Annotated in this window: 42 protein-coding genes and 6 pseudogenes; 28 read left to right on the top strand and 20 right to left on the bottom strand. The window is 62.1% G+C overall.

Going from position 1 to position 52,726, the window contains the following annotated elements; translation table 11 throughout:
- Positions 1-333 (top strand): annotated as a pseudogene (locus HEP69_RS21660) (hypothetical protein); the annotation flags it as partial.
- A gap of 29 nt (positions 334-362) precedes the next feature.
- Here the strand turns inward: HEP69_RS21660 and HEP69_RS21655 are convergent.
- Entirely contained in the window at positions 363-1,094 is a 732-nt protein-coding gene (locus tag HEP69_RS21655; RefSeq protein WP_290560597.1) for a TetR/AcrR family transcriptional regulator, read from the bottom strand.
- 58 nt (positions 1,095-1,152) lie between these two features.
- Here HEP69_RS21655 and HEP69_RS21650 point away from each other — a divergent pair, with 58 nt between their 5' ends.
- The 6 genes from HEP69_RS21650 (at position 1,153) to HEP69_RS21625 (ending at position 7,570) form a co-directional block, all read left to right on the top strand.
- Entirely contained in the window at positions 1,153-2,289 is a 1,137-nt protein-coding gene (locus tag HEP69_RS21650; protein ID WP_290560596.1) for an ABC transporter ATP-binding protein, read from the top strand.
- 34 nt (positions 2,290-2,323) lie between these two features.
- Positions 2,324-3,394 carry an ABC transporter substrate-binding protein gene (locus HEP69_RS21645; RefSeq protein ID WP_290560595.1) on the top strand — a complete coding sequence of 357 codons (1,071 nt, stop codon included), beginning with the start codon at positions 2,324-2,326 and terminating at the stop codon, positions 3,392-3,394.
- A 74-nt stretch (positions 3,395-3,468) separates the two neighbouring features.
- The gene (locus HEP69_RS21640) at positions 3,469-4,305 is read left to right on the top strand and encodes an ABC transporter permease (protein WP_290560594.1); all 837 of its coding nucleotides are present in this window, start codon (positions 3,469-3,471) and stop codon (positions 4,303-4,305) included.
- On the top strand, positions 4,302-5,108 hold the full coding sequence (locus tag HEP69_RS21635; RefSeq protein WP_290560593.1) for an ABC transporter permease: 807 nt from the start codon (positions 4,302-4,304) through the stop codon (positions 5,106-5,108). The genes HEP69_RS21640 and HEP69_RS21635 overlap by 4 nt, the downstream gene beginning before the upstream one ends.
- 15 nt (positions 5,109-5,123) lie before the next feature.
- A complete protein-coding gene (locus tag HEP69_RS21630; protein ID WP_290560592.1) occupies positions 5,124-5,942 on the top strand; it encodes an enoyl-CoA hydratase/isomerase family protein in 819 nt (272 codons plus the stop codon).
- Positions 5,939-7,570, top strand: a complete 1,632-nt coding sequence (locus HEP69_RS21625) for a class I adenylate-forming enzyme family protein (RefSeq protein ID WP_290560591.1) — start codon at positions 5,939-5,941, stop codon at positions 7,568-7,570. The genes HEP69_RS21630 and HEP69_RS21625 overlap by 4 nt, the downstream gene beginning before the upstream one ends.
- A gap of 531 nt (positions 7,571-8,101) precedes the next feature.
- Here the strand turns inward: HEP69_RS21625 and HEP69_RS21620 are convergent.
- The 3 genes from HEP69_RS21620 to HEP69_RS21610 all read right to left on the bottom strand — a co-directional run bounded on the left by HEP69_RS21620 (position 8,102) and on the right by HEP69_RS21610 (position 13,038).
- The gene (locus tag HEP69_RS21620; protein WP_290560590.1) at positions 8,102-9,280 is read right to left on the bottom strand and encodes an iron-containing alcohol dehydrogenase; all 1,179 of its coding nucleotides are present in this window, start codon (positions 9,278-9,280) and stop codon (positions 8,102-8,104) included.
- 70 nt (positions 9,281-9,350) lie between these two features.
- Positions 9,351-11,009, bottom strand: a complete 1,659-nt coding sequence (locus HEP69_RS21615) for an AMP-binding protein (protein WP_290560589.1) — start codon at positions 11,007-11,009, stop codon at positions 9,351-9,353.
- An 88-nt stretch (positions 11,010-11,097) separates the two neighbouring features.
- The gene (locus HEP69_RS21610) at positions 11,098-13,038 is read right to left on the bottom strand and encodes an NAD(P)/FAD-dependent oxidoreductase (protein WP_290560588.1); all 1,941 of its coding nucleotides are present in this window, start codon (positions 13,036-13,038) and stop codon (positions 11,098-11,100) included.
- 181 nt (positions 13,039-13,219) lie between these two features.
- Between HEP69_RS21610 and HEP69_RS21605 the strand changes: the two genes are divergently transcribed.
- The 5 genes from HEP69_RS21605 (at position 13,220) to HEP69_RS21585 (ending at position 18,251) form a co-directional block, all read left to right on the top strand.
- Positions 13,220-14,497: a serine hydrolase domain-containing protein gene (locus HEP69_RS21605; RefSeq protein WP_290560587.1), complete on the top strand. Its 1,278-nt coding sequence runs from the start codon at positions 13,220-13,222 to the stop codon at positions 14,495-14,497.
- Positions 14,494-15,639, top strand: coding sequence for a C4-dicarboxylate TRAP transporter substrate-binding protein (locus HEP69_RS21600; protein ID WP_290560586.1), 1,146 nt, complete (start codon positions 14,494-14,496; stop codon positions 15,637-15,639). Before HEP69_RS21605 ends, HEP69_RS21600 begins: the two co-directional genes overlap by 4 nt.
- Before the next feature lie 61 nt (positions 15,640-15,700).
- The gene (locus tag HEP69_RS21595) at positions 15,701-16,231 is read left to right on the top strand and encodes a TRAP transporter small permease (protein ID WP_290560585.1); all 531 of its coding nucleotides are present in this window, start codon (positions 15,701-15,703) and stop codon (positions 16,229-16,231) included.
- Positions 16,228-17,535 carry a TRAP transporter large permease gene (locus HEP69_RS21590; protein WP_290560584.1) on the top strand — a complete coding sequence of 436 codons (1,308 nt, stop codon included), beginning with the start codon at positions 16,228-16,230 and terminating at the stop codon, positions 17,533-17,535. Before HEP69_RS21595 ends, HEP69_RS21590 begins: the two co-directional genes overlap by 4 nt.
- A 29-nt stretch (positions 17,536-17,564) precedes the next feature.
- The gene (locus HEP69_RS21585) at positions 17,565-18,251 is read left to right on the top strand and encodes a helix-turn-helix domain-containing protein (RefSeq protein ID WP_290560583.1); all 687 of its coding nucleotides are present in this window, start codon (positions 17,565-17,567) and stop codon (positions 18,249-18,251) included.
- Positions 18,252-18,330: 79 nt separating this feature from the next.
- On the opposite strand, the gene HEP69_RS21580 is transcribed toward HEP69_RS21585, so the two are convergent.
- The 13 genes from HEP69_RS21580 to HEP69_RS21520 form a co-directional block, all read right to left on the bottom strand.
- On the bottom strand, positions 18,331-19,005 hold the full coding sequence (locus tag HEP69_RS21580; protein WP_290560582.1) for an isochorismatase family protein: 675 nt from the start codon (positions 19,003-19,005) through the stop codon (positions 18,331-18,333).
- 102 nt (positions 19,006-19,107) lie between these two features.
- A complete protein-coding gene (locus HEP69_RS21575) occupies positions 19,108-20,154 on the bottom strand; it encodes an ABC transporter substrate-binding protein (protein WP_290560581.1) in 1,047 nt (348 codons plus the stop codon).
- A 79-nt stretch (positions 20,155-20,233) separates the two neighbouring features.
- The gene (locus HEP69_RS21570) at positions 20,234-21,019 is read right to left on the bottom strand and encodes an ABC transporter permease (protein WP_290560580.1); all 786 of its coding nucleotides are present in this window, start codon (positions 21,017-21,019) and stop codon (positions 20,234-20,236) included.
- Between the two features lies 1 nt (position 21,020).
- Positions 21,021-21,842, bottom strand: coding sequence for an ABC transporter ATP-binding protein (locus HEP69_RS21565; RefSeq protein ID WP_290560579.1), 822 nt, complete (start codon positions 21,840-21,842; stop codon positions 21,021-21,023).
- The gene (locus tag HEP69_RS21560; protein WP_290560578.1) at positions 21,839-23,992 is read right to left on the bottom strand and encodes an acetate--CoA ligase family protein; all 2,154 of its coding nucleotides are present in this window, start codon (positions 23,990-23,992) and stop codon (positions 21,839-21,841) included. The genes HEP69_RS21565 and HEP69_RS21560 overlap by 4 nt, the downstream gene beginning before the upstream one ends.
- 106 nt (positions 23,993-24,098) lie before the next feature.
- Entirely contained in the window at positions 24,099-25,664 is a 1,566-nt protein-coding gene (locus HEP69_RS21555; protein WP_290560577.1) for a 3-hydroxyacyl-CoA dehydrogenase, read from the bottom strand.
- Entirely contained in the window at positions 25,661-26,854 is a 1,194-nt protein-coding gene (locus HEP69_RS21550) for a CoA transferase (protein WP_290560576.1), read from the bottom strand. The genes HEP69_RS21555 and HEP69_RS21550 overlap by 4 nt, the downstream gene beginning before the upstream one ends.
- Before the next feature lie 3 nt (positions 26,855-26,857).
- Positions 26,858-27,517, bottom strand: coding sequence for a cysteine hydrolase (locus tag HEP69_RS21545; protein ID WP_290560575.1), 660 nt, complete (start codon positions 27,515-27,517; stop codon positions 26,858-26,860).
- Positions 27,504-29,456, bottom strand: coding sequence for a TRAP transporter fused permease subunit (locus tag HEP69_RS21540; RefSeq protein ID WP_290560574.1), 1,953 nt, complete (start codon positions 29,454-29,456; stop codon positions 27,504-27,506). Before HEP69_RS21540 ends, HEP69_RS21545 begins: the two co-directional genes overlap by 14 nt.
- Positions 29,457-29,535: 79 nt before the next feature.
- A complete protein-coding gene (locus HEP69_RS21535) occupies positions 29,536-30,531 on the bottom strand; it encodes a TAXI family TRAP transporter solute-binding subunit (RefSeq protein ID WP_290560573.1) in 996 nt (331 codons plus the stop codon).
- A gap of 74 nt (positions 30,532-30,605) precedes the next feature.
- Complete coding sequence (locus HEP69_RS21530; RefSeq protein WP_290560572.1) at positions 30,606-31,523, bottom strand: oxaloacetate decarboxylase; 918 nt, start codon at positions 31,521-31,523, stop codon at positions 30,606-30,608.
- Entirely contained in the window at positions 31,520-32,440 is a 921-nt protein-coding gene (locus HEP69_RS21525; protein WP_290560571.1) for an oxaloacetate decarboxylase, read from the bottom strand. Before HEP69_RS21525 ends, HEP69_RS21530 begins: the two co-directional genes overlap by 4 nt.
- A 4-nt stretch (positions 32,441-32,444) precedes the next feature.
- Positions 32,445-33,617 (bottom strand): acyl-CoA dehydrogenase family protein, encoded by a 1,173-nt coding sequence (locus tag HEP69_RS21520; RefSeq protein WP_290560570.1) that lies wholly within the window; start codon positions 33,615-33,617, stop codon positions 32,445-32,447.
- A gap of 193 nt (positions 33,618-33,810) precedes the next feature.
- Here HEP69_RS21520 and HEP69_RS21515 point away from each other — a divergent pair, with 193 nt between their 5' ends.
- From HEP69_RS21515 to HEP69_RS21475, 9 genes are all read left to right on the top strand, one after another.
- Positions 33,811-34,575: a GntR family transcriptional regulator gene (locus tag HEP69_RS21515; protein WP_290560569.1), complete on the top strand. Its 765-nt coding sequence runs from the start codon at positions 33,811-33,813 to the stop codon at positions 34,573-34,575.
- Positions 34,576-35,327: 752 nt separating this feature from the next.
- Positions 35,328-35,894 (top strand): hypothetical protein, encoded by a 567-nt coding sequence (locus HEP69_RS21510; RefSeq protein WP_290560568.1) that lies wholly within the window; start codon positions 35,328-35,330, stop codon positions 35,892-35,894.
- Positions 35,895-36,555: 661 nt separating this feature from the next.
- Positions 36,556-37,452, top strand: coding sequence for a MurR/RpiR family transcriptional regulator (locus tag HEP69_RS21505; RefSeq protein ID WP_290560567.1), 897 nt, complete (start codon positions 36,556-36,558; stop codon positions 37,450-37,452).
- 35 nt (positions 37,453-37,487) lie between these two features.
- A complete protein-coding gene (locus tag HEP69_RS21500) occupies positions 37,488-39,068 on the top strand; it encodes an ABC transporter substrate-binding protein (protein ID WP_290560566.1) in 1,581 nt (526 codons plus the stop codon).
- 32 nt (positions 39,069-39,100) lie between these two features.
- Positions 39,101-40,030 carry an ABC transporter permease gene (locus HEP69_RS21495; protein WP_290560565.1) on the top strand — a complete coding sequence of 310 codons (930 nt, stop codon included), beginning with the start codon at positions 39,101-39,103 and terminating at the stop codon, positions 40,028-40,030.
- Positions 40,027-40,908 carry an ABC transporter permease gene (locus HEP69_RS21490; protein WP_290560564.1) on the top strand — a complete coding sequence of 294 codons (882 nt, stop codon included), beginning with the start codon at positions 40,027-40,029 and terminating at the stop codon, positions 40,906-40,908. Before HEP69_RS21495 ends, HEP69_RS21490 begins: the two co-directional genes overlap by 4 nt.
- Positions 40,909-40,910: 2 nt before the next feature.
- Complete coding sequence (locus HEP69_RS21485) at positions 40,911-41,873, top strand: ABC transporter ATP-binding protein (RefSeq protein WP_290560563.1); 963 nt, start codon at positions 40,911-40,913, stop codon at positions 41,871-41,873.
- Positions 41,857-42,810 carry an ABC transporter ATP-binding protein gene (locus HEP69_RS21480; protein WP_290560562.1) on the top strand — a complete coding sequence of 318 codons (954 nt, stop codon included), beginning with the start codon at positions 41,857-41,859 and terminating at the stop codon, positions 42,808-42,810. Before HEP69_RS21485 ends, HEP69_RS21480 begins: the two co-directional genes overlap by 17 nt.
- A gap of 18 nt (positions 42,811-42,828) precedes the next feature.
- Positions 42,829-44,316, top strand: a complete 1,488-nt coding sequence (locus tag HEP69_RS21475; protein ID WP_290560561.1) for a M81 family metallopeptidase — start codon at positions 42,829-42,831, stop codon at positions 44,314-44,316.
- Between the two features lie 145 nt (positions 44,317-44,461).
- Here the strand turns inward: HEP69_RS21475 and HEP69_RS21470 are convergent.
- A pseudogene (locus HEP69_RS21470) lies at positions 44,462-44,740 on the bottom strand (SMC-Scp complex subunit ScpB); the annotation flags it as partial.
- Positions 44,741-44,807: 67 nt separating this feature from the next.
- A pseudogene (locus HEP69_RS21465) lies at positions 44,808-44,888 on the bottom strand (IS5/IS1182 family transposase); the annotation flags it as partial.
- 251 nt (positions 44,889-45,139) lie between these two features.
- Between HEP69_RS21465 and HEP69_RS21460 the strand changes: the two are divergent.
- The 7 genes and pseudogenes from HEP69_RS21460 to HEP69_RS21430 form a co-directional block, all read left to right on the top strand.
- Positions 45,140-45,952 carry an IclR family transcriptional regulator gene (locus HEP69_RS21460; protein WP_290560560.1) on the top strand — a complete coding sequence of 271 codons (813 nt, stop codon included), beginning with the start codon at positions 45,140-45,142 and terminating at the stop codon, positions 45,950-45,952.
- Entirely contained in the window at positions 45,942-47,129 is a 1,188-nt protein-coding gene (locus HEP69_RS21455) for a Xaa-Pro peptidase family protein (RefSeq protein ID WP_290560559.1), read from the top strand. The genes HEP69_RS21460 and HEP69_RS21455 overlap by 11 nt, the downstream gene beginning before the upstream one ends.
- A gap of 12 nt (positions 47,130-47,141) precedes the next feature.
- Positions 47,142-48,110 (top strand): TAXI family TRAP transporter solute-binding subunit, encoded by a 969-nt coding sequence (locus tag HEP69_RS21450; protein ID WP_290560558.1) that lies wholly within the window; start codon positions 47,142-47,144, stop codon positions 48,108-48,110.
- Positions 48,111-48,179: 69 nt separating this feature from the next.
- Positions 48,180-50,084, top strand: a complete 1,905-nt coding sequence (locus HEP69_RS21445; protein ID WP_290560557.1) for a TRAP transporter fused permease subunit — start codon at positions 48,180-48,182, stop codon at positions 50,082-50,084.
- On the top strand, positions 50,077-51,210 hold the full coding sequence (locus tag HEP69_RS21440) for a PLP-dependent aspartate aminotransferase family protein (RefSeq protein WP_290560556.1): 1,134 nt from the start codon (positions 50,077-50,079) through the stop codon (positions 51,208-51,210). The genes HEP69_RS21445 and HEP69_RS21440 overlap by 8 nt, the downstream gene beginning before the upstream one ends.
- A gap of 151 nt (positions 51,211-51,361) precedes the next feature.
- Positions 51,362-51,484 (top strand): annotated as a pseudogene (locus HEP69_RS21435) (IS3 family transposase); the annotation flags it as partial.
- Between the two features lie 66 nt (positions 51,485-51,550).
- Positions 51,551-51,664 (top strand): annotated as a pseudogene (locus tag HEP69_RS21430) (transposase); the annotation flags it as partial.
- A 237-nt stretch (positions 51,665-51,901) separates the two neighbouring features.
- Here HEP69_RS21430 and HEP69_RS21425 read toward each other — a convergent pair.
- Positions 51,902-52,726, bottom strand: a pseudogene (locus tag HEP69_RS21425) (IS110 family transposase); the annotation flags it as partial.

Here is a 52,726-nt window from a genome sequence, read left to right as displayed (position 1 = left end):
CCCCCCCCCCCCCCGCGCCGCTCGCTTCCCGATCCCGCCCCCATTCCCCCTACCCGGACCCCGTTCCCCGTCTCACCAAACCCCCCGATCCCGCCGCTCAACATCCGTCCCGCGCTCCTCGCCGGGGTTGCAATCGTCGACCGCGCCAGCCCCGCAACGATGAAGATGCCGCAGCGTCACATGTCAGGAGAAAACAAAACCCGGTTTGTCATGGCAACCGCCCACCAGCCGTGGACCAGGCCCTGGATCTATGCCACGAGGGCCGTCGACGACGCTCCGGTCAGGATGCTTTGTGATCGCGGGTGCGGCGAAGGGTCGATCAGGGGGGTCTGATTGCGCCCTGCGCCAGAGCAGCCGATCACCTATCGATCCAGGAAATTCGCGCCAAAGGTCTTGGCCCATTTCAGTTCGTTCAGCGGCGGGGTCTCGCCAAAGATCGCCCGGAACCACATGAACGATATCAGCTCGGCCACCTGTTCCTCACTGTCGACCAGGCGGCTGAGGCTGGGGGATTTGTAGACATAGATTTCGCGTAACAACTCATCGACCATGGCGATGGCGGAACGGACGGCCAGTTTGGCGAACGGATCTTCGGTGCTGCCGGGCGGCATGTCGCGCCGCCGCGCCAGATCTCGCAGCACGATGCGTGCCCATCGGTCGTTGACCACGTCGCGCTCCTTCATCAGTTCCGGGGCCTCGCGCATGAGGGCTTCGCGCCCCCGCAGCATGGCTGCATTCGCTATGTAGTTGGCGGTGTAGTATCGGTTATAGGCGTGGATCGTCTGGAACGGTGTCTGCGCCTTGCTGGCACGCGGACGGTTGCGGCGCACCAGGGCCATGTACCGTTTGATGATGGCCGAGGCCACATCGGACCGATTGTCGAAATAGCGATAGAAGGTACCATGCGCCATGCCCGAGGCATTGGCAATCCGCTCGACCGTGAGCGCTTCGTAACCCGCAAGCTCCATTTCGCGCGCGGCAGCGGCAAGGATCTGCGCACGTGTTCGCACGCGTTTGCCCCGGTCGCGCTGCCGCGCGGCATGCGCCTTCAGCACTTGCGCCATGTTGAAGGTCACAAAGGAGGGGTTGGACACGCTACTTGACTCCGCAAAAAAATGACGTCACCGTCATAAATGACATCAACGTCACAAAATGCGACGCAGTTTATTCGAGGTCCAGTCAAACGCCATGCCGTTCACAGATGCAAGTTCTGGCGAGTCCGTCCGCTTTGAAGGGGTCGGAAAGTCCTATGGCGATGTCGATGCGCTGGTCGATTTCGACCTTGCCGTGAACCCCGGTGAGCTTGTCACGCTGCTGGGTCCCAGCGGATCGGGCAAGACCACCGCGCTCAACGTCTTGGCGGGGTTCACGCAGGCGACCCGAGGCCGCGTCTTGATCGGCGATCGCGAAGTGCAGGGCCTGCCACCCGAAAAGCGCGATGTGGGCATGGTGTTTCAAAGCTATTCGCTTTTTCCCCATCTCAACGTTTTCGACAACATCGCCTTCCCGCTCAAGCTGCGCGGCGTGTCGCGCAAGGAGATCGCCGAGCGGGTCGAGGACGGCCTCGACATGATCCAGATGGGCGATCTGGGTCAGCGCATGCCAGCCGAGCTTTCGGGCGGTCAGAAACAGCGGGTGGCCTTCGCGCGCGCGGTGATCTTCCGCCCCCCGGTTCTGCTGATGGACGAACCGTTGGCGGCGCTTGATCTGAAGCTGCGCGAGAGCATGCAGGCCGAGATCCGCGCCTATCACCAGCGGCTGGGCTGCACGATTGTCTTTGTCACCCATGACCAGAACGAGGCGCTGGCGCTGTCGGACCGAATCGCGGTGATGGGGGACGGGAAACTGGCCCAGATCGACACGCCGCAGGCAATCTATGACGCACCGCAAAGCCGCTATGTGGCCGAGTTCATCGGCAAGACCAACCTGCTGGAGGCCACGGTCGCGGGGTCCGATCTGGCCATTCCGGCGCTGGAACTGACGCTGCCTGTGGCCGATCTGCCTGCGCACAGCGCCAAACGGGACGGACCGATCACCCTGTCTCTGCGGCCCGAGCGGATTTTTCGCGTCTGCCAGGGCGATGCGGAGGCCTATCCGAATTTCGAAGCGCGGGTCGAAGACGCACTTTTTATGGGGGATATGGTGCAGTACCGGCTGCGCCTGCCGGATGCCCAGACGCTGATCGTCACCGAACGGCGCGATACGGGCGGGGCGCGGCCTACACGCGGCGCGACCGTCCAGCTGGGCTTTCTGCCTCGGGATCTGACCCCCATTCCCGAACCGTCCTAACCGGACGGCCATTCACCACAGAGGAGGACGAACGATGAAGAAACTGACATTACCCTATCTGGCCGGTCTGGCGGCGGCCCTGACACTCGCTGTCGCAGCACCCGCCGCAATAGCGCAGGAGCGCACCCTTGCGGTCAGTGGATCGGGGGGGATCGTGGGAGAGATGAATACCCGCTTTTTCGCCGAACCCTTTACGGCGGAAACGGGCATCGCGGTCGAACGTCTCACCAGCGAAGGCAGCCGGATGGCCGAGCTGGAGGCGATGGTCAATTCCGGCCGTGTGCTCTGGGATGTGATGGAGATCTCGGCCTCGAACTATCCCCTCGGCGTGTCAAAGGGGCTTTTTGAGCCGATTGACTATTCCAAGGTCGACCCGGAGGGCCTGTTGCCGCCCGGTGCCCGCGCAGAATACGGCGTGGGCGCGGCCAGCTTCAGCCATGTGCTTGCCGTGCGCACAGATCAGATGCCCGAAGGCCGAATGATGTCCTCCTGGGCGGATTTCTGGGATGTGGAGACCTTCCCGGGGCCGCGCGCCCTGCGCAACCGGGCCGAGGACAATCTGGAATTCGCGCTGCTCGCCGATGGCGTCGCCGAGGCGGACCTCTATACCGTGCTCTCGACCGAGGACGGGCTCGACCGGGCATTCGCCAAGATGGATGAGATCAAGCCCCATGTCACCGCCTGGTGGACGTCGGGCGCGCAGTCGGTGCAGCTTTTGTCGGATGGAGAGGTCTATTTCGGCACCTCCTATAACGGCCGCATCCCGCCGCTTGCGCAATCAGGCCTGCCGGTCGAGATCATGTGGAACGGCGGCGCTCTGCACACGTCCTTTGTCGGTATCCCCAAAGGCACCGAAAATATCGAGATGGCGCATCAATTCATCGCCTACCGCACGATGAACGCCGCGCAGATGCGGCAGTACATGGCCGAGCTGCCGTATCCCGGCTTTGCCCCCGGCCTTTACGATGGCGTTGCCGAAGCGGTGACGGCCATCCAGCCGACCGCACCGGCCAATCTTGAGGCGCAATTCTCGGCCAACCCCGAGTTCTGGGGCGACAACCTCGAAGCGATCCAGGAACGCTGGAACGAATGGCTGCTGGAGTAAATTGAACGCTTGGGTGGCGGCGCGGCCTGCCGCACCGCCACCCGTCCCCCACCCTGATACCGAAAAGGCGCGTGATGCCTCGAATTTTCCGCCACTGGATGCTCTGGCCTGCGTTGGCCATGCTGCTGGTCTTCTTCCTGATGCCATCAGTCGACATCCTGCGCGCCAGCGTGATGGACCCCGAGCTGACCTTTCGGCATTTCGAGCGCTTCCTGGAGCGTGCGGTCTATATGCGGGTGCTGTGGCACACGGTCGAAGTGTCGTTTGTCGTGGCCATCGTCTGTGCGGTGATCGCCTATCCGGTGGCCTATTTCATCGTGCAATCGCCACGCCGGGTACAATTCCTGCTGTTGCTGCTGATCTTCATCCCGCTGTGGATGAGCATTCTGATCCGGTCCTATGCCTGGATGGTGGTGCTGGGCCGCGAGGGGGTCATCAACTCGCTTTTGATGGGCGCGGGCCTGATCGAGACACCGGTGCGGATGCTGTTCACCACGCCTGCGGTCTATGTGGCGATGATCCAGATCCTGCTGCCGATCCAGATCGTCACCTGCTATAGCGCGATGAGCGATATCGACCTTGGTCTGGTGCGCGCGGCACGGGTGCTGGGCGCCTCGCCCTGGGAGGCGACACGGCGCGTCTTTATCCCGCTGAGCCTGGACGGCACCATCACCGGCATGATCATCGTGTTTATGCTGTCGATGGGCTTTTTCATCACGCCCGCGCTTTTGGGCGGCCGACGCGATCTGCTTTTGGCCAACCTGATCGAATTCAACGTCACACAGCTCAACTGGGGCTTTGCCGCGGCGATTGCGCTGATGTTGCTACTGGCCGCGATTGTGGGCATCGTCGTGATCCGGCTGGCCGCGCGGCTGCTGCTCAGGGCGCTCAACGGAGCGCTGGCACGATGAGCGGCGGGCGATTGATCACAGCCAGACGGCTTGGGGCGCTCTATTTCGGTGTGGTCGTCTTCTATCTGATCTTTCCGATCCTGATCATCTTGCCGATCTCGTTTTCCAACAATGATTTCCTGCGCTTCCCGCCCAGCAATTTCGGACTGCGCTGGTATCGCGACTATCTCAGCGACCCGGTCTGGATCGATGCGACGATCCTCTCGTTTCAGGTCGCGGCCCTGGTGGCAGTGATCGCGACGGTGACCGGCACACTGGCGGTTCTGGCGCTGGCGCGGGGACGGCCGCGTTTCGGGCGCGCGATCTCGGGATTCATCGCCCTGCCCATCGTGATCCCGCATATCTTTATCGCCTTGGGCGTCTTTATCTTTGCTGTCCGCTTTGGCTGGGAAGACAACATGTTCGTGCTGGCCGGTGCGCATTCGGCCATCGCGCTGCCTTTTGTCGTGCTGATTGTCGGTGCCTCGCACCGCCAGCTCGACCCGGCTCTGGAGCAGGCGGCGCGGGTGCTGGGCGCGGGGCCTGTCCGCGCGTTTTTCTCGGCGGCATTTCCAAGCCTCTTGCCTGCGATCGTCGCGGGCGCGGTCTTTGCCTTTTTCGTCTCGTTTGACGAGCTCATCATCGCGCAATTCCTGATGAGCCGGAACGAGACGCTTCCGATGCGCATCTGGGCCGACCTTCGGCTCGAACTCAGGCCGACGCTGGCCGCGGTCGCGTCGCTATTGATCGTGGTCACCACGCTGGCGCTTGCGGGTGCCGAGCTTTTGCGGCGCCGCGCCCAAGCCAAACTGGATCAAAGATAGAAAGGAGCACGCAGCATGACCGTGCATTACGAAAAGGACGGGGCCATTGCGGTCTTCACGCTCGACAATGGCAAGGTGAACGCGATCACCCCGCGGATGCATCACGAGTTTCACGAACATCTGAAGGATTACCTCTCTGATCCTGCGCTCAAGTCCGCCGTCCTGACCGGCGCGGGGACGCGGGCCTTTTCCGGCGGCGACGACATCAAGACCGACTGGAGCCACCCGACACAAGCCGAAACCCTTCAGGCGCATTTTCATCCCTCGCGCATGGGCGAGATCGACGTCCGGCCGGGGTGGGAGCGCGAGTTGCGCGGGCTGGAACGCTATAAGCCGATTGTCGGCGCGCTGAACGGTCCGGCCCTGGGCATGGGGTTCATTTTCGCGATGAATTTCATGGATATCCGCGTGGCTACCCCCGGCGCGTATCTCAGCCTGCCCGAGATCGCCTATGGCATGGCCGGTGCCGGCGGCTCGACCCATCTGTGGCGGCATCTGCCACCAGCGATAGCCATGGACATGGTGTTGACGGGCACGGTGCTGGAGGCAGAACAGGCACAGCATTTCGGGCTTTACAACGATGTGGTCGCGCCCGAAGCGCTGATGGAGACCGCAATGGCCAAGGCCGCCAAGATCGCCGAGAGCCCGGGCGTGTCGATCCGGGTCGAGATGGAGGGGTTTTACCGCACCATGGACATGTCACGGTCCGATGGCAGCGCCTTTATGTATCATCTTTACCGGTTGCAGCGCGCGGCCTATCTCAGCCAGCCCGGCACATCGGCCAATCCGCTCGCCGATGATGCGCCCGAGCAGAACGCCACAGGTGCGTCATGAGAATGGATCCCGGCATCGCTGCCATGGCGCGGTTTCACGAGACCGCCGCCGCGACCGACTTCCCGGAGACGTTGGGGGCCTTCGTTGCTGAGTGCGCGGCGCAGCACGGCGACAAGCCCCTGTCGATCTATTTCGACGAGGATCGGGTGCTGAGCTATGCAGGGCTTGACCGCTCGGCATCGAAGCTGGCGTCTGGCCTGCTGGAGATGGGCGTGCGCAAGGGCACGCATGTCGCGGTGATGGTGCCCAATGTGCCGGAGTTCCTGATCACCTGGGCCGCGTTGGGCCGGATCGGAGCGGTCATGGTTCCGGCAAATACGGGATATGGCGTGGAAGAGCTGACCTATCTTCTGACCGATTCCGACGCGCAATTCATGGTCGTGGATGCAGACTATCTCGATCGGTTGCAGGGGATGGAGACGCTGCCGCCCTTGCTGGCGCCAGCGCGCATCCTTGTGCGTGGCACGCCACCGGCAGGATATGCCGACTGGCAGGGCGTGCATGACGCGGGCGACGCGGCCTTTGCCGCGCCAAGCCCGGTCACCCGCACCGACCTTTTGAACCTGCAATACACTTCCGGCACCACCGGGTTTCCCAAGGGCTGCATGCTCAGTCACGATTACTGGATGCTGCTGGGCCATCTGGCGGCCATGCAGAGGGGCCAGGGCGGACAGATCCGCAACACGCTGATCTGGGCGCCTTACTTCTATATGGATCCACAATGGCAGACCCTGATGACCATGGCCCTGGGCGGCACCGCCCATGTGGCGCGCAAGATGCAACTGGGCCGGTTCATGGATTGGCTGATCGATTATGAGATCGAATACTGCGCCTTTCCCGAACCTGCGCTCAAACGGTTCCCGCCTTCGGAGCGCGACGGGCAAACCAAGCTGCGCTATATCAACGCCTTTGGCTGGTCCGGCCCGGCCAATGAGGAGGTTGAGCGCCGGTTCGATGTGGTGGCCCGCAACACCTTCGGGATGACCGAGATTGGCAGCGGCCTGTCCGTCCCGCCCGAAGCCACCCATATGACCGGCTCGCAAAGCTGCGGCGTGCCGTCGCCCTTCCGCCAGATGCGGATCGTCGACGAGGCAGGCCGGGATGTACCCCCAGGCGAAGTGGGGGAGCTCTGGGTGGCGGGCAGGTCCGTGCTTCAGGGGTATTACAAAAAGCCCCAAGCGAATGCCGACAGCTTTACCGGGCGCTGGTTTCACACAGGCGATCTCTTCCGTCAGGACGAGACCGGCTATTATTATATCGTCGGACGCATCAAGGAGATGATCAAGCGCTCGGGCGAGAATATCTCGGCCCGCGAGTTGGAAGAGGTCCTGCGGCGGATGCCCGAGATCGAGGAAGCCGCAGCCGTGCCAGAACCGGATGAGCTGCGCAAGGAAGAGGTTAAGGTCTATGTGATGCTGGCCGAAGGGCTGACACCGAAGGACTGTCCGCCCGATGCCGTCATCGCCCATTGCGCGGCGCATCTGGCCGCTTTTAAAATCCCTCGCTATGTCGGCTATGTCGATGACTTCCCGCGCACACCCACGCGAAAGATCGCCAAGACCAAAATCACGGAGGCGCATCAGATCACCGATATCTGGGACGCCCGGAAAGATCCCGGCACCGGATAGGCCCAAAGCGCGGATCCGGGCAAAGACCCCCGCAGGCGGTGCGAGATCCGATCCTGGTGCATGGCGGCAGATTTTTCGGTCAGGAGGACGCAGCCCGACAGATGCCCTTTTGCGTGCGCTATGTCTGCAAGATCAAAGAGTATGCGGCCGGGCACGGGGGGCAGGCCCGTGCAGCCGTCGGGGCTCTGGCGCGCCGGGGTCGGCAGGCGATATGTCCGGTTATCAACGAGAGCGGGATGGCGCCTCCCCTCACCTCGGCGGTAAGACTGGCGGCGCGTTTTTGTGCTTTCTCTGAACGGCTTTGCGGCTGTCCTCCGATCAAGGCCGTTTCGGAGTGGCGCGTTCAGGCGATCACAATCTTGCCCTGCCGCGCCGACCGGTGTCAGGGATCCCGTACTCCCCTGACCTGGACATTCGACACCATGCGCCCGGCCGCGCCTAACGGCCAAGCCTGCCGGCAAGTCCGTATCAGGCCGGCTCAGCGATGGATGGTCGATCCGTCGCTGACCCGACCCTGACCCCGACCCGGGCTTACCTGGCAAGTTCCAGGATCTCCATCACGTCAGATGGCTGGGAGATGGGGCGCGGGTTCGTGCGGCCCCAGATATCCTCCATGGTGTATTCCGCGATCTTTTGCAGACGGTTCTCGCCCACATCGACCGCCGCAAGCGAACGCGGCATACCGAGATCGGTGATGAAACTGTCGACCAGATCCGCCGCAGGCCTGTCCGCCGCTCCGAACGCGGCTGCGATACGCGTCTGGCGCGCCGCGTTCACCGATGCGTTCCAGCGCAGCACGAAAGGCGACATGACACACGAGGTATACCCGTGCGGCACGTCGCACAGACCGCCCAGAACATGTCCGATGGCATGGCTGGCCCCCATCGGGACACCGGCAATGATCGGCAGCATGGATTGCCAGACACCGATCTGGCATTTCAGCCGCGCCTCGATGTCTTCCGGATCTGACTTGACGCGCGGCAGCCCTTCGATCAGCAGGCGCAGCGCGCTTTCGGCCAGACCGTCGCAATAATCGTTCGACTGGAAAGATTGCAGCGTCTCGATAGCGTGATCGAGGGCGCGCACGCCGGTGGAAAACCAAAGCCAATCCGGTGTGTGCCGCGTCAACTGGGGGTCGAGGATGATACTGACCGGCGCCATCAACCGCTCCTGATAGCCCTGCTTGTGCTTGGTGGCCGGGTCGGTGGCCCCCGACAAGGGGTTGAACTCGCCCCCCGACAGGGTGGTCGGCACACAGATGGTGCGGATCGTCTGCGGGGTAAAGCTGGGCAGGACCATGCCGCCCGTGTCATCCACATAGATATGCAGCGGTTCCATGTCGTCGGAGGTGCGCACGTCATTTGACAGGCAGATCGGAACGATCTTGGCGCAGTCGGTAACGGACCCGCCGCCAACCGAGACAATCAGGTCGGCAGCAGCCGCCCGCGCGGCCTGGGTCGCTGCAATCACATCCGTGCGCGGTCCGTGGGGCTGCACGCCGGTGAATGTCGTTGCGTGACGGGACCCGAGTGCGGCCTCGATGGCTGCGATTTCCGGTGTGGTCTCGGCAAGCGACGTGCTCGCGATCAGCATGACCCGGGTCGCACCCATAGCCTCCGCCTCGGCGGCGATGGCGTGAGCGGCGGGCTGCCCGAAGATCACCCGCTCGGTTGATGTCAGCACGACGCTGCCCTGAGATGGTTTCGTCATTTCTGTTCCTCCCTATGACGATATCCGCCCGCGACCGCCCCCTGTCCGGCTGCGCGCATTGCGCTCCTGTTCAGGCGCTGCGGTCAAACCGCTCGCTCTTGATGTGGATGCCCGCCGCCGCGCGGTCCCAGGTGTCGGGGGTGACCCCTTCGGCGCGCAGTTCGTGTTTCAGAACCTTGGCGCTGGGGGTTTTGGGCAAGCCGCCCTCGATCACCCGGACATAGCGGGGCACCATGAAATAGGCCATTCGGTCCCTGAGAAAACCGATCAGTTGGACCGGATCCAGCACGCGCCCCTCCACCGGAGCCACACAGACCAGAACGTCATCCTCGCTCACCTCCGACGGCACGGCGACGGCGGCTGCCTCGGCAATGTCGGGATGGGCGCAAACCTCGGCCTCAACCTCGAACGAGGAGATATTCTCGCCCCGCCGCCGGATCGCGTCCTTCATCCGGTCCACAAAGAAGAAATGACCTTCCGCATCGCAGGTAAAGGCGTCTCCGGTATGGAACCAGCCGTTGCGCCAGGCCTCGGCGGTTGCTTCGGGGTTCTTGTAATAGCCGCTCATCATGCCCCAGGGGCGGTCGGTTCGCACCACCATTTCCCCGACCATGCCGCGGGGGACCTCACAATCATTGTCATCGACCAGACGGACTTCGACGCCGGGTCTCGGCTTGCCGCAGGTGCCGCGTACCTTGGGATTTGGATCCGACACGATCGGGGTCGAAATCTCGGTCATATTGAAGATCGTGTAGACTTCGACATCAAAGCGCGATGCAAAGCTCTCGGAATTGGCCGCCAGTGGCACCATCAGAACCAGACGCAGCGGATTGTCGGCTTCGTCGTCACTGGCGTCCTGTTTTTCCAGAAAGGTCGCCATGACCCCCAGAAGAAACGCCACCGTGCTTTGCGTATTGCGTACCGATTGCCAATAGGTGGCGGTATCGAACCGGTCGACCATGGCAAAGGATCCGCCCCGGGCCAGCATGCAAAACATCGGGCCCATACCGCCGATATGAAACATCGGCGCATTGATCAGATAGCGGTCCTCGGCGGTCACAAAAGGCCAGCTTTCTGGACCGGCATTGGTGAACAGGTGCAGATACGAGACCAGGACCCCCTTGGACGGCCCCGTCGTGCCCGAGGTATAGATGATCGCCATCGGATCCCAAGACTCAATCGGGCGCGACAGGGGCGCCAGCGTACCCGTCCGGGGCAGCAGCGCGTCCTCATAGGTTTCGGCAGGCAACGCAGGCGTTTCGGGTACCGCACCGCCCACCACAACCAGACGTTCCAGCGCGTGCAGCTTGATCCCCGACAGGCGGTCGGCAAGCGAGGCATGCACCACCGCCAGCCGCGCGTCGGAGACGCCGATCACATGTTCCAGCAACTGTCCCTTATAGGCCGTGTTGATCGGAACATAGATCGCCCCGATATAGTTGAGCGCAAAGAAGATGCGCAACTGCTCGCGGCTGTTGGGTGTGAAGACAAGGACATGATCGCCTTGGGTCACACCCTGGGCCTGCAAGCCCAGACCGGTCTGGATCACCAAGTCGCGGAACCGGGCATAGCTCCATTCTTCGCCGGTATCGTCGAATTTGACGACCACCTTGTCTGGGCGTTCGGATGCGTGGCGGTCGATCAGGTCCCGCGTGACCACGCGGTCGCGCGGTGGTATCCGCGGATCGGTTGTTTCTGGGCTTTGGGGGCTCTCGGCGACGTCAAACATGGGTCCTCCCTTCGGGTCTGGTTTGGCGCGCTGCGCGGTCGGTCCTCCGGCCGGTCCGCGCGGCGCGTGCATCGGTGATCGTCGGGCTTCAGGCCACGGCGTCTTGGCTGGGGCGATGCTTTGCAACAAGGTAATCGTCCAGCGCGGCATGGCGGGTCATCCGCCAGAAATCGTCGTTGCGCCACGGTGTGATGGCAAGCACCCGGCCGCGCGTGTTGCGATACCAGTTATCCATCCCGGGATGGGTCCACACCATGCGCTCATGCGCGGCATCCACTTTTTCATTATAGGTGCGGTAGACATCCTCGCGCACCTCGACCGTCTCGATGCCGGCCTCGAACATCTGCTCCAGCAGGCTCATCACGTAGTCCATCTGGTTTTCAATGGGTGTGATGATACTGCCCCCGTGTCCCAGCCCGACATTCGGCCCCAGCAGGGTGAAGAAATTGGGAAACCCGCTGACCGCCGTTCCCAGATAGGCGCGCGCGTCATCACCGTCCCAGGCCTCGGTCACGCTCAGGCCATTGCGCCCACGCACCTCGTAGGACGACAACAGCGCCGTGGCCTTGAACCCGGTTGCGAGGATCAACACATCCGCCTCGTGGCGCGTCCCATCGCCCGCGATCAGGGTCCGGCCCTCGATCCGCGCCAGCCGCTCCGCGACCAGATCGACATCGGCGCGCGCCACGGTCCGGAACCAGCCATTGTCCAGCAACATCCGCTTGCCGAAGGGCGGATAGTCGGGCATCACCTTGTCCAACAGGTCCTGACGGTCGCCAAGCTCCTGGCGCATATAGCTGACGAAATGTCGGCGATGCGCGTCATTCTCGGCATTGAGCGCGGTTTCGGGGTAAGGCCAATCCGGGTCCTTTTGCAACGAGGGGTGGATGCGGTCGTTAAAGGTCCATGCCAGGCGCTGCCGATACCACGCCTGATAGAGAGGCACCTCGCTCAGCAGGAAGCGGATCGCGTCGGGCACCTCCTGGCGGAACTTGGGGAATGGCGCGGCCCATTGCTTGGACCGGGCAAAGATCGTCAGATGCGAGACCTCGTCGGCGATGGCAGGGACAACCTGCATCGCCGTGGCCCCGTTGCCGACAATCGCGACGCGCTTGTCGGCCAGGTCGAACGCCTCGGGCCATTGGGCGGTGTGAAAGCTGGGACCGTCAAAACTGTCCAGCCCGTCAATGGGCGGCACGTGCGGGATGTTCAGAACCCCCACGCCAGAGATGACGATATCGCTTTGATGGGTCTCGGTCTGGCCTTCGGGGGTCTGGATTGTCACCTGCCAGGACCGCGTGTCCGCATCCCATTCAGCCTTCTGCACCGGGGTGTTCAGCCGGACATGCGGCAGAATACCGTGGGCCTCGGCCACGCCGTGGAAGTACTCGTAAAGCTCGTCGCGCAAGGCAAAATAGTGCTGCCAGTCATGCGGCGCGAAGGAAAAGGAATAGAGGTGGTTTGGCGTGTCCACACCGCATCCGGGATAGCGGTTCTCGTACCACGTCCCGCCGACCGAGGCGTCCTTCTCGAAAATCTCGAACGGGATGCCCGCCTGTTTGAACCGGATGGCGGCACAGATGCCCGACACGCCCGCACCGATGATGATGGCGCGAAACCCTTTGGGTACGTTCAGCCGTCGCGGCACCCGCGCATCGGGACCGATCCCCAGACCAGCGGCCACGTTGCGACCATATTCCGGCGGGATCGGCTCACCCATCGACACTTCCAGCATGCGTGCCAGTATCTCTGGCGACGGTTCGGGCAATGCAAGGGGCGTGCCCCGGTCCCACGCGGTCATCGCGTCGAAGGCGGCGGCGCGGATCTCGTCCTGCACGTCGGCGGGCAACCCGCCACTGTCATTGTCGTCCAGGCCGCGCCCGCGCTGTGGCGCATAGGGCGCATCCAGCCAGCGCAGATCACCCGTCATCTGGACAAGCACCATCAGCAGGGTGGGCACATTGGCAATCGCAACGGCCTCGGAAAACCGGGTGTGCCGGTCCTGTGCCAGTCCAGATGTGTCGGTCATCGTCTCTCTCTCCTCCGCGGCGATTGGGCCGGGCCATCCTAAATCTCAGCCTCTTGACAAGCAGATCATTCTGGGTAGCGTACTAAAATGATTGTTTTAAACAGCCGTATAAATGTGTCAAGACGTCAATTTCTTGAGTGCGTTGGAACGGTCGGGCCATGCCCGGACAGGAGGGGGACAGTTGCCGGACAAAGCGATTCACGGGCACATAGAGCCGGGGTTTGAACCGGTTCGCGCTGCTTTCGCAGAGAATTTCGACACGCGTGACGAGCTTGGTGCGTCGGTGTCGCTGGTGGTTGGCGGGCGCTGCGTGGTCGATCTGTGGGGCGGATCGGTCGCGCCCGAAGGTGGGGCCTGGCAGGCCGACACGGTGCATGTCGTGTTTTCGTGTACCAAGCCGGCGACGGCGCTCTGCGCACATGTGCTGGCCGCGGGCGGGGCGCTCGATCTCGACGCGCCCTTGCGCGATATCTGGCCCGAGCTGCTGGCAGCTAAGGCAGGCGCCACCCTGCGGATGATGCTCGATCACAGCCTGGGCCTGCCTGCGTTGCGCGAGACGGTCAAGCCAGACGCGCTGACCGACACCGCCTATATGACCGATCTTCTGGCCAGACAGGCGCCGTACTGGACCCCGGGCACACGCGTCGGTTATCATGCGCTGACCTATGGCTTTGTGATCGGAGAAGTCGTCCGTCGCGTCACGGGCCAAAGCCTCGGTACGGTGTTCCGCAATGAGATCGCCGCGCCTCTCGGGCTGGACTTCCACATAGGCCTGCCTGCCTCGGAAGAGGGCCGGGTCGCGCCCGTGCTGCCCTATCGCCCCGGTCGGGACGAGCCTGCCAGCGCCTTTATGGAGGCCGCGCGGCAAACAGGGACGGTAACGAACGCCTTCACCTTCAACTCGGGCGACTGGGCGGTGCGCGGGGTGAATACCCGCGCCGGGCGCGCCGCCGAAATCGGCGCGGCGGGCGGTGTCGGCAATGCGCGCAGCCTTGCCAAGCTTTTTGCCGCGCTGGTCGAGGGCGGCACCAAGATCGGGCTTTGCCCCGATCAGGTCGCCGATTTCGCCGAGGCCTCCTCGGCCACGCATTGCGACGAAACCCTGCGGGTTCCGACCCGGTTCGGTCCAGGTTTCATGCTGCGTATGGACAACCGCGCCGCGTCACGGAGCGGTGAGGGCTTTTTGATTGGCGATCATGCGTTCGGCCATATCGGCGCGGGCGGATCGGTGGCGTTCGCCGATCCCGATGCCGGGCTGGCGTTTGGCTACACCATGAACCGGCTGGGTCCGGGGCTGCTTTTGTCACCGCGCAACGTGCGCGGGCAGGCCCTGATCGACGCCGCATATACCTGCCTGGGCTATCGAATGACGACGCAGGCGCGCTGGACGCGGAACGCGTCCGAACACAGGCGACCAGACACACCGGACGCGCATTACCAAGGGAGGACTACCACATGATGAAACCCCGACACCTTGCCGCGGGGCTGACCGCCACCGCGCTTGCCCTCAGTGTCACCATTGCCGAAGCGCGTGAGCTGACATTTGCCATCGGCCACCCGCCGGGCTCGTACCTCATCGCCGGCGGCGAACGCTTTGCCGACGTCCTGTCGCAAGAGACCGACGGCGCGCTCGGCGCGCGCGTTTTCCCGATGTCGCTGCTGTCGATGGCCGAAACATCGGCCGGGCTGCGCGAAGGGCTGGCCGATATCGGCGCGGTGATGAGCACCTATTTCACCGCCGAATATCCGCATACAAACATGATCCTCGACGCCTCGATGCTGCTCAACACGATGGGCGATGAGGCGCGCGGTGTCGCCGGTCTGGCCTATGCCGGGGCAATGGCCGAGTTCATTTTGACCAAATGCCCGGAATGCAACGCTGAATTCGCGGCGCAGAACCAGGTCTATACCGGCGCTGCTGGCACACCGGGCTATGCGCTCAACTGCACCAGGAAGGTCAGTACGATGGACGAGCTGGACGGCGCACGCCTGCGCATCGGCGGCGCGAACTGGGCGCGCTGGTCACAGGCCATCGGCGCGACCCCGGTCACCATGTCCGGCAATGAAATGCTCGAAGCGTTGTCGCAAGGCGTGCTCGACTGCATCCTGTTGTCGGTGCCGGATGTGCAGAACTTCGGCATGGGCGAGTCCGTGACACACATCACCATCGGTGCGCCGGGCGGGGTGTATGTGGCCTCTCTGTCCAACATGAACCGCGACACCTGGCAAAGCCTTGGCGCGGATGAACGGCGCGCGGTGATGCGTGCGAGCGCCGAAGCGTCCGCAGTCAGCACATGGGCCTATCAGGTGGGTGAGGACGAGGTGCTTGAAAATATCCGCGCCGCCGGGGTGGAGATTCACGAGCCCGACACAGCCGTGCTGGAACGGACCGCGGCCTTTGTCGAGGATGACCTCGCCACGCTGCGCGACACGTATCAGGACCAGGGCGTGGCGCGCGCCCAAGAGATGCTTGCAGAATTCCGCCCGCTGCTGCGGAAATGGGTCGACCTGACACAGGAAATCTACAGCGCCGAGGCGCTGGCCGACCTCTACTGGAGCGAACTCTACTCAAAAGTAGACGTCACCACTCACGGTCAGTGACGAACCGCCCCGGCCAGACCCGCGTGGTGTGGCCGGGGCCCCTTGGACAAGAGGCAGCCTCATGCATTATCTGGGCCGGGCCGTGGCGGGACTGTCACGCGCAGCGACCATTCTGGGCGGTATCTCCATTGCCCTGATGATGGTCCATGTCACCGCCGACGTGGTCATGCGCTATGTCTTCAATCGGCCGCTCACCGGGACTCTGACCGTGGTGACCTACTACTATATGATCCTCGCGACCTTTCTGCCCATGGCCTTTGCCGAGCGTCGGCGCGCACATATCTCGGTCGAAGTGCTGACCGAGCTGATGCCTGCACGGCTGCGCCATCATCTCAAAGGCTGGATGCTGTTGCTGACGGCCGCGGTTATGGGGCTGATCGCATGGCGCACCTTTGACGCGGCGATTAAAGCCTGGGATCTGGGCGCCAGCCAGATTCAGGGTGCCACCCGCATTTCTGTCTGGCCTGCCTATTTCGCGCTTCCGCTTGGTACCGGGTTGATGGCCGCGGTTCTGCTGCTGCGGTTCGGCAGCTATCTGACCGGTCGACCGGACGGGCTTGACGAAGATACAGAACACGGAGCCCGTTCATGACCGGCGTCGAAATCGGGCTGTTGGCGCTGGCACTGATGCTGGTGCTGATCGCGCTCAGGATGCCCATCGGACCGGTTCTGATCGGCGTGTCCTTTTGTGGCCTCTGGGCGCTTCTTGGCTGGCGTGTCGCCTGGGGGTCGCTGGGGGTGATCCCCTATCAGTTTTCGGCGAACTGGATCCTGTCCTCGGTACCGATGTTCCTGCTGCTGGGCTTTATCTGCTATCACACCCAACTGACACAGGGTCTTTTCAACGCGGCACGGTTGTGGCTGTCAGGCCTGCCGGGGGGGCTGGCCATCGCAGCGATCTTTGGCTCTGCAGGGTTCGCGGCCGTCTCGGGGTCGTCCGTGGCGTGTTCGGCCACCATGGGACGCATCGCGGTCCCTGAGATGCTGAAGGCGAAGTACCATCCCGAGCTGGCCACCGGCACGGTGGCCGTCGCCGGCACGATCGGGGCGCTTATTCCGCCGTCGATCATCCTCATCCTCTATGGCATCGTGGCCCAGGTCTCGGTGACACAGCTGTTTCTCGGCGGGATCGCGGCAGGCGTGCTTACGGCAATTGGCTATGTCATCGTCGTGCTGATCCGGGTCTGGCTGAATCCTGCGCTCGCGCCGTCCTTGGACGACCGTGCAAGCATGACCGAAAAGCTATTCGCCCTGCGCGAAACCTGGCCGGTTCTATTGCTGATGATCGGGATCTTCGGCGGGCTGTTCTCGGGCGTGTTCACCCCGACGGAGGCCGGAGCGGTGGGCGCGGCGCTGGCAACCCTGATCGCGGCCCTGCGGGGCAGCCTGACCTGGAAGCGGTTCACCGATGCGATTGTGGAAACGGTTCTGACCACCTCAACCCTGATCATCATCGGTATTGGCGCCAGTTTGCTGACGCGGTTCCTTGCCCTGTCGGGCACCGGCGGCTTTCTCAGCGATCTCGTGCTTTCGGCAGAGGCGGGTCCGATGACGATCCTGTTCGGCATCGTGCTGCTTTACCTGCTGCTGGGCCTCTTTCTGGAACCGATCGGCGCGATGCTGTTGACCCTGCCCATTGTCCTGCCCATCGTCTCGGACGCGGGGTTCGAGCTTTTGTGGTTTGGTATTATCCTCACCAAACTTCTGGAAATCGGGATGATCACACCACCCATCGGAATGAACGTATTCGTCATCAAGTCGGTGGTGGGAAACCTGGTCTCCACCTCGGCGATCTTCCGCGGCATTCTGTGGTTTCTTCTTATGGATCTGATCGTGCTGCTGGTTCTGGTGCTGGCACCGCAGGTGATCCTGTTCCTGCCGCAGACATTCGGTTAGAAGATCCATTCCAAAGGCAGAAGGCATCCATGACCCGCAACAACGCCCCGCAGAAGAACGCTCCGGCAGACCCGGCCGAGGAACGCCTCAAGGCATCCGCGCAGCGCCTGTTTTCAAAGCGGGGCATCGACGGTGTCTCGGTCCGCGATATCGTGGCCGAAGCCGGGCTGCGCAACGGGGCATCGCTGCATTACTATTTCCGGTCCAAGGACGGGCTGATCCGCGCACTGGTCCTTGATGGAGCCAATCGCAGCGACACCGCGCGACGCAAAGCGCTGGACGCGTTGGAGGCCAGAGGGGAGACGATCACGGTTCGCGACATCATCAAGATGCTGGTGGATGTCGAAACCCTTCCGCAGGGAGAAGAGAGTGCGCCCAGCGGTTTTGGACATATGCGTTTCATCGTCGCGTTGCAGATCAACCACCGCCGCCTGATGGACGAGGCATTGGACGGGCACAGCAACATCGGCTATCGTCGCAGCCTCGATCACATGCGCGCCTGCCTGCCCGGTCTGCCTGCCGATATCCTCAATCAGCGCTTTATCTTCATGTATATCAATCTGGTCACGATCCTGGCGGCGCGCGAAGCCGCGTTCGAAGCGCATCCCGAAGGGGGCAAGCTCTGGTCGTCGCCCGAAGCGCTGCCCAATCTCGTGGCCACCCTTGCCGCCGCAATCGAGGCGCCCTGGCCCCTGGTGTTTGATCCCAAGGTCTAAAGATGCGGTCCTTTCGTTGGAACGGGCGCCAGCAGTATCAGAAAGCTGCGTGGCCAGAGCGCGCCATCCCTGCTGAGAATCAACCGTAGCGGGCGGTCAGCTCGGCACTGACATAAGCCTGAGTTTCCACGTCGGCAAACTTCATATCCATATCAAACAAACTGGCCAGACCCGCCGAAGGGCTCCGGTCTCCGACCGCGTCCTCGACCACGATCACCCGGAAATTGTGGGAAAACGCATCCGTCACGGCGGCGCGCACACAGCCGCTGGTCGAGATGCCGACCACGACCAGGGTGTCCACCCGATCATAGCGCAGGAAGGACTCAAGCGGGGTCTGGAAAAAGCACGAGGGTTTGTTCTTTTCGATAATCACATCGGCGGGCGTGGGTGCATAGTCATCGGGCCATGCGTCGGCGCGGGTGTCCGTGGTGTACCCGTGGCTTTCGGCAACAGAGAGTTTGTGGTTCCAGATACCGCGCCGCACAGGATGATTCCGGTTGTCGCGCCGACTATAGTAGACCGGCAGGCCAAGGTCGCGGAATTGCCCGGTCAGCTCAATGATCGCGCGGCGCAGCTCGGGCATTTCGCGCGCGCACATATCGTAGGACGGGTCGACAAACATCCAAGTCGTGTCGATGTTCAGCAAGGCGGGGCGTTCGCCAAAACCGATGCGTGCGCCAAAGCCTCCCTTTCGGTAAACCGCGAGCTCCTCGTCTGGCACATGGCCTTGCCATTTTTCAAGCTTGTCGGACATCGTCCATCCCTCCCGAAGCTATCGTCCTTGCAGTCGAACGCCCGCCCCGTGGACCGAGGCGAACGTCAGCGTCAGCCGAAGCCAACGCTTGTTAAGCGGATCTCAGTTCGACGGGCTTTCCAACATGTCGTTGGTGAACGCCGCATCGATATCGAGACCGTCAAGCTTGTTTTCCGAGAACCTGTTGAGGAAGGTCACGACCCGCTCCATCTGCGCGCGCGTGATGGCCTGCGATTTGGGATAGGCCGGCAGAACAGATGTCCAGGCCTGATCGAAAAGCGCTTTCTCCACTCTGGGGAAGGTGCTGTCGTAGACCCTATCCCGGATCTCTTCGGTGAGCGCCGGGTCGTGCATGGCGGTTTGCGCGCGCTGGATCGCGCCCATCATCCGCTTGGCCAGATCGGGGTTCTCGTCGATCCAGCCCTGACGGCTGTTGACCGAGATATAAAGGTGCCCATCCAGCGCGGGAAGCTGCCCCGCCGCGGTGTTGAACAGCAGATAGCCGTCATAGTTTGCGATGGCGGTATCGCTGGTCGGGTTCGACAGCGTAAAGGCATCGATCCGCCCGCGCGAAAAGGCCGCAAGGATTTCGTTGCCGCCGCCGACAAAGACAACCGTGGCGTCACGCTCGGGGTCCAGACCTGCTTCGGTCAGCATATACAGCGCCAACTGGTGGGTCCCGCTGCCCGCGCCGGTGACACCGATACGCGCACCTTCAAGCGCGGCCAGTCTTTCTTCGATGGTACTGTCGGCGGTCAGACCTTTCTCGCGGGCGAACTCACCGCGCATGACCACATTGGACGCATATTGCGTCATGATCGCGCCAATGATCACAGTGTTGGTGTTCTTGGAAGCAGCCCGCAACGCCGCCGAGGTGGAGCCGATATAGACATCCATGTCGCCACCCAGCACCGCCGCCATCGCGGTGCCGCCGCCAGCCTTGAACACTTGCAGGTTGGCGTCGATGTCGGCCTCCTCGAAATAGCCCATCACATCGGCCACATAGACCGGCAGATAGAGCATTCCGACGCTGGGCATGGCAAAATTCACCCTGTCCTCAGCCTGAACAGGCTGTGCGGCCCCAAGCGCAAGTGCGCCCGCCATGGCCGCCGCGGCGGCACCCTGTTTGATTTTCTCGAGCAGTGTCATTCTTTCCTCCTTGTCGGTGTGAACGCCCCGGTTTGGATCCGTGGCCATTTTGCGGGGCCAGGCCCCGAGGTGATTTTCGTCAGATCGACATTTCGCGTTTGGAGTTCAGGTCTCGCCAGGGCATGGCCTTGGCCTCCAGGAGCTTGACCGCGGCGTTCAGAAAGAACGCCATGATCATGATGCCGATCAGAGCGGCAAAGACGCCGGTCGTGTCGAATTGCCCTGCCGAGTTTGCCAGCAGATAGCCCAGTCCGCGATTGGAGGCGATCAGCTCACCCACGATCGCGCCGATCAGCGCATAGGGCACCGACAGGCGGAGCCCGGTGAACACCCAGGTGATCGCCGAAGGCAGCACCACCTTGAACAACAGGTGCTTTTCGGTTGCCCCCATCAGACGCAGAATGGCGACCTGTTCACGGCTGACCGCACGCACGCCGGTATAGGTGTTCAGGAACACCAGAAAGAACACGATGGTCGCGGCCAAATAGATCTTCATGTCGATCCCGATGCCGAACCACAGCACAAAAAGCGGCGCCAGCGCGACCTTCGGCAGCGAATAAAACATCATGATGAACGGATCGAGCACTTCGGCCACCAGTTCGGCCCGGCCCAGCCACACGCCGAAGATCATCCCGATCATCCCGCCCAGCAGGAACCCGCCAAGGGCTTCGATCAGGGTGATCGCGCCATGGTAAAAGATGGTGCCCGACATCACCCACCGGCTGAATTGAACCGCGATGGCGCTGGGGCTGCTGATGAAGAATTCCGATGCCAGACGGCCAGACGAAAACTCCCAAAAGCTCAGCACCGAGACAAGGAAGGCCGCGCGCAGCACCCAGATATACGTTCTGCTTGGCGTCTCCATATCAGCGGTCCTCCGTGATGGATGGGGCAAGCACATCCCACAGGTCGGCTGTGATCGTGCGGTAGTCGGGATCCTTGCGCAGATGCAGGATGTTCCGATCGGGGGCGAGCGGCACGTCGACCACGCGTTCTATCGTGCCCGGTCGGCCGGTAAAGACCACGCAGCGGTCGCCGATGGCCACGGCCTCGTCCAGATCATGGGTGACAAACATCACCGTTTTGTTCAGCCGTCGGCAGAGTTCGCGGATCTCGATCTGCATGCGCATCCGAAGCATCGCGTCCAGTGCCGCAAAGGGCTCGTCCATCAGCAGGGTTTCGGGGTCATAGGCCAGGAGCCGCGCCAACGCACAGCGTTTGCGCATCCCGCCCGACAGCTGGTTTGGATAGGATCCGCCAAAGCCCGACAGGCCCACGGTCTCCATCAACTCCTCGACCTGCGCCTTGATCTCGGGCTTCGACAACCCCTTGATTTCCAGCGGAATCGCAATGTTCCCGGCCACGTCGCGCCAGGGCAGCAGGTGATCGCTTTGCGTCATATAGCCCACCGCCGGATTGTAAGGCTCCACCGGTTTTCCTGCGTATGACACATCGCCCGCCGTGGCCGGATAGAGGCCCGCGCAAATGTTGAGCAAGGTGGATTTGCCGCAGCCCGACGGACCGACCAGCGTAAGAATTTCGCCCTGATACACATCCAGATCGATGTTCTCGACAGCCTGCAGGAGTTCGCCCTTGACGGTGAACTGCTTGCCGATGCCGGAAAATGAGATCAGGGGTGCGCGCGGGTCGTCGTCCGGCGCGGCGCTTTGTGCTTGCATGGTGGTCATCCGGCCTTTTTTCTCTCTGACTCCGTCGTTTCCTGAGCGGTGGCGCCTTGCGCCACGACCAGCGCATCAAGCGCCAGCACACCATTCCCTTGCTCTTGGATCATCAGCGGGTTGATTTCCGCCTCTGCCACGGCGCCGCAATGGGCCAGGCGCGACAGCGCGACAATCGCGTGTGCCACCGCCTCCAGATCGCCGACAGGGCGATTGCGGTATCCCTTGGCCGCGCGCAGAGATCGCACCTCGTCGATCATCTCGCGTGCGATGGGCAAAGTGACCGGCGCCACACGCATCGTGGTGTCATCAAGAATTTCCGCAAGCGTGCCGCCTGCGCCCAGCATCACCATCGGACCCATGGAGGGGTCCAGCCGATAGCCGATCAACGCCTCGGCCACGCCGCCGCGTTCCATCTTTTGCACCAGAACGCCTTTCAGGACGGCGTCGGGATGCGCCTCGGCCTGGGCGCGCATCAGCGCGTTGAACCCGTCCACAACGGCGGAGGCCTCGGTCAGCCCCAGCAGCAGACCACCGCTGTCGGACTTGTGCGAGATATCCGCCGACACGATCTTGAGCACCACCGGCCCACCGAGCCGGTTGAAAATGTCGCGGGCCTCGGCGGCGCTGGTCGCCAGCGCGCCATCGGGTCCCGCGATGCCCAGCAGATCGCAAACCCCGCGTGAGGCGACCTCATCCAGAGCGCGGGTGCCGACAAGCTTCAGCGCGCGGCTTACCTGGTCGGCCAGGTCCGTCTGCGGGGCCACGTCGGGCTGAGGTTTGCGACGGAACAGGCGTGCCCGCAGCCCTTCGACACAGGATTCAGCGGTTCGGAACACGGCCAGGCCCTCATCCGTGAGGATCCGCCTCGATTGGTCCGCCGCAGGAACAAGATAGACCCCAAGCGGCTTGGCCGCTGCCGCAAAGCCGCGCAGGGGTGCCACCGCCAACTCGGGATGGAATTGCGAGGACGACCCGATCACCATGGCGATCGCATCGACCTGATCACTGTCCATCAACGCCTCGAGCACGGCGCGCACCAACTCAGGCCGGGTTCCTGCCAGCGTCAGATCGATCAGGCCGGAGCTGCCGCCCGAAATCCCATGGCTGGACAGAATGCGCTGGATCTGCGGCAAGGGCGGCGCCAACTGCATCGCGGCGCCGGCCAGCATGTCGACCACCATCGCCCCACCGCCCCCCGTCGTGGTGACCACCGCCACCCGCGCGCCGGTGGCCGCAGATGCCCCGGATGCGGGCCCGAAGAACAGCGGCGGTGCTTCAAAGAGGGTTTCCAGGATACGGACCCGCGCGATCCCCAGATGCGCCAACAGCGCCTCTGCCGTGGCGTCGTCCCCGGCAAGCGCGCCGGTATGGGTGGCGGCCAGATCGCGACCGGCTTTGGAACGTCCCAGCTTGTAAGCCAGAACAGGCTTGCCCGCCGCTTCCGCTTTTCGCGCAAATGCGGTCAGGGCCGCGCGATCCTGAATAGATTCGAGAAACAGCAGCAGAGCTTTGCAGCGCGGGTCGTCGACCATCATCGCACCGATTTCGCCCACCGTCAGATCGACCTCATTGCCGACCGATACCAGGCTCGAATAGCCGATGCCACGCGCCTCGCCCTGAGACAGGAGCGCACCGATCATGCTGCCGCTCTGGGAGATCACGCCATACCCGCCGCGCGACAGGTTCGCCATCTCAAGGGTTGCATTGGCGCTGCATGTAAATCCGTCCGTGTCGATGATCCCGATGGAATTGGGCCCAAGCAGGCGAATGCCGGTCTCGCGGGCAAGCCGGATCAGCGCAGCTTCGCGAGCGCGCCCTTCGGGGCCCGCTTCGGCAAAACCGTCGCTGAGGATGGTCGCGCAGGTGACCCCCGCGGTAACGCAGGAGCGGACCGCCTCGGCGACCCGATCGGCCCTGACCATGATAAAGGCATGATCGACCGGGCCCGGCAAATCGCGGACGCTGGGATGACACGGGGTGGCTCCGATCACATCGACCGATGGGTTCACCGGGTAAATCGCGCCGGCAAATCCGTGTTTGAGCAGATAGTTCAAGGGGCGGGCCGACGTGCTGGACGGATTGGAGGATGCCCCGATCAGCGCAACGGAACGGGGCTTGAAAAGCGCCCGGGCAAGGTCCGATCCACTGTCTGACATTCCGCTCCTCCCACATCGCGCTGCTGTCTGTTCAGCGCTTTCTCCGCCGACCCTCGGCTGGCAGCGCTGAATTGTATGGTAGACTTATCTTTAATACTTTTTCAAGTTATTTCGCACCGGCTCCGGACGCCCGCCCTGGATTTTGTGCCAGCGGGTCAAAACTCGGTTCAGCGCGCAGCGACAGACCCAGCATCGCGCGGCGTTTCAGCCATGGGCTGGGGCGATAGCGTGGATCGCCGTAGAACTGGTGCATCCGCTCCAGAATCAGGAGGATATGGCTCGGCCCGATGCTGTCCCCCCAGGTGAGCGGGCCGGTCGGATAGCCCAGCCCCAGGCGCACGGCGGCGTCGATGTCGTGGACGCTGGCGATGCCCTGTTGTGCAAGATCGCAGGCAATGTTGACGATCAGCGCAACCGTGCGCTGACAGACAAATCCCGGGCTGTCGGCGATCACCGCCAGGGCGTGGGTGTCGGCAAGCCAGCCTGTCACACGAAAAAGGGCGGCGGCGTCGGTCGCGACCGTGGGCATCACCGTCAAAAACGGATCCGGGCCGTGACCAAAGAGCGGATCGATTGACACGCATCTTGCGGCATCCAAGTTCCGTGCCGATGCCTCGGTCGTGGTGTCGTGGCCTATAGGCGCCAGGATGATGACGCTTTGTGCGCCGGGTGCGGCGCCGCCATCAATGGCTTGGGGCGGGAAGAGGGATATCAAACGATCCCGCCAGGGCGCCTCGATTGCGCCCAGCCAAACCGCCCCGCCATCGCCCGGCGGCACTGCGGCCTCGGCGACAGGCTGCGCCTGGCCCTGGGCCGTATAGGTGTAGAACCCCTCTCCCGATTTGCGACCGTAAAGGCCTGCTGCGACCCGCCGATGCAGGATCGGTTGCGGGCGAAAGCGCGGTTCATGATAAAAGCCGTCATAGATCAGGTCGAACACCCTGGACGACACGTCCAGCCCGGTAAGATCCAGAAGCGAAAATGGTCCCATGCGGACCCCTGCGGCCTTGGTCAGGATGTGGTCGATCTGTGATGGGGTGGCGATGCGTTCCTGCACCATGCGCAACCCCTCGGTCGTGAGGCCTCGTCCCGCATGATTGACCAGAAAGCCGGGCGTATCCGCCGTGCGCACCGCGGTGTGGCCGAATGCTTCGGCGAACTCCGACAAAGATTTCAGCACCGCCTCGGAGGTGCGTTCACCGGCAATCACCTCGACCACCTGCATCAAGGGCACCGGGTTAAAGAAGTGAAACCCGGCGACGCGTCCGGGATGCGCGCACCGTGCCGCGATGGCTGAGATCATCAACGACGAGGTGTTGCTGGCCAATATGCATTCAGGGGCGACGATCTGTTCCAGCTCGGCCAGCAAGGCCTGCTTGACCGCAAGCTCTTCGGCGACCGCCTCGATCACGAGGGTGCACCCGCAGAGGTCCCGCAGGTCATGGATGACCCGGATACGATCCGGCGCGCTGCGCGCGATGGCGGGATCCAACCGGCCTTTCGCGGCCAGCTTGGCGATCATGTCAAGCGCGTGGTCCCGTGCGGCCTGGGCCACCGTCGGGTTGGTGTCGTAGGCCAGCACATCTGCCCCAGATTGGGCAAGGACCTGGAGAATTCCACGCCCCATGATGCCGGTTCCGATAATGGCTGCTGGGCTCAGGGGCGGTGTCATGGGCATTCCTTCAAATCTGTATCTGCTGTCCCAAGAACGGCACGCGTCTGCGCGCCCAGGTTTGGGGCGATTCCCGGCGGTAGCACGCCATGGTTAGAAAACCGCAGCGGCGAACGGGCTGTCAGCACCGCCGGAAGGCCGGGATGGGCCTGTCTGACAAAGAGCGGGTTGTCGGTGCTTGCGCGGGGATCTTCAACCAAAAGCTGGGAGGTATCGCGATAGGCGCTCCAACAGATGGCTGTGCCCGCGAAGGCCTGAGAGATCTGGGCCAGGCTGCGCGTGGCTGCCCACGCCTCGATCAGCGCGCCGATGGCATGGCGTTCGGCATAGATCTCCGGGTCGGTATCAAATCTGCGACCACTCCTTGCCTCTAACCTGGCGATGTCGGCATCAAGCCCGGTCGCTGCAATCAAGGCGCGCCATTGCTTGCGGGTGACGGCCGTGACCATGAACCAGCGCCCGTCCGCAGATCTGAAATCCCGCCCGAAACTGCCATAGACCCAGTTGCCATCCCGCGCGCGCGGCGCGCCGGTCAGCTCGGTCTCGGCCAGAATACCGACATTGGCCATGCACTCCATGGCGATGTCCGACAGGCTGAGCGCCAGATGCTGTCCCTTACCGGTGCGGCTGCGCTCCAGCTCGGCGGCCAGCAGCCCCATGGCCAGCGTGCGCCCGCAGATGATATCCCAGACCGGCACCGCATTGTTGATCGGTCCCTGGTGATTGCCCGGGCCTGTCATCATCGCCGCCCCGCAGGCGGCGTGAACGGTATAGTCGATGGCGGACATCCCGTCGGGGCTGCCATCGAGGGTCACGATGATCGTGCGCGGATCGCGCTTGAGCAGTTGCGCGGGCGACAGGGCATCCTTGGTCGGTAGGTTGGTGACAAAGACGCCACCGCCCGGCGTGGCCGCAATCAGTTCCGCCGCCCGTTCACGGCCCTCAGCCGCGCGCAGATCAAGCGTGGTCGACGCCTTGCCGCGGTTCAGCATCGACCAATAGAGGCTGGTGCCCGAGGCAGCCAGCGGCCAGCGGCGATAATCCAGACCGCCTTCGGGCGCATCGAACCGGACAACCTGCGCACCCAGCTGGGCAAGGCTCATGGTCGCAAGGGGGGCCGCGATGAATGCGGTCGCCTCGAATATCTTGAAGCCGCTCAGCGGCCCGGCGGGTGCCGTGGCGTGGCTCATCCCTCAGGCTCCATCCGCCCGGACGAGGAGCGTCAAGATCTCCTCGGACGGGGCCACCATAAAGCGGTTGCGCATCAGCGCGAGCGAGGCATCGTGATAAGCCGCATTGCTGCTGGCGACCGCATCTTCGGCAACGATGGTATAGTAATCGTGATGCGCGGCACTGCGGACGGTGGATTCAACGCATCCTTCGGTGTTCGCGCCCAGAAACACGACCGTCTCGATCCCGTTGGCGCGCAGGACCAGGTCCAGGGCGGTCTTGTGAAAGGCATCGGGCCGCATCTTGTCGATCACCGGATCTTGGGCGCGGGGGATAATCCCGTCACAAAAGGCAGCGCCCCAGCTTCCGGGAAGGGTGTAGTCGGAGCTTTTGCCGTCGCGCAGCTTGAGCCGCAGCCAGGCAGGGCTGTCGCCCTGGCTGTCCGGCAGCGTCACCTGACGGACAAAGACCGTCATCACCCCCAAGTCCTGCGCTTTGCGGATCAGGTCGACCATCACGGGCAATTGTCCATTGGCCAGTCCCATGTCCCGTCCGGCGCGCGCAAAAACCCCCTCGGGCGCAAAGAAATCGTTCTGGATGTCGATGGCAATGACCGCCGTGCGCGCCGGGTCCAGCATCTCCTGCAAGGTTTCCTTGATAAGTCTGCCGTTATGGTTTCGCATCTGGGGATATCCTTTGTGACTGTGGCGGTGCCTTGGCGATCCGCATCCGGTGGTAAAGCACCACCGCACCGAGCAGGCCCGCGCCGATCAGCGTCATGGTGAGGCCGGGCAAGATGAGAACGAACGCCGCGACGGCAAGCGCGATCCGTTCGACAAACCTCAGCGGTCCGAACAGATACCCCGCCATCGCCGCCCCGATCACGATCACACCGATCAGCGCGGTGATCGAATGCAGCGCGATGGCCGGGGCAGTGCCAGACATCAACAATTCGGGATGAAAGACGAAGACGAACGGAATGATGAACGCGACCAGCGACAGCCGAACAGCCAGCAACGACGCCCGGACCCAATCGGTGCCCGCCATGCTCGCCGCGATGAAGACTGTGGCGCAGAGCGGCGGTGTCAGCCCGGCGATGATGCTGAAATAGAAGATGAACATATGGGCCCCGATCGGTTCGATCCCCAGGCGGACCAGAGCCGGGGCCACAACCGCGGCGGCCAGAAGATAGGCCGCCGCGGTGGGCAGACCTGTGCCAAGCAGCATCGACACCAACATCGCGAGTATCAGCGACAGCATCAGCCGGTCCTGTCCCAGAGAGATGATGGAATTGGTGAACGACACGCCAAGCCCGGTGGTCGAGATCATCGCCAGCAGTATCTGCGCCCCCGCGATCAGAACCGCGATAGTGACAAGAGCTATGCCTGCGTCGATCACCGTGGCGCCCAGGCTCTTGATCCGCCGTACCAGATCCGACCCGGACTCTGCCGCGATCACATAAAGGCCCACCAGCAGAACAATGGCAGAAAAGGCCGCCAGCGCTGGTGAATAGCCATTCACCATCAAGGCGATCAGGGCGAAGAGGGACGCCAGCACCGGCCCCGCCTTGCGCAGGGTCAGAACCTTGGTGAGCTGCGGCATCTGTGCTGCATCGACAGGGCGATAGCCCAGCCGCAGGCTTTCGAAATGGATCCCCGCGAGACAGCCAAGGAAATACAGCATCGCGGGAATAAGCCCCGCGACCATGATCGACACATAGCTGACCCCCAACAGCTCGGCCATGATGAACGCGCCCGCACCCATGATCGGCGGCATGATCTGCCCTCCGGTGGAGGCGACAGATTCCACAGCGGCGGCAAAGGACGGCCGGTAGCCCAGACGCTTCATCAAAGGAATGGTAAAGGCACCGGTGGTGGCCACATTCGCCGCAGCCGACCCCGACACGCTGCCGAACATCGCGCTGGAGATCGTCGCGACCTTGGCACCGCCCCCAGTGCTGCGCCCACCGATCCTCATGGCGATATCCATAAAGGTCTGCCCGCCCCCGGTCCGCAACAAAAAGACACCATAGATCACGAACAACGCGATCACGTTGGCCGATATCCCGGTCACCATCCCGAAGAGGCCGCGATTCGACAGGTACAGCACTTCTGCCGCCAGTTTCGGATCAAGGCCGCGATGGGCGATCACGTCGGGCAGTACCGGACCCAGCAGCGCATAGCCAAGGCCAAGCAGACCCAGAATGGGTATTGTCCAGCCGACAACGCGTCGGCACCCTTCCAGCACCAGCAGGGTCATGACGATGCCCAGAACGAAATCGACAGTGTTGGCGCGGAACGTGAAACCCATTAGCCGGTCATAGCTGAACACGATGTAAAGCGCCCCAAACGCGGCCAGTGCGGCCAACAGCGCATCGATCAGCTTCAAGGGCATGCCCCGCGCGTCCTGGCCTCGAAATCCGAACAGAAGGAAGGCCAGCATCAACGTGCCGCCGACATGCAGCGCCCGCTGGATCAGGTCGGGAAACGCGCCGAACGCCCCGGTATAAAGGTGAAACCCAGTCATCGCCACCGCCAGCGCCGCAATGCACGACCACCGGAGCGAGCGGTCGCCGGGGTGACGAACCGGGTCGGTCTTCGTCTGGGTTATGGCATCCGGCATGGCGGCCCTCTTGTGGCGTCAAATGGGTCAATGGCCGATGGCTGGCCCGATCCCGCTTGGGAGGGGCCAACCGGCAGGCTTAGAGACCCGGCGGCAACAGCCGTTCGGGCACCTCATGACCCTGTTCGCGCAGATAGCGCACCACGCCGCGATGCAGGGGTGTCTGGGCGCGCTCTAACGTCTGTTGGACGATATCCAGGCCCGCGATGGCCCCATAGGACTCGGCGACTTTGTCGACGTTCTCAACCACGGCCTTGTAGATGTCATAGGCTAGGTCTTCGGGCATATCCTTGGTGGTGCCCATGGTAATGAACACGACCCTCAGGTTCATCGGGCCGGTCTCATAGGGGGTCTCGTCGACCTGCATAAAGTCGAAATGCGGATACTGCGCCTGAACCTTGGCGATATCCTCGTCGGTCCAGTTCAGGATGCGGATGTCGCGGGCGGTCTGCGCGTTCAGGATGGCGCTGTCGGGTGACGCGGGCGGGCCCGCCTTGGTGAAACCGACGATGCGCCGGTCCTGAAAGGCCGTGATTGCATCGCTCATGCCGGTCCGGAACCAGTCGGGTTCAACCCCCAGCGCGCCCAGCCCCTCGAAAGAGGCGCGCTCCGTGCCGGACCCGCGCCCGCCACCGTTGAACGACTGACCCTGAAGATCGCCGATTGCCTGCACATCGCTTTCGACATCCACAACAAAGAAATAGGCCAGCGGCGTCGTGGTCCAGAAGGTGCGGAAATCGGGATTGGGTTGCCCTTCGAACGGGCCGAGACCCTTGTAGTACTCAAACAGATCCGGCTCTGCCATCATGCCCCAGTCGACCTGCCCTTCGCTGAGGCGGCGCATATTGTCCAGCCCCCCGCCCGTTTCGACAACGCTGACATTGACATCGTCCAACGCTGTGTTGAGCACCTGAGCCACCGCCACATGATAGGCATAAAGCGACGAGGCCTGGCTGGTTGCGCCGATGGACAGCTGCCTGGTTTCCGCACTGGCGATGCTGGCGGCACCGCAGATCGCAGCGACGCTCAAACACCCGAATGCGCCTCGTTTAAACTTCTGGACTAGGTGGGTCATCTTGGTCTCCTCTCTGTTGTGGTCGTGTTTTCTTGTTGTGCGTCCCTTCGGCCGGCCAGACCGCCGCTATGCGGTCAGTCCGCTGCCGCGAACTTCTCTTCCAGCGCTGTCCAGTCTGAATAGTCGAACAGATCCCATAGCTCGCGATGGCTGAGCATGGCGCCCTGCATGGCCTGCGTGCTGCCGGTCTGGTTGAGGACCTGCAACAGGCGCGCACCCTGATGCGCGATCAGCCGGGTAAGCGAGTTGGGGTAGATCGCCAGCCGATACCCCAATGCGGACAGTGCATCCGCCGGCAGGATCGGCGTGCGCCCGCCCTCGACCATATTGGCCAGACAAGGCCGGTCCACACAGGCGTTGATCCGGCGCATCTCCTCGCGGCTCTCGGGCGATTCGACAAAGATCACATCGGCCCCGGCCTCGGCATAGGCTGCGGCACGATCCAGCGCGGCCTGCAATCCCAGCGCGGTCCGCGCATCGGTTCTTGCGATCACCACGAAATCATCGTCGTCCCGCGCGTCCACCGCCGCCTTGATGCGCCCGACCATTTCGGGAATGCCGACCACGTTGCGACCCGGCTCATGGCCGCATTTCTTTGGCCAGTTCTGATCCTCGATCTGGATCGCGCTCACACCTGCGCGCTCCATCTCACGCACCGTCCTGATCACGTTGATCGGACCGCCATAGCCGGTGTCCACGTCACAGATCATCGGCAAATCGACGCTATCGGTGATGCGGCGGGCGCGCTCGATCACCTCCCCGTACGAGATCACGCCCATATCGGGGGCGCCCAGTGAGGTCATCGAAACGCCAGAGCCGCTGATATACCCCGCAGCAAACCCTTGGGCGGCGACCAGACGTGCCGTCAAACAGTCGAAACACCCCGGCACCATCAGCAGCTCGGGCCCGTTGAGACCCGCGCGCAACCGCGCATTGCGCCCCTCTGCCTGGGCCAATCCGATAGGATATCCTGGCTTGTTCGATCCGGTCATGGCCGCGCGCCCCGTGGCGCGCCGGTCGGGTATTTGCGATCCAGATCGTCCTGATCGAGAAAGCGGCGCTCCAGCTCATAAACGTCTTCCATACCCAACAGCCGGTGAGTGTCGGTGAAATCGGCATAGATATCCTGATCGGGACCGGTTCCGCCTTGGGTCTTGATGTGCTCAAGCGCGGCGCGCATGCCCTTGATCGCTCCCAGTAGCAGGCTGACCGGCAGGCTGACCCGGGCGACACCGGCATCTTGCAGACTGGAAAAGGTCATTCCCGGCGGTGTCTTGCCGCCTTCGACCATGTTCACAGCCAGGGGCCCATCGATGCGGTCAGCCAGCATCCGCACGGTTTCCATGCTGTCCACGCCATCGACAAACACCATATCGGCCCCGGCGAAGAAATAGGCATGCGCCCGCGCGACCACGGCATCGGGTCCGTCGACCGCCAGCGCGTCAGTGCGCGCGTTGAGAATGAAATCGGGATCGCTGCGCGCCTCTGCCGCTGCCGCGATCTTGCCCGCCATCTCGGCGGTGGAGATCAGCTCCTTGCCCGCAAGATGGCCGCATCGTTTCGGCATGACCTGATCTTCGAGATTGATACCCGCGGCGCCTGCCCGCTCGATCGCCTGGACCGTAAACCAGACATTCACCGCATTGCCAAAGCCGGTATCGCCGTCGGCCATGAAGGGAATGTCCACCGCACTGGATATTGCCGCCGTCCGTTCAGCCATCTCGCGCATCGACAGAATGCTGACATCGGGCAAGCCGAGGTGACTTGCCGTGATGCCCAGGCCGCTGGCCTGAACCGCGTCGAAGCCCGCCTCCTGGATCAGCTTGGCCGAGAGCGGATCAAACGCGCCGGGCATTACCAGGAGTTTGGGGCTCTGTATCAGCGCCTTAAGACGTGCGGTCGCCTTCATGATGTCACCCTGCGCCGCCGACCTGCGGCGCGCGCTGGGAAAATCGGGTGTCAAACACGCCTTCGGCAATGCGATTGCGCATCATTTCAAGCGACCCGCCGGCGATCTGCCACCCGCGCGTCTTGCGAAAGCAGTATTCGACCAGGCTCTCGCCGCAATACCCCAGGCCGCCCATGACCTGCATCGCTTCGTTGCTCACCCGAAAACCGGCTTCGTTGCACATCAGTTTGGCCACAGCGGTCTGTTGCGCATCCGGCAAACCCTGATCGGCACTGATCGCGGCGCGGTAAAGCAACAGCTGTGCGGCTTCGAGCTGCGCGTACATATCGGCAAATTTCCATTGCAGCCCCTGAAAATCGCTCAGGGTGCGGCCGAACTGCTTGCGCTCGGCGGCGTAATTGCGGGCAATGTTGAACGCATGACGCCCCAAGGCAAGCGCCCGCGCGGAATTGCCCAGCCGCTCGGCGTTGAAGCCGGTGATCTGCTTCTTGAACCCCCCCGGCCCAAGCAGAACGTTGGCCTGGGGCACGGGCACATCGTCAAAAAAGAGCGGACACCAGTGTTCCCCGTTCAGATAGGTGGCGCTTTTGCCCATGGTGAAACCCGGCGCGCCACGTTCGATGATGACCGATCCGATCTGGCCGACACCTTCGCCGAAGCGGCAATAGATCAGGAAGACGTCTGCTTCCTCCGAATGGCTGGTAAAGACCTTGCCGCCCTTCAAAAGCCAGCCGTCACCACTCGGATCGGGCCGCGCAAAGGTTTTCAGATCGGTGACGGCCGATCCGGCTTCGGCCTCGGTCATGCCCAACCCAATCACCGCCTCACCCCTGAGCAATCGGGTCAGGTAGCGCTGCTTTTGGTCCGGTGTGGCGTATTCCGAGAAGGTGCGGATCGCGCCAAAGCTTCCTGCCTGGATCACATCGGCGGATTTGGGGCAGACCAAGGCGACCTGCTCAATCGCGATCACCGCATCCATCAGTTTGCCGCCGAGACCGCCGTCTTCCTGCGGGATGGTGATGCCCAGCAATCCGGCCTCGCAGGCCTGACGCGCAACATCGAAGGGAAACTCGGGGTTTCGCGCGCGCTCCAGCGCGTCATCGGCCAAGGCCCGCTGCGCCCAGCCCTTTACGGCGTCACGGAACATGCTCTGTTCCTGGGTAAAGTTGAAATCCATGCTGCCCCGCCTCTGCTCTAAACGCTTGGTTGTTAAGTTGACGACCTTTTAATACTTTTGCAAACTGAAATTGCGAATATTTTTGATTTTCACCGGCAGTTTGCTAAGACGCCTCTGTTAGCCAATGACGAGGTATGGTTTATCAGCAACCTGCGTTGCGGGGCCTGTGCCATCAGCTTGAAAGGCGGTTGAGATGTTTGATCCGACACCGATGTACCACCGGATCTACGTGGTTCTGCACGATCAGATCCAGCGCGGCTATTTCGATCCGGATCAACCGATGCCCAGCGAAGTTGAACTGGCCCGGACCTTTTCAGTCTCGCGGGTGACGCTGCGCAAGACGCTGGAGCGTCTGGAGCGCGAGGGGCTGATCCTGCGCCAGCGCGGGCGCGGCACGTTTGCACGACCTAGGAGGGTGGCCAGCCCGGTCCAGGCCGATGTGAGCGGGCTGGTGGAGAATCTGTTGATCATGGGAGTTACGACCAAGGTCAAGGTGATCGAGTTCGATTATGTGGAAACCCCCTCGGATGTGGCCCGGGACATGGGATTCGACGAGGGCACGCTGGCGCAATACGCCGTGCGCGTCAGAAGCTATAAGAAACAGCCCTTCTCGTATTCTCAAACCTATGTCCGCGAAGATATCGGGCGCAGCTTCACCGCCAAGGACATGGCCAAGACGCCGCTTTTGCGCCTGTTCGAACGCGCCGGAGTAAAAATCGGCGGCGCCAACCAGAAAATCTCGGCGCGCGCGGCGGATGCTGTCGTTGCCGATCACCTGGGCGTCAACATCGGATCGCCGCTGTTGTGCATCAAGCGTATCGTAAAGGACGAGAACGACCGGACCGTCGAGTGGATCAATGCCCTCTACCACCCTGATATGTACGAGTTCGAGATGAACCTGAGCCTCCGCCAGGGGCCGAACGGGACGGTGTGGCAGCCAAGCCAGTCCTCACTGTAAGGTTCCGTTTCCCGCGCTCGGGGGCGTCTCGATCAACACCGCTCAGACCTGGGGCAAGCGATTGGACATTCGGGCCGGATCCCATGGCGCCCCCGCGTGCCGATCCGTTGGTATCGGCGGGGCTTTTGCCGCCTTTAGGCAGACCCGGCCTGAGATACACACGGTTCGCTGGCACACATTGTCCAAGATGCCTGCCTCGCATCACCGCAACTCACCGCAGTCTGCGAGCTTGCCGGTTCGACGGATTTCTTGAACTGACACCGCCAGATATTGCGGCGCCGATATAGATATAAGGGTGATCGTTGTCCGGTGCTATTGGGATTGCGCCATTCGACATTCGCCGCACTCTGGCTTGGGGCGTCGCACATCGCCAGCGCAGCGTCCGCGGCAGGGTTTTTGCGCAGCTTGACGTGACCCCAGAAAAACCCCCTCGGCATCAGGTAGGGTTTTCTGGCCGAGATGCTTGAGCGGAAACGCAGGAAAGAGCCGCATGTCACGAACGCTTTCGGGGATCGCATCATCGACGCGATTGCCCGCCTGGGCTTAAATCAACCCCAACAGCCTTGGGGACGACAATTGGATAACGCTTGGTCCCTTTGGCTGTCTGACATTTGCCCAACGCACGCCTGATGTGCAAAACCGGCAGGACGCTTTGCAGCTCGACCGGCTTTTGGAATACGTTCCTCCCATGGCCGAGGGCCGTTCGATATCGCTGATAGAATGCGCACGATGCGCACTGCGCCGGATCCCGGATGACAATGCCGCATCCGAGCGTCGATCTGATTGACCTGTCGCCAATCTCAAAACAGACTTACGAAAAGCTGTCGGGCGGGTGGAAACAGCGGGTGAACCTTTATCTGGCGCGCGCGCATGGGCCAGAGCTGGCTTTTCTCGACGAACCTGAAAGCAGCCTTGATGAGGCCAGCATCCGCATCGTCACCCAAGGTATACGGGCGCGCAGCGATGCCGGGCAAACCACGCTCATCGCAACCCATGACGGCACGATCCTTGAGCAGGCCCCGAATGTCGTGTCCTTGTCTGAAGGCCCGATGATGTTTCAGGGCACGCTGGACGCATTGCGCCTGCAACGGATCGACGATGGTGTGCTGGAGATCACCCTTGAATCCGAAGTGGAGCGAAACCGGCTCACGACTGCCCTGAATGATTGCGAGCGCCCGCATAGATACACAAACCATGATCGCTGTCGCAAATGTGCTGAACATCTATGCGTTGATGTCATCGGACGTCTTTGTCCCACTTGCCATTCTGCCGAGCTGGAGCGCTGTGTTCATAATGACGTCACCCTTCTACAACATTAACCCGATGCTCCAGCACGCCTTCCGAGCGCCAATCGGATCTGAGGTTGCGGTCACCGGTGTCATTTTGTCGGCGCTGGGGTTGGGTCTTATCTGCCTGTTCGGCGCGCGGCGGCTGCTCGTGGCCGTCGGGCGGGCGCGCTAGCGGCTTTGGCCGACCATCCTGCCGGAACCCCGTGCACACATCCTGAGGCAGAAACCCGCGCTCCTATACCGTCGTGCATGCCAATCCCGAGGGTGCTGCCCGGATCGCACCGCTTCGGCAGACCTACCAAGACACAGAAATCACTGTGTTGCAGCGCAGGTGGTAAGACGTTTTGCAAGACCACAATGCGCGATTTGATGGCATGTTTTTCGATACGTGTCCGGAAAGCGAGAGCGGTTGGTATGCGCGGCCCGTTGACCCTAGTCGAGTATGTCTCTGCCTCCTGCATCAGAACCAAAGCGGTATCGGCGCGTTCATCGGCGGCCGATGGGCGTGGCTTGTCGCCCCCGATCAAACAGAAATCATGGATTATCTTGGTCGGTCGTCTTTGCGGGGCGATCCGGTGATGGGCCCTGCTGCCTGAAAAGCCCCCATCACAGCGAAATTGCAAGAAAACTAATTTCATTGACTCTGTGCAAGTTTTCTTTCCTACTGATCGCAACTGACCGGGAACCCTTCATGTCCAAACCCCTGCGCGATCGCCTGACCGAGGCGCTGCAAACCGCCTCGAAGGCGGATCGCGCCCTGGCAAGCTACATGCTGTCGGACATCGGTGCCCTGCCTTTCGAGACGGCCGCAAGCCTGGCCTCCAAAGTCGGGGTCAGCGAGCCGACCGTGGGCCGCTTCTGCCGATCGATCGGCTATGACGGCTTTAAGGATCTCAAGCGGCACCTCAAAAACGACATAGGCGATCAGCCCTGGTTGATCGGCAACCGTCTGCGTGACCTGCAAGAACGCACCAAGGCCGGAGACGACCAGCTGGCGCGCGGCCTCGAACTTGAGATTACGGCCCTGGTCGCTGTTTACGAGGCGGCTCACAGCCCAGAATGGCAGCGTGCCGTGGCGCGTCTTGCGACGGCACGCCAGGTCTTTGCCGCCGGATTCCAGACCGAGCGCGGCATGGCCCAGATCTTTGTCAACCAACTGCAATATCTGCGCAATGGCGTACACCTTCTGGATCTCGCCGCAGGAAACTTCGCCGAGATCCTGGCGATGGACGGCAATGACGCCGCGCTTGTGATATTCGAGGCGCGCCGGTATTCGCGCCACGCACGGATGTTAGCCGAAGATGCCAAGGCCGCTGGCATCCCGGTCACCCTGATTACCGATCCTTACTGCGACTGGGGACATCTGGTCTCTGACGAGATGTTCGTCGTGCCCACGGCGGTAAACCTATTCTGGGAATCGACCGCGCAGATGGCGAGCCTTGCCAATCTTCTGGTCAACGCGGTGTTCATGGAACTTGGCCCCGAGGTCGAGGATCGGATGAACACATTCGCCCATCTCTATGGACGCTTCACCGGCCACGTCGGCGATGCAACCCATACGCGCGTGGAGGGCCGCCGCACCACTTAATTCTGCCAACATCATACACAACAGGGAAATCTGCCATGCGATATTCGACCAAGACCCAGCTTCTGACAGGATCGGCTATCGTAGCAGCCGGTTTGTTGTTCTCCACCCATGCGACGGCACAGGATGTGAGCGTCGCCTTTTCGGCCAGCGAACTTGGCGCCACCGCGTATAACCCGGTCGCGGCCAGCACGCTCAACACAGCCACATCGCTGATCTTCGATCGGCTGGTCGAACAGGACGCGGACCAATCCTTTCACCCCCATCTTGCATCCTCGTGGGAAGAGACCTCCGACGGCATGAGCTGGACCTTTTCGCTCCTTGATGGTGTCACCTTCCATGACGGCACGCCGTTCAACGCCGAGGCCGTCCAATTCTGGATCGCAAGCTATGCGGGCACCGAGAACGAGTATCTGGTGGAGGCGATCGGGTCGGTCGATGTCATCGACGAGCTGACCGTGCGGTTCAACATGGACCGTCCTGAACCGAACCTGCTCTACAACCTCGCCAGCGCCTTCATGGGCATCCCAAGCCCCACCGCCTTTGCGGAGCTTGGCGACGACTTCGGCGTCACGGCGGCCATCGGCACCGGCCCGTATGAGCTGCAAAGCTTCGAGATCGGGCTGGAAACGGTTCTGGTGCGCAACGAGGATTACACCTGGGGCTCCGATCTTTCGGAAAACACCAACGCGGGGCATATCGAGACGTTCACCTTCCGCGAAATCCCCGATCAGTCGACCGCGTTTCTGGAATTGCGGACGGGCGGTATCGACCTGCTGCTGGGTGTGCCCACCGACTTTCTGAAGATACTGGAGGCCGAGGCCAATATCCAGATCATCCAGATGCCAGGCGTCGGGATCAGTTACATGCCGATCAACGTGACCGCGCCGCCGTTCGACAACATCCTCGTCCGCCAGGCGACGGGGATGGCCATCGACCAGGACGGGATTGTTGCCGCGATCTATAACGGCGTCGGTGCGCCTGCGCGAAATTTCCTGATCTCTTCGCTGCCCGAAGCGAATGTCGATCCAAGCCTGAACGTGATGTATGATCCCGCCCGCGCGGGCGAATTGCTGGACCAGGCAGGATGGGTGATGGGCACTGACGGTGTGCGCGTGATGGGCGATGAGCGGCTGTCGGTCAGCCTGTTCACGGCCAACACCACAGAGCTGACCCGCCTGACACAGGTGGTGCAGGCGCAACTGGCCGAGATCGGGATGGAGGCGATCATCACCGTCTTTGACAGCTCTACGATCCGCGACGAATACCGCAACAATGCCCATCAATTGGCTGTGCGCAGCTATGACTGGAACAACTCGGACATTCTGGATTGGTTCTTCAGCGGCAATCGCCTGGGATATCCGAACGTCTCGATGTGGGAAGATGCGGAAGGTCAACGCCTCAACGATGTGGCGATGACCGAAAGCGCCACATCGGCCGAGCGGATCGCGAATTTCACCGCCTATCATGAATATGTGCTGAGCCAGCACTTGTTCGTGCCGATCTATCAGCCGACGCAGAACATCGCGTTCAACTCCGATGCGATCACGGTGCCCGATCCGGTGCGCGGCGCGCGGTTCCGGGGTCAGTCCTTCGTCGACATCAAGGTCGTCGAATAAGCCTCTGAACGGGCAAGAAAGGAGGCACCGGGATGATCCTCAGATACACGTTCATGCGTTTGCTGATGCTGATCCCGGTGTCTTTCTCGATCTCGGTGGTGATCTTCATGATCGTCTACCTGCTGCCGGGCGATCCGATTGACAACCTTCTGCGCGTCGGATCCTCGGCAGAGGATCGGGCCGAGCTGGTGGCGCGCTATGGCCTCGACCGGAACCTGATCGTCCAGTACTTTGTCTGGATCGGGAACATGTTCCGGGGCGAGTTTGGCGAGGCGATCGTGCTGCGCCGCCCGGTCGCCGATCTGGTGGCGCAAAACCTGCCCTACAGCCTGACACTGGGCGGGCTGGCCTTTCTGTTTTCCTCGACGGTCGGCATGGCACTGGGCACGATCTCGGCGGTGGTACGCCACCCGGTGCTGGACCGGTTCATGCGCGGTTTCATCCTTCTGGGCTCCACTGTGCCGGGTTTCTGGCTGGCGCTTTTGCTGATCCTGTTCTTCTCGGTCAATCTGGGCTGGTTCCCGGTTTCGGGCGCGGGCGGGTGGACATCACTGGTTCTGCCGGTGCTGACCATTGGCTTTGGCGGAGTGGCCCTGGTCGCACGGGTCACGCGGGTTGCCCTGCTGGATGCGCAGCGCGAGGATTTCGTGACCCTGCTACATGCCAAGGGGTTGTCGTCGGGCACGATCCTGTTGCGCCATCTGATGCCGCATGCCCTGCTGCCGGTCGTGACGATCCTCGCCCTGCGCATCGGCTGGATCCTCGGCGGCGCGGTCACTGTGGAATTCGTCTTCGGCCGTCCCGGCCTCGGCTCCCTTCTTATCCGCGCGTTGGGCCAGCGCGATTACCCGGTGGTGCAGGCCTGCCTGCTGATGCTGGCACTGGCCGTGATGCTCGGCACGCTGATCGGTGATGTCGCGCAGGCTTCCATGGACCCCCGTATTCGCGAGAAAAAAACATGAACGTCTCACAAATGGCCATACGCTCGCTCGACGCCTTCGCGCGGATGAGCATCGGGCGCGCCTTCGCCTCGGGCATCGGTATCGTGGCCGGTGGCTTCCTGATCCTGTTGGTCCTGGTCGCCATCTTCGCGCCCTGGATCGCGCCCTTCGACTATGCCGCGCAGAACCTGCTGAACGCGAACGCGTCTCCAGGCTGGCCACATCTCCTGGGCACCGACGAATTCGGGCGCGACGTGCTCAGCCGGGTGATCTTCGGTGCTCGCACCTCGCTTTCGGTGAGCGCCACGGCGATTGCCATTTCCATGGCGGCGGGCATGACGCTTGGCGCCGCGGCGGGCTATTTCGGCGGGGTCTTCGAGCGCGCGGTGATGACCGTGGTGGACCTCACCTGGTCCTTCCCCGACATCCTGATCGCGCTGATCTTCGTGGCGATCATCGGTCCCGGCCTGACATCGACCACCTTCGCCATCGCCATCGCCTATCTGGCGCAGTTCACCCGGCTGACCCGCGCCCAGATCGTGCGCCTGAAGCGCGAAACCTTCATCGAGGCGACGATCAATCTGGGTGCGAAGCCGTCCCATATCCTGCTGAGGCACCTGATGCCCAACGCCATCGCGCCGGTGATCGTGGTCGGCATGCTGGCCATCGGCGACGGCATCGTGCTGGAGGCGACACTGGGCTTCTTCGGCCTTGGCGCACAGCCGCCGACACCAAGCTGGGGCGCGATGATGTCTTCGGGCACGGCGCAGCTGTTCCTCAGCCCGTGGGTCATCATCTTCCCCGGTGTGGCCGTCGCCGTCACCGTCATCGCGGTGAACCTGTTCGGCGACGAACTGATCCGCGCGCTCGATATCCGTGACCGATTGCGGGGGGCGTGAGCATGCTCAGCGTCCGCGATCTGGGGGTCGCCTTCGGCGCGGTGGAGCCGCTCTCGGGCGTCAGCTTCTCGGTCGACAAGGGCGAGACGATCGGCATCGTCGGCGAAAGCGGATCGGGCAAGTCGCTGACCGCGATGAGCGTGATGGGCCTGTTGCCCTTGATCGGCGGGCGCATCACCGGCGGCACGATCGTGTTCGACGGGCAGGATCTGACCAAACTGCCGGAACGCGCCTATCGCAAGCTCAGGGGCGGCAAGATCGGGCTGATCACGCAGAACCCGATGACCTCGCTTGACCCGCTGAAAAAGATCGGCCCGCAGGTCGATGACGTGGCCCGGCTGCATCTGGGTATGAACGCCAATGAGGCCCGCGCCCGGACCGAGGAGATCCTCGGCACCCTGCGCATCCCCGAACCCGCGCTGATCTGCGACCGCTATCCGCACCAGATGTCGGGCGGCATGAAACAGCGGATCGTCATCGCCATGGCGCTGGCCGCCGATCCGGACGTTCTGATCGCCGATGAGCCGACCACGGCGCTGGATGTGACCGTGCAGGCGCAGATCATCCGCCTGCTCGACGATCTGGTAAAGCAGCGCGATCTGGCTCTGGTCCTGATCACCCATGACATGAGCGTCGTGGCGCAGACCTGTGACAAGGTCGTGGTCATGTATGCCGGGCGTGCGGTGGAATACGGGCCGGTGGAGGCGATTTTCGACCGCCCGCGCCACCCCTACACCCAGGCGCTGATCGCCTGCATTCCGCGCGGGCTGGACGACACCGCCCGGCTGACCGGGATCGAAGGCACGGTTCCGACCGTCATCAACTATCCCAAGGGCTGCCCGTTCCACCCGCGTTGCCCGCGCGCCGAAGCGATCTGCGCGACCGATCCGCCGACGTTTTCCGTCGAAGGCGACAGCGCCGCCGCCTGCCATTTCGCGGAGGTCGCCCATGCCCAACCTGCTTGAGGTTCGCGACCTGTCGAAACGCTTCAGCTCCGGTGGCGGGCCGTTCCGCAAGGCGCGTTCGATGCATGCGGTCAACGGTGTGTCCTTCGATCTGCCCGAGGGCCGGGTGATCGGCGTCGTCGGCGAAAGCGGCTGCGGAAAATCCACGCTTGCCCGACTGATCCTGCGGCTGATCGAACCGTCCAGCGGCGCGGTCGCCTTCGACGGCGACGATTTGCTGGCGAAGACACCTGCGCAGATGCGCAAGCTGCGCGCCCGGATGCAGATGGTGTTTCAGGATCCCTATTCCGCCATCGACCCGCGCTATACCCTGACCCGCGCCGTGGCCGAACCCTTCGAGGTGCAGGGCGTCAAACCCGCCAGACCGATGGCCGAGGAGGTGGCCGAGCTTCTGGAGATGGTGGGCCTCAACCCCGGTCTCGCCAGCAGCTATCCGCATCAGATCTCAGGCGGGCAGAAACAGCGGGTGGGCATCGCGCGGGCGCTGGCGCTCAGACCCTCCCTGCTGGTGCTGGACGAGCCGACGGCGTCGCTCGACGTCTCGGTGCAGGCGCAGATCATCGGGTTGCTGGAGGATCTGCGGACCGAGCTGGGCCTGACCTATCTGTTCATCTCCCATGATCTGAGTTTGGTGAAGTATTTCTGCGACGAGATCCTGGTGATGTATCTGGGCCGGGTGGTGGAGGCCCTGCCGGATACCGCCGCCCCCGCGCGACATCCTTATACAAGAACCCTGATGGAGAGCACTTTCGAACCCGACCCGAAAAAGCGCCGCCTGATCGCGCCCTTGGAGGGTGAGGTTCCAAGCCCGTTCGACCTGCCTCCCGGCTGCGCCTTCGCCGACCGCTGCCCGCAGGCAAGCGCGCTTTGCCGGACGGAAACCCCTGCCCTGTCATCGGAGACGGGCCATGCCGTCGCCTGCCACCACCCGCTTTGAACACGAAGGAAAAGACCCTTGGGGTTTACCATACTCTCCGCAGAAATCTCCCATGAAACCAACACGTTCAATATCCGGCCAACCGACCTTCAGGCGTTCCGCGACCGCTACCTTCTGGACGGACCCTCCGCCGTGGGGGCCAAGGGGCATACGAATACCGAACTCGCCGGATTGCTCGATGTGGGCCGCGCCCATGACTGGGATGTCACCCATGTGATCAGCGCCGCGGCGGGACCGGGCGGGCGGGTGACGCGAGCGGCGTTCAAGACGCTGCTTGCCCCCTTGCTCGAGGCCGCCGCCCAAGGCGGATGGGACGGTGTGTTCCTGATCCTGCATGGCGCGATGGTGATCGAGGCCCACGATGACGGAGAAGGCGAGATCCTGCGCCGCCTGCGCGCCGTGATCGGGCCGGACCTGCCCGTGGCCGTCACGCTCGACCCGCATGCCAACGTCACGTCCGCGATGTGCGATCTGGCCCAGATCCTCGTGTCGTTCACCACCTACCCGCATGTGGATATCCGCGCCACCGGCCGACGCACCGCCGAGTTGCTGCACCGCACCATGGCGGGCGACATCCGTCCGCGCACCATACGCGCCCATCGTCCAATGCTGGAAGAGGCGAATGGCGGGCGCACGGATGTCGGGCCGATGATCGACCGGCAGGCCATGGCCCGCGCCTTCGAGGCGCGCAGGGACGTCTTTGCCATCAGCATCAATGGCGGCTTCCCCTGCGCCGATATCGCCGAGGTCGGCCCGACCGTTCTGGTCACCGGCGAGAGCCACGCCGGGCCTTTGACCGGAATGGCGGACGAACTGGCCGACGATATCTGGGCCCGGCGCCACGACACCCTCAACAACTATTTGTCCACCTCTGAAGCCGCCGACATCGCAAGAGGCTGGCGGCCCGGCGGCGGCCCTCTGGTCATCGCCGATTACGCCGATAATCCCGGTTCGGGCGCCTATGGCGATGCTCCGGCACTTCTGAGGTCGCTGCTCGACGCAGATGTCGAAAATGCCTGTTTCGGGCCGCTGATCGACGCCGCAACGGCGCGGGGGCTGCAAGAGACGCCGCTCGGCTCGCAGGTGACTTGCACCATCGGAGGAAGAACCGCGCGGGAATTCGGCGGCGGCCCGCTCAAGGTGTCCGGAACACTGATGTGGCGCGGCGAGGGCCGCGTTGTGGGCGATGGCCCGATCCTCGGCGGACAAGAGCGCAGCTTTGGTGCAACCGCTGTGCTGCGCGTCTCGGGTATCGACATTCTGATCGTCTCGATCCCGCACCAGATGCTGGATCTCCAGCAATTCCGCGCTTTCGATATCGATCCGGCCACAAAATCCGTCGTTGCGTTGAAATCCATGCAGCATTTCCGGGCGGCCTTCGCCCCCATTGCCGGCCGGGTCATCATCTGCGACAGCGGCGCGCTTTGCACGACGAAATACGATCGCTTGCCCTATAGGAACGTGCCAAGGCCGATCTTTCCGTTGGACATGGGAACGACAGTCTAACCTCGGACAGTCGCGCATTGGGCGCGAAGTCTCCGCACCCATCGAGCCGCCCAGTCCATTTTGGAGGTCGATCCTCTCCTCCCCCGTATGTGGTTGCGGAGCTGACCCCGTTTCGGAGGCCGCGCCGATGCGATCCCCGGCCCCACAGGTCCTGGAATGACGCCAGACGGAAAGCCACGAGGCACTGCTCTGTCGTGACATAGGTGTAGGGCGCCCCGCGCCTCGGGGATCGCGGTCCAGTCCCAATCAGCCCGCGGGCCTACAGCCTTCCGATCAGCTCGCGGTTGATTTCCTTGCTGAAGATCACCCTCAGACCGTCCCGCGTGGCTGGCAGGTGATAGGCAATGGCGGCAAGCGCCCCGATGTGGTGTTCGCAAAGAGCGAGGTCCTGGTCTTCAATATCGGTCGCCGTTCGGATCGCGGGGAGGCTGTGTGCAAACTCGCTGAGCTGGTTCAGTTTTGCAGAGCTTATGACTTGGGGTCAGGACATATAGCCAGTAAATGACGAACGCAGCCAGGGCGATGGCTGAGAGGAAGACGTTTTGGCATCTGTCGTATCGGGTCGCTGCCCGATGTGCTTTGAGGTAGGCCGCGTCGATCATCACAGTCTTCTCTGCGCGGTAGTCGGCGGCCAGACCGGACTATCGCCAGTCGGCTTGCGCGACGCAAGTGTGCTCAACGAACCCGGCCTGTCAATCGCACCCGATCATGCTTCGACGCAGATCCATCGGCTGACAAATGCAGCAGTTCACGCGCGCCTTGCCAAACCAAATCGTCTACGTTACGTTTTTCGTAACACTGTAACTAATAACGGAACGATTCGATGGCCAACGGCAATCAATCTCTCTCTCGTGGACTGGCGATCCTGTCTCAAGTCGAGCTTTCCAAAGAACCGCTGGGCGTTCGTGAGATCGGACGTCGCCTGGATATCAGCCCGACGATTGTCCAGCGCCTGATCCACACGCTCGTGGACGAGGGTTTCCTGATCCAGGAGCCCACCAGTCAACGCTATGCGTTGGGATACCGGGCACTTTCGCTCGGGTCCTCGGTACGCGATGAGAACAACCTCGTCGCGACAGCGAATGCGGTTTTGAACGATCTCGCCGATACGGCGACGGTCAATTGCTACCTTGCTGTCATTGCCGCAGAGCAACTCGTCTACGTGCTGACCATTCAAAGCCCGGGCCCAATCGCAATCAAAGTTCAGGCCGGACGCGTGGCATCGTTCCATTCCACTGCGATGGGGAAAGCCCTTCTTGCCAGTCTTCCCGCAGACCGTTCGAAGAAGCTCTTGTCGAGGGAGCCGCTCACAAAGAAGACTGATCGGACCTGCGTTGATCCCGACGATCTCATTTCCGAGATTGTCGAGGCCCGGCAGACAGGATTTGCGCTTTCGCGCGGCGAAAACCTGGTGGGTGTGGATTCTGTCGCGGCCGTCGTGCGCGACTCTGCCGGGCAACCCGTTGCAGCCATCAGTGCAGCCTTTGCCCCCTCCCTTCAGCCCGATGTGAACCTGGCACATCTCATTCGGCAAGTGTCAGACGCTGCCCGCGACATCTCTCGTGAACTCGGCTGCCCGGAAGAAACGCTTAGTACATTCCATCCCGTCTATGAGGTCAGCTCCGATGTTGCTTAACGAAACGCGCCTCAACAGCGTCATGGCAGCACACGGTCTCGACGCGCTTATTGCCACGTCTCCCGAGAATGTCACGTATACGAGCGGCTATTGGGCGCTCTCGCAATGGATCCGCCGCGGCCCGCAAAGCTACGTCTACCTCCCTGCGCCGGGAAAGGGCACCCGGCGGATCGTGGCCAGTGCCACCTTGCTCGATCTGCTGGCCGACCAGGACATAAATGTGGCCGACGTCACCACCTTTGGCAGCTTTTTCGTCGACACCGACCCGGATTCGGCACTCAACCGTTGCGACCAGCGGCAGACCGACCTCTACGCGCAGGATCGCTATGAATCCGCAAAAGAGGCTCTAGCAGCGCTTTTGAGGCAGGATCAGGCAGCCATTCGTCGAGTTGGAATCGACGAAACTGGGCTCGTCGGCTCGTTGGAGGTGTTTCAACTGCCTGGAGCAGAGAACATCGAATTCGTCCCGGCATTCGAAATCTTCCGCGAAATCCGAGCGACCAAGACCGAGCCTGAGATCGAGCGTCTGCGCAGAGTCGCCCACATCACAGAGGACGCTATCTCCGTCGCTTTGAGGGTTGCGAAACCCGGTGTGACCGAGCGCGAGATGGCCGAAGCCTTCAATATCGAGACGATCCGCGGCGGCGCCTTACCTGTGCTCTATTGTATCGGCTTCGGCTCACGGTCAGCCATGCCGAACGTCCAGCCTTCGGACGCAACGCTGCGAGAGGGCGATATCATCCGGTTCGATGCGGGCGGGCGCTACCAGCACTACCGCGCGGATATCGCGCGCATTGCCGTACTTGGCGAACCTTCAGACAAGGTACGGAAGTACCACCGAGCCCTTCATCTTGGCGTTGCGAAAGGGCTGGAGATGATCCGGCCCGGCCTGAAGGCATCGGACCTTTATGAAACGGTCATGGCGACGGTGCGGGCCGAGGGCATCCCCCACTACAAACGCACCCATGTCGGCCATGGCATCGGAATCGATGGCTATGACCTTCCAATACTCTCAGCATCTAGTGGCGACGTGCTTGAGGAGGGCATGGTCCTATGTCTGGAGACCCCATACTACGAGCTGGGATTTGGCGGTCTCCAGGTCGAAGACATGATCGTCGTGCGAAACGGCGGCGCTGAAACGCTCATGAAAACGAGCGGTGAACTCATCTCAGTCTGACAGGAGAAAAACATGCTTTTGAAGCAAATCAAAGTGGTGGCTTCGGCAACTGGACTTGCGTTGGCCACGCTCTCAGCGACCCCTGAACCAGCGGTCGCGCAGGAGGCGCCGGATCAAATCACCATCTTCACCTCGGTATCCGGCTCAAGCTGGTATGGGATCGGCGCCGGCATGGCGGAAATCTTTGCCGAAGCTGGCGTGCCGTCGAACCCCGAACTCGGTGCCGGCCTGTCGAATGTGGCGAATGTCGCCAGCGGCCAAGGCGAGCTTGGGTTCACCATGTCGCCGGCAATCACGGTTGCCTTGCGGGGCGACGAACCGTTCGGAACGCCCGTCGAGAATGTCGCGGTGATCGCCGGGCTCTCACTGAGTCTCATGCATATCATCGTCGACGCCGAAGAGGGTTTTGGCGCCGTCTCAGATCTTGCCGGGCATCCGTTCATCACACAACGTCCCGGCTCCATCACGGCCGTCGTCTTCGAAGAACTGTTGTCGGTCAACGGGATGTCGCCCGAGGATCTGGACATCTCGACTGGCAGCCTGACCGAACAGCGCGATGGCCTGAGAGACCGTCGGTCTGATGGCATGGTTTCCATCGCTTCCTATCCGTCAAGTTGGGGCGCGGAACTGGCCACGACCGTCCCGGTGTCGTTCCTGCCCATCTCAGACCAAGAGTATGAGGCGCTGAGTGCCCAGATGCCCACAGTTGGCCGGAGCGTCATCGTGGCTGGCACCTACAAGGGGCAGGACGAAGACGTGCCGACTGTCACCGCCAAGATGATTGTTGTCGGGGCGGCTGACATGCCCGAGGAAGAGGCCTATTGGATCGCCCGCACTCTCGCCGAGAACATCGAGAGCGTCCGAGCCCTCCACGCCTCCTATGCCACCCTTACGGTCGAGGACATGGCGAATGTCCCTGGCGGCGGTCTGCACCCTGGGGCGGCACGCTACTATCGGGAAGTTGGCGCTCTGACAGAGTGACGCTCCGGTCTGGTCTGGGGGTCTTCTCCCGCCCCTGGACCAGAATTTGCCTACCCGAAAGGACTTCAATTGCCTTATTCTCTTAACCGCGGACTGGTCGCGCTTTCCGTGATCTTCGCGCTCGCGCTTTCAACATATCACGTCGTGGTCGCATATGTCGGCCCGCCAACAACCGAGGTCCATCGGGCGATTCATCTCATGCTGGGCCTGGCGGTTTTGTTTTGCCTGGGAGCGATACCTAAAGAGGAAGGGCGCAGCATGCGATCAACGCTCCTCGACGTTGCCCTTTTGGCCGGCATACTTGGGCCGTCCCTCTACCTCATCTTCAATATCGAGGCGATCAACGCCCGCATGATTTATGTGACGCCAGTCACCTCTTTGCAGCTTGTTCTCGGCACGATCCTTACGCTCTCCGTGTTGGAGGCCACGCGGCGACTTCTCGGCTGGCCGATGGTCATCCTGGCCGTGATCTTTCTCATCTACACGCAGATTGGCCCGTATCTGCCCTACCCTTTTTGGCATCGCGGATATGCGCCGGAACGCGTGATCGAGCAGATATTCCTCAGCCTGGACGGGCTCTGGGGCATTCCGATCGGGGCATCGGCGAATTACATCTTTCTCTTCGTGCTGTTCGGCGCCCTTTTGGTCGCTTCCGGAGCGGGAGGTTTCTTCAGCCGATTTGCAAACGTATTTGCAGGCCGCTACGTGGGCGGACCGGCGAAGACGGCCGTCATATCCAGTGCATTCATGAGCATGTTGTCGGGCAGTTCCACCGCCAATGTCGTGACGACGGGTTCTTTCACAATTCCCGCGATGAAATCCTATGGGTACAGGAAGGAATTTGCCGGCGGAGTGGAAGCATTGGCGTCAACCGGTGGACTGATTACGCCACCCGTCATGGGGGCGGCCGCCTTCATCATGGCCGACTTCCTTGGTGTCTCCTACGCCGAGATCATGGCGGCTGCGGCCATTCCAGCCGTTCTGTATTTCACGGCAATCTTCATGTCGGTCGATTTGGAAGCACGGCGAAACAGGCTGGCGCCGGTCGCCCGCGGTGACGACATTACGATTGGAGCGCTGTTGGTCGACGGGCTATTCATGCTGGTACCGCTGGCGGTGATGATCTACTTTCTGATTGCAGGCTATACGCCGACGCTTGCAGGTCTCTACGGCATTGTCAGTTTTGTCGTCGCGCTCTGTATTCGCAAGTTCCGCACACCGAATGAGATTGCCCCCGCGATCTGGTCCGCCATGATCGAAGCGCCTCGGATGGTGGCCCCGGTTATTGCGGCCTGTGCCATAGGCGGCGTTATCGCGGGCGTGATCTCGTTGACCGGTCTGGGAGTACGGTTCACCAGCATTATCTCCCTCATGGCAGGAGACAGCCGGGTGTTGTTCCTGATTCTCACGATGATCGCATCGATCATCCTTGGGATGGGGATGCCCACCTCCGCCGTTTACATCGTGCTGGCCTCGATCCTTGCGCCCGGCCTGATCGAGTTGGGCTTTGAGCCGCTGGCGGCACACATGTTCATTTTCTTCGGCGCGGTCATGTCGAATATCACGCCACCTCTGGCGATCGCGTCCTTTGCGGCGGCTGCGGTCGCCAATGCCGATCCCTGGAAAACCAGCCTGTCGGCCTTGAAAGTCGCCTCTGGCGTGTTTCTTCTCCCCTTCATCTTTTGCTATTCCCCGGCCCTTCTCGGGCTTGGATCGGGTTTGGAAATCGTGGAGGCGAGCGTCTCAGCACTGCTCGGTATGCTCTGCCTCAGCATCGCTGCCATCGGCTGGTTCTGCACAACTATCCATACAGTCGTTCGACTGATTCTCGCGGCAGCCGCCGTCGCATTGATCCTTCCGGGGATGCAGAGCAACCTGGCGGGGCTAACCGTAGCGGTTTTGGTTCTCGCACCTCTGTTTATCCGTCACAGGCGCTCAGACACTGCCCGCAAGCCGAGGCACGGCGATGGTTGATTCAGCGCTTTTCCCAAAAGGGTTTCGTAGCCTTTCGGTACCTACGTTTCGCGCAACGACAGTACCGTTTTCGGATTACGCCTCGTATCGCGATCGGGGGAACCTGCCGCGGTCCGGCTATTCCTACGGGCTCGCAGGCACGCCCACGACCCGGGTGCTTCAAGGCAAGATTACCGAGCTTCACGGTGCATTGGATACCTTTCTTGTGCCATCTGGCCTCTCGGCAATAACAACCACGTTTCTGGCGCTCTGTCGGTCCGGAGATGTGGTTGTTATACCGGACAATGTTTATCCCCCTGTCCGTCGCTTTGCGCGCGACACGCTTGCTCGTCTCGGCATCGAAACAGTCTACTACGACCCTCGCGAACCGGAAACGCAGTTGCGAGGCTTGGATCAGGCCCGACTTGTCTGGTGCGAGTCTCCCGGCTCGACAACTCACGAGGTCGTCGATTTTGTCGAATTGCGCAATCTCGCGGATCGGCTTGGAGCATGGTTGGGCGCGGACAATTCCTGGGCATCTCCCTATCTGTGCCGACCTTTGAGCCACGGCTTCGATATCGTGGTGGAGGCAGTCTCAAAGCATCTGTCTGGGCACTCCGATCTGCTCATGGGATCGATTTCTGTAGGCTCCGAAGACCTTGCGCGAAGCATCCACGAAAGCGTTCGATCATTGGGACTTGGGGTCTCCCCGGACGATTGCTTTTTGGCCCTTCGTGGGCTTGAGACTGCGAAACTCCGCATCCGAGAAAGCGGAGCAAGTGCAACAAAGCTTGCATGTTTTCTTTCCACCCATCCCAATGTCGCAGAACTCCTGTACCCAGCTCACGCATCGTCGCCTGAAAATGAACGGTTCACGACACAGTTCGACGGCCCGGGTAGCGTCTTGACGTGCGTTTTGGCAGGTCCAGGTGGACGAGATTTCGAGGCCATGGTGCTAAGACTGCAACACTTCACTTTGGGCGCATCGTGGGGCGGAACCCATAGCGTGATTTCACCTGCTGTGCTCGACACCGAGCGAACGGTCGATCGGCGCTATTGCGGGAGCGATCTCGTGCGTTTGGGTGTCGGTGTCGAGGACACTGACGCTCTGATTGAAGACATCGAGCGCTTCTTGAAGATCGAATAATGGAGATCTTCCGCGACGCGCCATCTGGGAGCGATGTTGTCCCCGATGACAGCCATAGGTGAAATCTCAGGCGCCTCGCTTTACCTGGACTAGCCGCCTGAAAGTGGTCCGCCAACTGGGATAGATTATCCCTTGAGTTGGAGGATCGGCGATGGCTGGAAAACGTGAGAAGCCCGAAGAGATTGTATCGAAGCTTCGGCAGGTTGAGGTTCTGCAAGGACAAGGCGCGGCGATCGCTGAGGCGGTGCGTCAGATCGGCGTGACGCAGCAGACGCTTGACGTTGCCCCCTGAATTCAGGCCATTGAAGTGTTAGTGATCCGTCCAAGCAAAGGATGGACTATGAAACGCAGATTTTCGGATGAACAGATCATCGGCATGATCAAAGAGTACGAGGCGGGCGGCAGGGCGCAGGAGGCGTGCCGGAAGTACGGGATCAGCGATGCGACTTTTTACATCTATGGATGTCTCTCCCGTTGCAAGGTTTCTTCGGCCCTGATCTGACGGCATTTGCCTGGTTGCAAACATCTATACGGCGTCACCGATAGGATGGCGCGCCCAAATGGGAATTCCGCGTGGTGAGCCTCAACAAATGGTCGGCCTCAGAAAGCCATTATAAATGCCAGGTGCCTCACACACCGGAGTTTGCCGGTCGGTTCATTTGCTTGGTCGTCTTGCAATCCTCTTCTTTGCTCAAGCGTGAGCGCGGAACTCTTCGTTTCTGCGCAGCATGGTCCAGATGATGCGCGCGTTCTTGTTGGCGACCGCGACAATGGCCCGGTTCATGCCGCGCCGTTCGCGGATTGAGTTGACCCATCTGCTGAAGGCGTCGGTTCGGCCTTGCGACACGCGGACAACAGAGCGGGCGCCATGGATCAGCAACGTTCGCAGATGTTTGTCCCAGCGTTTGCTGATGCCCATCAGAAGGCGTTTGTCACCACTTGAATGCTGGCGTGGGACAAGTCCCATCCAGGCCGCCATGTGCCGCCCGTTCTTGAACTCTTTACCGTCACCGACAGCGGCGACAACAGCAGTTGCCGTTTTGGAGCCGACGCCGCAAATCCGGGCGATCCTCTGACAGTCGGGATTTGCGCGGAAAACCTGATCAATACGCCGGTCGAAGGCTTTGATCCGCTCATCGAGCTGCAACATGAACTCGAACAGATCGGCGATAATCTCACGGGTCATGTCAGTCAGGCCGTTTGATTGATCCTCCAGTATCTCTGGAATGCGCTGTCGCGCCCGACCTAAAGTCAGAGGGATGGTGACGCCCCTGTCGAGCAAGAGGCCGCGCATTTGGCAGGCCAAGGCCGTGCGGTGGTTCATCAGACGACGTCAGGCGCGATGCAGTGCCTGGATGTCTTGCTGCTCTTCGTTCTTGGGCGGGACGAACTTCATGTTTGGCTGCATCAGAGCGGTACAAATGGCCTCTGCATCGTTGCGGTCCTTCTTCTGATGCTTGAGGAATGGTTTAACATACTGCGGTGCGATCACTTTGACCTTGTGACCCAGAGCCTC

Source organism: Aestuariivita sp. (assembly GCF_021404545.1).
Classification (GTDB): Bacteria; Pseudomonadota; Alphaproteobacteria; order Rhodobacterales; family Rhodobacteraceae; genus Aestuariivita.
Note: the sequence above shows the minus strand (reverse complement) of the source record. Positions and strands in the feature narration are given on the sequence as shown.

Excerpts from the sequence above, each read along its gene's own strand:
- HEP69_RS21515 (WP_290560569.1), top strand. The coding sequence starts at position 33,811 with ATGTTTGATCCGACACCGATGTACCACCGGATCTACGTGGTTCTGCAC.
- HEP69_RS21505 (WP_290560567.1), top strand. The coding sequence starts at position 36,556 with ATGTCCAAACCCCTGCGCGATCGCCTGACCGAGGCGCTGCAAACCGCC.
- HEP69_RS21485 (WP_290560563.1), top strand. The coding sequence starts at position 40,911 with ATGCTCAGCGTCCGCGATCTGGGGGTCGCCTTCGGCGCGGTGGAGCCG.
- HEP69_RS21540 (WP_290560574.1), bottom strand. The coding sequence starts at position 29,456 with ATGCCGGATGCCATAACCCAGACGAAGACCGACCCGGTTCGTCACCCC.
- HEP69_RS21645 (WP_290560595.1), top strand. The coding sequence starts at position 2,324 with ATGAAGAAACTGACATTACCCTATCTGGCCGGTCTGGCGGCGGCCCTG.
- HEP69_RS21570 (WP_290560580.1), bottom strand. The coding sequence starts at position 21,019 with ATGGAGACGCCAAGCAGAACGTATATCTGGGTGCTGCGCGCGGCCTTC.
- HEP69_RS21440 (WP_290560556.1), top strand. The coding sequence starts at position 50,077 with ATGGTTGATTCAGCGCTTTTCCCAAAAGGGTTTCGTAGCCTTTCGGTA.
- HEP69_RS21610 (WP_290560588.1), bottom strand. The coding sequence starts at position 13,038 with ATGACCGACACATCTGGACTGGCACAGGACCGGCACACCCGGTTTTCC.
- HEP69_RS21545 (WP_290560575.1), bottom strand. The coding sequence starts at position 27,517 with ATGCGAAACCATAACGGCAGACTTATCAAGGAAACCTTGCAGGAGATG.
- HEP69_RS21625 (WP_290560591.1), top strand. The coding sequence starts at position 5,939 with ATGAGAATGGATCCCGGCATCGCTGCCATGGCGCGGTTTCACGAGACC.
- HEP69_RS21490 (WP_290560564.1), top strand. The coding sequence starts at position 40,027 with ATGAACGTCTCACAAATGGCCATACGCTCGCTCGACGCCTTCGCGCGG.
- HEP69_RS21630 (WP_290560592.1), top strand. The coding sequence starts at position 5,124 with ATGACCGTGCATTACGAAAAGGACGGGGCCATTGCGGTCTTCACGCTC.
- HEP69_RS21585 (WP_290560583.1), top strand. The coding sequence starts at position 17,565 with ATGACCCGCAACAACGCCCCGCAGAAGAACGCTCCGGCAGACCCGGCC.
- HEP69_RS21560 (WP_290560578.1), bottom strand. The coding sequence starts at position 23,992 with ATGTCAGACAGTGGATCGGACCTTGCCCGGGCGCTTTTCAAGCCCCGT.
- HEP69_RS21650 (WP_290560596.1), top strand. The coding sequence starts at position 1,153 with ATGCGACGCAGTTTATTCGAGGTCCAGTCAAACGCCATGCCGTTCACA.
- HEP69_RS21600 (WP_290560586.1), top strand. The coding sequence starts at position 14,494 with ATGATGAAACCCCGACACCTTGCCGCGGGGCTGACCGCCACCGCGCTT.
- HEP69_RS21530 (WP_290560572.1), bottom strand. The coding sequence starts at position 31,523 with ATGACCGGATCGAACAAGCCAGGATATCCTATCGGATTGGCCCAGGCA.
- HEP69_RS21555 (WP_290560577.1), bottom strand. The coding sequence starts at position 25,664 with ATGACACCGCCCCTGAGCCCAGCAGCCATTATCGGAACCGGCATCATG.
- HEP69_RS21635 (WP_290560593.1), top strand. The coding sequence starts at position 4,302 with ATGAGCGGCGGGCGATTGATCACAGCCAGACGGCTTGGGGCGCTCTAT.
- HEP69_RS21520 (WP_290560570.1), bottom strand. The coding sequence starts at position 33,617 with ATGGATTTCAACTTTACCCAGGAACAGAGCATGTTCCGTGACGCCGTA.
- HEP69_RS21620 (WP_290560590.1), bottom strand. The coding sequence starts at position 9,280 with ATGACGAAACCATCTCAGGGCAGCGTCGTGCTGACATCAACCGAGCGG.
- HEP69_RS21595 (WP_290560585.1), top strand. The coding sequence starts at position 15,701 with ATGCATTATCTGGGCCGGGCCGTGGCGGGACTGTCACGCGCAGCGACC.
- HEP69_RS21640 (WP_290560594.1), top strand. The coding sequence starts at position 3,469 with ATGCCTCGAATTTTCCGCCACTGGATGCTCTGGCCTGCGTTGGCCATG.
- HEP69_RS21550 (WP_290560576.1), bottom strand. The coding sequence starts at position 26,854 with ATGAGCCACGCCACGGCACCCGCCGGGCCGCTGAGCGGCTTCAAGATA.
- HEP69_RS21525 (WP_290560571.1), bottom strand. The coding sequence starts at position 32,440 with ATGAAGGCGACCGCACGTCTTAAGGCGCTGATACAGAGCCCCAAACTC.
- HEP69_RS21480 (WP_290560562.1), top strand. The coding sequence starts at position 41,857 with ATGCCCAACCTGCTTGAGGTTCGCGACCTGTCGAAACGCTTCAGCTCC.
- HEP69_RS21495 (WP_290560565.1), top strand. The coding sequence starts at position 39,101 with ATGATCCTCAGATACACGTTCATGCGTTTGCTGATGCTGATCCCGGTG.
- HEP69_RS21500 (WP_290560566.1), top strand. The coding sequence starts at position 37,488 with ATGCGATATTCGACCAAGACCCAGCTTCTGACAGGATCGGCTATCGTA.
- HEP69_RS21455 (WP_290560559.1), top strand. The coding sequence starts at position 45,942 with ATGTTGCTTAACGAAACGCGCCTCAACAGCGTCATGGCAGCACACGGT.
- HEP69_RS21565 (WP_290560579.1), bottom strand. The coding sequence starts at position 21,842 with ATGACCACCATGCAAGCACAAAGCGCCGCGCCGGACGACGACCCGCGC.
- HEP69_RS21510 (WP_290560568.1), top strand. The coding sequence starts at position 35,328 with ATGACAATGCCGCATCCGAGCGTCGATCTGATTGACCTGTCGCCAATC.
- HEP69_RS21615 (WP_290560589.1), bottom strand. The coding sequence starts at position 11,009 with ATGTTTGACGTCGCCGAGAGCCCCCAAAGCCCAGAAACAACCGATCCG.
- HEP69_RS21535 (WP_290560573.1), bottom strand. The coding sequence starts at position 30,531 with ATGACCCACCTAGTCCAGAAGTTTAAACGAGGCGCATTCGGGTGTTTG.
- HEP69_RS21580 (WP_290560582.1), bottom strand. The coding sequence starts at position 19,005 with ATGTCCGACAAGCTTGAAAAATGGCAAGGCCATGTGCCAGACGAGGAG.
- HEP69_RS21590 (WP_290560584.1), top strand. The coding sequence starts at position 16,228 with ATGACCGGCGTCGAAATCGGGCTGTTGGCGCTGGCACTGATGCTGGTG.
- HEP69_RS21460 (WP_290560560.1), top strand. The coding sequence starts at position 45,140 with ATGGCCAACGGCAATCAATCTCTCTCTCGTGGACTGGCGATCCTGTCT.
- HEP69_RS21575 (WP_290560581.1), bottom strand. The coding sequence starts at position 20,154 with ATGACACTGCTCGAGAAAATCAAACAGGGTGCCGCCGCGGCGGCCATG.
- HEP69_RS21450 (WP_290560558.1), top strand. The coding sequence starts at position 47,142 with ATGCTTTTGAAGCAAATCAAAGTGGTGGCTTCGGCAACTGGACTTGCG.